This window comes from Enterobacter cloacae complex sp. IR5428 (assembly GCF_049238585.1).
GTDB classification, from domain to species: Bacteria; Pseudomonadota; Gammaproteobacteria; order Enterobacterales; family Enterobacteriaceae; genus Enterobacter; species Enterobacter intestinihominis.
In genome coordinates this window covers 1-54,074 of sequence record NZ_JBMKHV010000019.1, presented here as the reverse complement: position 1 = coordinate 54,074, position 54,074 = coordinate 1, and the positions used below count along the sequence as shown (strand labels likewise).

Below are 54,074 nucleotides of genomic sequence, written 5' to 3'. Positions count from 1 at the left end.
CTTAGCTGCATTCAGGTTGTAATTTTTGGTACTACCAACGGTCATATCAGCAACACGAACAGTACAGCCAGACAACATTAAAGCCCCAAGAGCTAAGGCCACTACCTTCTTCATTGTACGTTTCCTTTAATTGCAATCGGAAACATCTTAACACGATGAATAATATGATCAAAAAAAACACCGAAGCGTCTTATCTTGATTTTGTTGCATTCCATATAAGGCCGCCAGGCTGAAGTTGTTTCGCAATACCTGCCCGAACAGATTGATCGATAGTCTGCTTGTAAGCACGTGAAATAGCGTCGTTACTCCCGGAAGATTGCTGCTGGTTGCCCTGGTTCTGTACCACCACGGAAGTTTGGACATTAACGCCGCCAGCACCTGATGTTCGTAGCCCATACATTGGCGCAGTACCAACATACCCGCCGTTTGCATAGCCCTGAGCACCTCGCATCAAAGCGTAAAGGTTGCCAACACCCAGCGCACTGGTTGCCTCCTTGGTGAATACGAATTCGCCACCATGCACCACGCCTTTTGGCTGATACTTTCCTCCATCCCCCGTGTAGCCGCCAGTATCAAATTCCGGAACTGCGCCACCATCAGAAAATCCAAAAAATGAACCAAATGAGGTCCCACCAAAGGCAGACTTCATTCCGTTGACCAGCGCCAACTGTGTCAGCATCTGGGCAGTTCCTTTCAAAAAGGTTGTCAGGAAATCTGAGAAGTTAGCTTTTCCAGTAGTAAAGAAGTCCGTTAGAGTGCTGGCCATGCCGGCGAACGCATTACTGGTGAGCGTCTGCACTTGGGAGTAAACATTGGTTGCGGAGTCCTCAAATTCAGCCCAGCCCTTTTTCGCGCCGGTCAACCAGTCGCCACGCAACCTGTCCTCTGCGGCATAGTAATTATTCGCCGCTTTGAGCTGCTTCTGATAACCAACGTCCTCCAGAGAACCGCCGGCGTTCACCCAACCTGCGGCAAGCTGACTTTTCGCGAGTTCACGCTGAGCTAACCGCTCGCTCATTCCAGCTCCACCAACCAAAGCAGCCTGTTTCTCAGCCATCTGCGTAACATATTTCTGAGAGGTATCCATTCGCTTGTTCAGCTGTTCCTGTGCGGTAATCTGATCACCCAACAGGGCTTTCTGCCGTGCCAACTGAAGCACCTGGTCTTTACTCGCCAGCAGGGATTGTTCCTGCTTCGTCAGTGAACGTGAACGCGAGGCTTCTTCCAGCACCTGAAATTTCGCCTCAGTGGTCCACAGATCTTTGCGCTGCTGGCTGATAGTGTCGTTCAGCCCTTTATACTGCTGAAGAGCACGCAACTGCGCCTGAAGCGCCAGCAATTCGGCCTGAGCAGTGTCAGTACTGCGGTCGCCAGCCGACACAGTGCCTTGTTTTCCTGTTTTCGTTTTTTTGCCAAACGAAGCGACTGTCTGCCGATCCTTCTCAGTGGTCGCGGAGCTTATCTTGCGGGATGTATCGAGGTACTTGCCTGCGCTAATGTCAGCTGCGTCCCAGTCCTTTTTCAGCTGAGATACGCTGTTACCATAAGCGCCGGCCATTTGTTCGTTATAGTCCTGCCATCCTTGCAAAGTATCAGTTTTCGCCCAGTCAGGAACGAGATTAATCGCAGCCGCGATAGAAGAAGAAATAATCTGGTTCAGCTTCTGGAAAACTATCGCGACGCTGTAATAAATTGCGTTAAATTCCTTTAGCGTGTTTGATGCCAGTTCAGCCACCCACTGACCGATGCTCTGCATAGCCTCAGACGCCCATCCCTTGATATCAAGCCACAGGCGGCCAAATGGTGTCAGCGAGTCGTAAGCCTGCTCTCCACGCTCTGCCATCGTGTCGCCAAACAAATCCATAGCTTGAGTAACGGCAGCGGTCTGGTCTTTCTGCTTAACTAAATCGTCAATGTGCTTAAGCTGTGAAACGGTAAGAAAGTTGAATTGCTCATTAAGGTTCTGAAGAGCCTTAACCGGATCCTTTTCAATATCCTTATAAGCCTTGGTAATGTCCTGAGCCGAAACAATACCAGTTTCAACTGCCAGCGCTGTCGCTTTGGTAGCTTTCTCAAGCTGTTGCTGGGTCATTGAGCCGATACCAACCAGCTCTGTCATCAGACTCTGGACAGTGCCCACCGTAGTCCCAGTTGAAGCAGAGATTGACTGGGAGGATGCCATAATCTGTAGCGCTGACGTACCGGCAATGTTTCCGGTGCGGATGATAGCTTTATTGATTTCGTCATATGCTGTGAAATAGTCCGATCCCGCTTTTGCCGCAATCAGTACAGCGCCAGCCAGACCACCAATCGCAACACGTGCCGGGGTTACCATGGATAACATCGCTTTTAGCGCGTTACCCACTCCGCCAAAGGAATCACGCAGCTGACCACCCTGCTGGATAGCGACCATATAAACCGGCATACCGGAGGCCAGTGAAGTCACAATATCCGTCATTTGCATTGGCAGGTAACGCATGGCATTACGGTACTGCCCCGCACTGATAGCTCCAGATTTCCAGGACTCTTCCTGCTCTTTTAGTCGGGCAATTATTGGCGCAGCGCGGTCCGACACGCCAAGCTGGGCCGCCTTCAGTTCGAGTAACTCTGCACGGGTTTTTCCGATAGCTGCAACCTGGTCCTCAAGTGAGTCGATAAAAGTTTTGCCTGCGGCAGTTGCCCGTTGCGCTGCCTGTGCCTGCTCAATGCGAGCTCGGCCCTCTGCTGTTTCAGATTCCATGACCTGCGCCAGTTTCGCGCGGGTCGTCTCAAGCACGCTGTTGTAACGAGTAAAATCCTCGTCACCCACCAGACCTTTGCTCCGGAATTTAGACAGGCTTTCCTGAATGGTATCCAGCTCGTCCAGCGCCTTGTTAACAGGGCTGATTTTATTCAGCAGGTTTTGCAGTTCCTGCCGTTGCTGTTTCAGGCTTTCGCTGTTTTTTTTCTGGTTGTCGATCCCGGTGCGGAACGTACTGTTCAGGTCATCCGCTTTACCTGCCGCGGCGGACGCAGTCTCCTGAAAGCGATCCAGTGCCTGGTTACCACGCTCCAGCTCAGTGGTATTTACGCGCAGGGAAATCGTGGCGATGTCGTTACTCATTCCGCCCTCTCTTTATGCATAACTTTTAGTGCGGCGCACTCCATGATTCGGATGTCCGAAAGCGCGGTTGCCTCGTCGTCGACGTTGTGCAGGCGCATCACCCAGGGCAGCACGTTGTAATCAAGACCTGATGCGCCTCCCATGCCCGTGCGCCACTGCGTGCTGACAGCCTGAAACACCAGGAATGAAGGCCATACATCTGGCCAGACGTCGATGTATTGATCGTCATAGTCATCCGGCGTAAGCCCATAGGGTGCCAGGTCTGCCGCTGTGGGTTCAGGCGTATAGAATGCAGAGGCAACCGCTATCAGTTTTTTTCGCGCTGCCCCATCAACTCTCGGTAGTAGGTTTCCGGGATTGCCTTCATTGCCGCCGGATAGTTTTCCAGCAGCACCGACAGGTTTTCCGCGTTGAATGCATCGGGAAGTGCCCAGCCAGCAATGATTTCCATCAGAAAATCAGTGGCGGTTTTGCCTTCCATTTTCTCCAGATCCGCCAGTTCTTTGAGTGGCTTGTGATTGAATGTGAATGTCAGCACGCCATCCTCATCGCCAGCGCGCGGGATCGAGACGTTGGCCTTAAAAGTTGGTTTGGGCTGAAGGGTGAATTTAGTCGCCATCGTTGCCTCTTAGTGAAAGAAAGCCTCCATGGAGGAGGCTTAGACTATCGTTATGCCTGGCTTATGCCGCGGCGCCTGTGATTTTGTAGAACGTCATTGCTGGCGATTGCAGGTTCAGCACGACGCTTACCGTTTCGACTTCGTTCACCGCCGTGGTCGGCGTGTCGTCAAAAGATGCCGTGGCCGCCCAGTAACGATTCTCCTTCGCCTTCGGAACGTACATATAAGCCGCCACAGTCTCTTCGTCTTCATCCAGCTGGCGCAGCAACGGATATACCGGGAGACTTGAATCGTGAGCGATCGAGTAAGTCTGAGAGACGGCAGATTTATAGGTATTCAGGTTGCGCTGACGGTCATCGCTGAGGAACTGAATCTGCGTGGTGTTCTGATCACCACCGGATTTCGATACCTCAGTGATTTGTGGCAGTTCGGTCCATTCTTCAATTTTGCGAATAGAGCCGGAACCGCCGCCAGCCGCGTATTTGTTTTTGTTGGTGGTATTGATGTTGCGAAGAGTGACAGCATTCTCCGCAATCGCGTCGATTTTCGCGATAACGTTATCAATACCCGACCAGTTGCAGTTCACGTGAACGATATCACCGACCGCGATATCGTCCGCGGAGCTGACGGTGATCACCGCGTGCTCAGCATTCGTCGCGCCGGTGAAAGTAATGGCTGGGCCGTAGCCCGAGGCCAGATAAACATGAGCGCCGTTAGGCAGTGCGAAGCCCATAATGGTTACTCCTGTGAAATTAGAAAACCGGCACAATGGCCGATGATTTTGACGGGGTCAGTTAATGATGTCGGCCCGGTAGTTCAGGCTGATGGGAATGGTGTAGGAAACAGCTGTCGGGATACCGCGAAAAATTGCTGGCGTGCTGGTGATCCAGCAGGTGAAGTCACTTCCTGCAATTTCCTGCCCCTCAGGGAACAATTCCACTAATCTGCCCGCCAGAGAAACGACTGAGGTACGGCCTAAGCCGGCTGGCGCCACGACATTGATCTGGTACACGCCTGAATAAGTCCGGCAGCGCAATCCGAGATCGATTGTCCGCGGCGTAACGGGCATATCGTGTACGGCCAGGTATATGTCGTTAGCAGGAGGTGTAAACGGCACGTTCTCCCATGCAACTGAAATGCCCTCGGCATCGGCCCAGGTACCCAGTCTGGCGGCCAGTGCAGATGCAATATCAGGAATCACCAGGACACCTCCTTGATAGCTTCCTCAAAGAAGCGTTGAAACTCAGCAGCGGTTATACGGACCATTCCGCCCGGTGCCTGTGTGGAATGCCCCATTTCAAGCGGGTATGCATACGGGACGTTGTTGCAGAAATAAATGGCCTTCATCCCGACTTTGAACAGTGACAGCGTGTAGTTCCCGGCTGCTTTTGTCAGGTCGCCGGTCTTGTCTATTCGTCCCGTTTCATCAGTTGTCGGAGCATCAAACGATACCTGCCAGTTACCGCGAAAGCGTCCGCCCGTATACCCCGGCGGTGCTTTGATATCCATCCCATCCACCACCCGGGCTTTTTTCTTCAGTCGCCCGGTTTTGGTCAGGTTGTCGGGATTTGCCCGCTGCGCCTCGTTATGGTCGTAAACAGCGCGATTATAGGAAACGGCTGTCTGGTTAACTTCCCACAACTCCGGGTTGCCCACTGGGGACATCACCACCAGCTGGTTAAGAATTTTGATTCCGACGGCGCGCACCACTGCTTCCTGATTCGTTTTCGCCTTATTGACGAATGCTGTGATTTCAGCGAGGAATGCCGTGTTCTCTCCCATGCTATGCCCTCAACTGCGCTTTGTAGCAGAGTACCAGCGAGGCAGGTTTTGCCGGGTTGGGTTTGATAACCCGGTGGGCTGTGCCATCAATATCGACTACGTCGCCGATTTTAATTTCCTGCTCCGCCGTAAAAACGATCTGCACGTCGCCGTTAACGATGACCGTTCCATCTATTTCGCCGGGTGCGTATTCCGTTTTAACGCCGATCGCAGTGAACTGAACATCATCCGTTTTATGCTCGACTCCACCGATAACCGTTACTGAACCCTTGCGGGTGACGTTGTATAACACTCCGTTCTGCCTGAGCATGCGCGTTGTTCTGGCCTGCATACGTAGGTAATCAATCGCCATATCAGACCCTCTCTGCAAATGCATTGATGGCGAAACCTCGACCACCAGCAAGGTCGCCTAACAGCGCCATGACAGCAGGATAGGACGGCGTGAAAACTTCACCATCTGCGACCGCATAGGTCATGGTGACAGCACCTTCCACACGTTCAGTTTTCACAGCGGCTTCGCGCACGCTGGAGAGTAAATCTCCGTCGATTGCCTCTACCGCCAGCATGCACTGCGCGGTTAAAACCTGCCGTGGAACTTCATCCGGCGGGAAATCATGTTCATCCAGAACGACATTCACGCGTGGCCATGCCAGAGCCTGTCTCGGGTCAGCTTTTGAGCCTACCCAGTCCAGCCCCTCCAGGTAATCCATTGCCTTAATCAGCAAAGGTGTGAGCTTGCCAGGCAGTTCAATGCCGCGTATTTCCGCAAATGAGGCAAGATCCTCTTCACTGACGTAGCTGTTGGCATCAGGAGAGGTGATATCGGTATTGATCATCGAATCATCCTGTTTATGGGGCTTTCGCCCCATTCGTTATTCTCCGGCAGGCGCAGTGAAGGTGATCTCATCAGTGGTTTTCGCCACTCCTTCAACCGTGCTGGTTACCGTGAAGGTGCCAGCAACGTCTGATGTGAGTTTCACCGTTGCACCACCAGCAGAGCCGGTTTGAGAACTGGCCGTGCTAAGCGTGCCGCCTGTGGAAGTCCACGCGACGGTTTTACCGGATACACCGGAGCCATTCAGCGTGTACTTAAGAGAAACAGTTACCGCGTCTGTGCTGTCAGCAGTTGCGGAGGTTTTATCCGCTGACAGAGTTACTCCCCCACCGCGGATTCCAGTTTGATGAGAACGCCCGCAGTGGATTTGTTACTGGTGAAGTGTTTCTTCCAGTTGCCCGCGGTACCGATGGCGGTCAGGTCAGGATTATCACCTTTGGCGGTATCCCAGCTGTAGCCCAGCAGTTCAACGTTCACGGTACCTTCAGCGCGATAGCCAATCGCAAGGTTTTCCTGATCGTTGATATCGTAGGAACGGAAGCCTGGTGCCTGAGATTCGGTAACAGTCACTGCGCCGGCCACCAGCCCAAGGATCGCATCAGCGTCCATGGTGTCGGTTACCAGCACAGGTTTACCCAGCGTGCCAGGCTGCCCGCCGTAAACCACCACGCCAGCTTCTTCGTAGATTTTGTTGGCAATCGCCTCATCAACAATGTCGAAGTAGGTCGCAGAGTGCATCACGAACAGAGCCACGCGGTTAAACTTGTCGCCGTATTTACGCAGGCCACGCGTCAGGGTCTTTTTACCGTCGGTCGCAATGTCGGCGGTTACGACCATGTCGGTGTTAGCACCAATCGCCGCAGTCAGTGCTTTCAGACCATATTTCACGTAGCCTTCCAGCGTGGCATCTGCCACATCAACGCCGATCACTTCGGAGAATTCGTCGACAGAGCGGCCGCGGCGTTTGAATGCCTCTTCGGTGGTTTCATACGGGCCATATTTCCACGGTGCTTTGACGGATACGGATTCACCGGCGCCAATCTTCTTGCCGGTCACTTTATCGGTGGAGTTCGTGTCACGCGATTCGATAGAACCGCCCACTTTGTAGAAGGCTCGCTTGCGGAAATCACCTTCAATCAGTTCGTTATCCAGCAAAATCGCACCGTTGGAGGAAGCGTTGAACACTTCCAGGTTGTCCTGGCGACGCTCAAGAAACGCGGTCTGCGCCAGATCGTCATAAATAACCAGGTCGGAATTAACAGTCGTTGCCATGGTTTGAATCCCTTATTTCGGAAGTTTGAGGAAGGCCTGCTGGCCGTGTTTGCGGATGTAGTCCGCTTTGTCGCTGGCGCTCATTTCGGAACGTTTCAGGCTTCCACCACCGTTTGGCTTGTGTACACCCGCGCCCGTGCCTTCTGCGCGCGGGAACAGATGTGGAGCCGTCTCCTTGAGAGACTCCGCCCATTCAAGCGGGCTTAGTGGGGTTTTGCCGTCTTTGCCGAACAGAACATCGCCATTTGCATCAACTGCTACGGCCTCGCCTTCGTCGTTGAGCTGGAATGTGCCTTTGGCACGCAGAATAAGATCGTCAGAAGCTTCAGGCAGCGCGCCCGCTTTGGAGGCTGCTGCACGGATTGCATCCCCGAGAACCCGATCCCGGAATTTGTTGGAGAACGCTTCAGCTTTTTCCGCGCGTTCGTTTGCCGCTTTGATCTGCTTATCAACGTCAGCACGCAGGCGCTCGGTACGCTTATCCAGCACCTCGTCAATTTTTCCGGCGGCGATAAGCTTCGCCTCTTCATCGTCAGAAAAACGCTGGAGAATGCCGCGTACAGCGTCTGGGTCGATACCGTCAAAACGTGACAGGTTTTCTTTTTGCTGCTTGATGGTGCCCAGCAACTCAGAGTTTTTTGATTTCAGGCCTGTAACTTCACTGGTCACACGCTCATCAATCAGCTTCTGGATTTCGGGGGTGATTTCGATACCGCCACCACCACTGCCCTCACCGCCGCTTTCAGGTGCGTAATATTTCAGAAGCATGTTTCGAATTAACATAATTTCCCCTCGGGATTTTGTCGGGCCTCGCCCATAAAAAAGCCCCGGCGGATGCCAGGGCGTGTAGAAAGTGATAGTTGCCAGGTTCAAGGACCTGATAGCTGCTTAAGACGTTCCAGGCTGATCCACTCGCCTTTGTCAGTGAACATATCAGCCAGGTCGATTTCACCCGCGCGGAACAGACGGCCACGCTCGGCACCCAGAACCTGATCCTGCCTTTGAGCTGGCTGACGCGCGAGCCATTCAAGATACGTGGTTTTAGCAGGTACCTGCCCATCCATGCTGGCACGAGTGCCCTCGTCCATCTCATCAATATCAATGCCGAGTTCGCGCCAGGACTTGATAATCAGAGTTTCAGTAGAACGGCAACAGAAATGAATTTTCCCGGGCCCTTGCAGGTAAGGTACTTTGTGCCCGATCGGTTTATTATCCAGGGTGTAGCGCAGCAGGTCGCGAATGATGCAGTCGTGACTGGTTTTATTGTCCAGCGTAGACAGCCACTGCTTACCATTCACGATGTCGCTGTTGGCGCTGGTGAAGCTGTTGCGGGCGGTAGCAGCCAGATGATTCACGGCTGTTTTAGCGATGCTTGCGGCATTTGCCCTGCTCATCTGGAGCGCGCCGTCGCGATAGTCTTTATTGGCATGACCGCGCACGCTTCGGGCGATGGTTTCAACCGTGTCGCCAGCAAGATAGCCACGGCGTACAGCGTTTACGATCCGCGCCAGCCTGTCCGATTCCAGATTCTCCGTCCACTCACTCAGCAGGCGCCCCTGAAATGGCTGAGCCATCGCCGCGGCATAAACCATATCAGCGGTGATTCCCTGTAGCGGGTAGCGTGCCAGCACCTGTGAGGGAAGAAGGGAATCGAACAGGCTCAGCTGATAACTGACCTCATTCCTGGAAAGCGCAAGCAGTTCCCCTTCTAGCCCGGACTGCATCGAAGCGACAGCCTGATGGTTAAGTTCGCGTACGCTGCCGAGCAAGCTTTCCAGACGTGTAACCGTGAAGCTATCAGCCGGGAGCCGATCCAGTGCATCCAGCAGGCGGGCAGACAGTTCTGCGTCTGTCTCGTTGAGCAGCTTCACCATTCGGTTAGCCACGCCCGTCGCATAGCGGCTAATCCAGACGGAATGGGTAATGGCCTCATCCCGCAAACTTTCGTTGACTGTTGCCATATCAGCCCCCGGTCAATGAGGGCGCCTGATTGCGGAGCGCATCAATCACATCATCCGGGCTGTCTGCCGGGTTGATGAGGTCGAGTTTGTGAAGCGCCCGAATCATGTCAGTATCGCGCAGTGCGCCGGACTGCCATGCATTAACAATCGCGGTAACCATCCCGGATTCGGCAACCTTCGCGATAAATTCCTGGTTGATGGTGTAGCTCGTCGATTCGTCCTTAATTCCGAGGTACTTCGCACACCAGCCCAGCGCCAGCGTGTAAGCCTCGGAAACGTTTGAAACGCAGATACCCAGCACTGATGTTGATGCGCTCTGTTCACCGCTTGCCTGCGTTGCAGTCTTCGCCGTGGCGTTCTGCTCAATTAACCTGGCGCCCAACTGCACCATGTAATCGCGTTTGCTGTCCATGGCCTCTTTAGCCAGCATGTTCGGCTGCGCCTGGGCATAGCCAAACGAGCCATCTTTGGGAAGCATTAGCGGTGAACGGGAACCAATTTTTACTCCGGTCTTCTCAAGGTGATCTCGCCAGTTGGTATCAAGCCCAGTCATATACGGCTGCACCTGACCACAGAACCACACGCTGTCCTCATAGTCAGCGCTGTTTCGATAATGGCCATGGTTTATCTCCACCAGCGCGGCCAGCGGTGAATCATCGATAGTGGGATCGTTGTTCTGAGCACCGACAAAGGTGAACGGGATTTCGTCCCAGTAGTCCTTCCCTTTCGGCTTAGGGTGGTATTCACTGTCAACGCTGTAGGTTCCGCTTGCGGTGCCACCTGCCCGGCGCCATACACGGCAGATAAACTTCCCTTCTTCCAGCGCCAGCTCGCGGTACTGAATTTCGTCCTTGTAAGCGTAACCATCCGGCTCTTCTACGCATTCGCGCAGGACCACCAGTACCAGCTGATCGCGTCCGTTAATTCGCTTTGTTCGCCAGTTGATGATGTTCTCTGCCGGATAGCGGAGAATGATCGCTTCGTCTGATGCCTCTGCATAGTCAACGTAAAGCCCATCACGCGCCACCTCCAGCACGTTCTCAACCACCAGCTGCGACTGCTGATAAATGCTGGTACCCGCCCCGTCAGCATTATCCAGCAGGTATTTCAGCTTCTCCGGGCCGTTAAACGTTGGGTCTTTGCGATACGCCATGCCAAGCATGCCGATCTTCGTATTGCCGGCAATGGCGTAAAATACAGCGCGGCGCAGATAGTCCTCGTTGCGCTTACGGTTGCGCGTGGATTTATCGGTTGGATCGAGATAAGGCAAGTACTTATTGCCCGCCGCTTTTACGGCCTCAGCGCCTTTGCAAAAGTCTCTGTATTTCCGCCAGGCAGCAGAAGCCGCCCGGTGTTCTGGTCGAACCCAGGTGATGTCGTCGTTTGCCATATCAGAAAGTGGTGTCCATGGTGATTGAGTATGCCGGTTTCACGATGGGGTAATCCTTCACAATGAAGTACCCACCAGCATCATTGGGGTGATCGTTATCCGCTGATTTATCCGGTTCGCCATTAGCCGCCCAGATTTGCTGCTCGAGGCTCTCGGTGTAGACCGGGCAATTCTGGACGTTGACCAGATAGCGGCGCTCACCGTTGGCGTTGCAGAACATGGCGTTCATTGAGTTAATGCGGTCTTTAACCGGCGGGTTGGCATCATCAACGATGACACTGAAGCCGGCATCGTTAAGCTGGGCAATATCCGTCTTGCTGGCGTTCTGCGATTTGCGGGAGTCGCCTGACGCATCCGGGTAGATGTAAATCTCCCGGCTCTTCACATAACGCCCATCCTCATATCGCCAGAACTCTTCCTGGATACGCTTAATCATCGCCGGCGTGTCGTAGACTTTCACCAGTTCGCGAACCGCGCGCGGTAGCCCGTTACGCTTTACGTGAACAATCGCGGCCATTTTCCCTACGTTGAAGTCCATACCGATAAACAACGGATCCCCATCCTGAATCTCGTCAGAACAGTTGTTCAGTTTACGGTTAAAGGTGTGGTAAATGGTCCCACTGTTGAGGTTGGTGAACTTCCCGCGCAGGTATGCCTGAATCAGTTCATCAGGATAAGAACTCAGCAGCGAGGAAATGTAATCCGGGGGCAGGTTCTTCGCGTTGTCGAACGTGCTGGCCTGAATCAGCCCATACAGAGCAGAAAGCTCAGGCTTTTCGCGGACCGCCTTCACGAACTGCTGGTAGACGAACTTGAAGCCCTCCGGCGTAGTCGTTACATCGATGCCGTTACGCAACCCGTCGACTTTGTAACGCATACGGGCGATGATTTTTCGCCAGGCCTGCTGCGCTTTGGCAGCCGCCATGACGTCCAGTTCATCCACCATCGCATTACCGATTTTGAAACCAACTATCGAGCCTGGCTTCTCCATTGAGCGGCAGATTGTGGTTCCGCGGTATCGTCGCCCCTCGTAGAAGTGAACCTCTTTGTTCCCCTCATTGATTATGACGCTCAGCCCCCAGTCAAAGGCCACTTCCTCAATCGTCGGGTAGAAGATGTCACGGATCTGCGGGTACGTCGGCGCGAAATAACCCTGGTTGATTTTAGGGTGCTCCCACATCCCCTTACAGATGCCGCCACAACCCACCCACGTCTTACCGGAACCGAACCCGGCAACGTAGGCTTTGAATTTGTGCTGCATCGCGAGGAAACGCGCCTGAGGAATGTTAAGTGTCGGGCTGATCCCCATCTTACGCCCTCGCGTCCACTACGTTGATATTGATCTGAACTGGGGTCGGTTCGTCACCATCACCATCACCGGCCAGCTCTTTGCGGAGTTTCTCAACCTCCAGCTGCCGGCGGTCGATTTCGATCTGCTGGAGACGCTGAGCGAACTCGCTATCCGCCAGGCCAAGCCGTTTCATTACGGCTTCGAACATACGCTCACGGCTGATAGCGGTTATCTCGACGCCGTTCTTTCCGACCTTTACGCCGGAGTAAGCGAGTCGCGAGACTGGCGAGAGTTTACGCGTATCAGCGAAGTAAGGCTGGCCGATACCATCGCCGTTACAGCGTGGGCAGGCAGGGTTAGGCTCACGATTATGGTCATAGCCATAGCCACCAACATCAGCGGGCTCGCGACTTTTCCGCTCAAGCGCTTCGAGTCGTTTCTCTTCGAACTCCACCATATCGCGCCACTGGTACTGGTGACCGAATCCCCAGCAGTAACGACACGCGCCGCGGCGATACTGCGATAGCTGGTTTGCATCGAAGGTGGCAAGCTGCCACATCTGCGCGAGGACTTCATCGGCACCGCCAAGCGTGCGCGCAATGGAGGCTTTCTGCTGTTGTGCAATAGCCTGGGCAACTGAAGTTTTCTGAAGGAGTTGATAACCAATTTGTTCAGCGGATTTTTTGCTGTAACCCGCCCTGATAGCTGCTTGTGTGGCGTTACCATCCTTTAGGTATTCCGCAACAAATAAGCGTTGCTGAGCAGTAAGTCCATCATCATCCATCAGCTCATTTGCGCTTTGTTCTTTCTGCGCAATGCGCACTTTTTTCTGCGCAGATTTTTGCGCAGTTTGCGCAGAAGTTTTTTTGATATATCGACGGGCGGTAGCGTAGTTCAGTCCCTGCGCTTCACACCATTCCTTTGGTGATACGCCGGTTGCGGCATGTTCGGACAGGAACCGTTGCTGAAGCTCTCCCCAGTCCGGTTTTGCCATTATTCACTCCAATAAAAAAAGCCACCAGCGAGTGCCAGTGGCTTGAATGTGGTAATCAGAAATGGGTTCGAACCGTTGGGACAAACAATATTAAGCGCTCACCCGCTGGATTAAAGTAGCATCACGCTTCGTCTGGCCGATATGAACTCCTGTATCACTCTACTGACGTATAGAACCAAGCATGCCCCATCCTACTGCTACGCGCCAGTCTCGCTGCTTTCAACCAATCAGAGCATCATAAGCCTCGATAATTTCTTTCCTGCTCACGTATCTGTCGGCTGCCACCAATATGGCTCCACTTTCGCCTTTCAGAAAAGTTGAAAAAAAAATCACCACATCCAAACACCTCACCTCATCATTAGCATACAGATAAAGAATCTTGCTCCGATAACTTCGAATTTTCAGCAACTTAGCAGGCTCATCATCAGCAAAAATCAATAGCTGTGCCATAAAATCTCCTTCTACACATAATTCCTTACAAGAGAAGATTGTTAGTCCCATGAACACTCAATCACATTGACGAATCTTTTGCCTGTGATTTACGTTACCTTTAATATCCCAAAAGTCTTTTTTAACTCATACACCTGAATTCAATTCTGAAAGAAGTGAAAATGGCAGCAAACAAATCACCAGGAGTTTAAGTTTATTTAATTAGTTATAGTGCAGAATGCTTAACCCTGTATATAGAGTTCGCTTCTTCGCACTTTTCTTTCAAGTATATGAACCGGGTGGATACTTCACTGTTTGAGCAGTTCGTCACAATGCAGTAACCCTCTACCCACGCCTTTTCATCCTTTTCGGCAAACAAACTTTCGAAAATGGCAACCCAAGTGCTGTTAGGCATGCGTTCCAGTTCAAAATACTTCATTGTCCCTCCCTCACGAAGGGTTCTGTACTCATCCAATCCTAAGATTTTCATACTGCATCTCACGGTCTTTTTAATGTTATGATTTCTAGCATCATATCCAGGCTTTTCCTACCCCAAAATCCATGGGACTCTGCATTTTATCATCATTAGCAACCAGCAGATGAGCTTTGTAATAGATGAAGAATGCGCATAAGAAAGCCATAGCTATTCATGTGACATGCCTGTCCTCAGTATTGGATTTAGGTTACCTTCTGGATAAAAACTTACCCATCAACATTAAAAATACAACGATTCCAACAGGCACTCCAACAATAGGTGTAGCGAACGCGCTTACTCCCACGGCGGCAACCATACCTCCCAAAGTACTAAACATGATGGGTATGATTAACATAATGATAGCCTGGGGTATTCCTGCCTTCCAGAGGAGTAACACCATAATGACAACAAAGAACACCATGAGAAAAGGCATTGTTTGCCCCCTTAATTAAACACACTCTCTATATAACGACCATTTGGAAAATTTATTTAGTTATCTTTCAATTAAGGCCTACTTGCAGTTCGCCTGCCACGCTTTGTTATGCGCCAGGATGTCGCGCTTCGTCTGCCTGTCCAGTACATCCCAGTCGTGCGCTGTGCAGTAGATGGGTTTAACCCAGTCGCAAGACGTATCGGCTACCTCAACCCTTACGGGTCCAGTTGTCCCGCAGCTCGCGATCAACATCGTCGTCAGACATATGGTTAACAGTCTGCTGTACATTGCTGGCCTCTTTCGTTGCTTCTACCCGGCGTTCGGCTGCTGCGACCGTTGCCGCTGCGTTATCTTTGGTGCGCTGCTGGTCGGCTTTCGCTTCAGCTTTGCTGGTGCCGCGAATATGGCCCAGGCCAAAAGCGCCTGCAATGGCGGAAATCACCAGTGCGGCCAGCCCGATTATCGTTTCGATACCCACTCTCACCTCACACCAAAACTGATTTCGCCAGATTAAACAGCGCACGGCGTTTATCCAGCCCGTTGCGGCCGCCATTGATTAACAGTGTCACGCGCTCAATGTCGCCGGAATGAAGAAGGCAACCGCGGGAGGCATAGAACCATGCGGCAGAGCGCGCGGCGTATTCATCCTTTTCAAGCAGCTCCGGATGAGTAACAAGGTCCAGTTTCAACGCCTGGCCACAACTGCGATAGTTGCTCAGGCCGGTAATCTGTTTCAGCCCACGACCGCGATATTTCCAGCCATCACCAGCGACCTGATTGCCAAGGTGTTCTTTTCCCCACTCACCACCGTATACCAGATTGGCGATCGCTTTCTGGTTTGCCGGTTGCGTTGCCGTTCTGCCAAGTGCGGCGGATTGCTGTTGAGTGATGCGGTGGCTGCCGAACGTCGGTACCAGGTTTTCAACCGCGTAATTCAGGTTCTCCACCAGTCGGGTAAATCTGGTGCTTTCATGCCCCATCTGGGCAATAAACATGGCCTGATCAAGCGGTGCGGTGATGCCGTATTCCTTCATGGCGGCGTCGATATGCGGAAACCAGCGCGCAGCTAATCCGGCGCTGATACCAGCCGCCTTCTGAAATTGTGATTGGTTCATTAGTGCCTCAGATGATCAACCAGACGTGCAACGTTGCCTTTGACGGCCACCAGCACGGAAAGGAATATGATATTGGCCGCAATGGTGGCCCATGATGAATGCGGGTAGATCCCACACAGGTACGCCAGCGGTACAGCGCTGTAAGTGACGGTAATCAGCCAGGCTAAACGCGAAATCCATGGCCGATGCCGCGAATCACCACGGCGGTAAAACATCAGAGTAATTACAACTCCGGCGCAGAGCAGCGCGTTGATAGTTGCTGTTGGGTCATTTAGTACCACCTGAACCTCCCCGGCGCGTTATCAGCGCCACCAGCGAGCCGATGTCCTGCTTGTTCAGGAACGTAAGGATTTGAACGGCTAACGCAGAAGCTATTACGGCACCAATAGCATCCAGAGGCTTCTCGGTGTACCCCGTCCAGGATGTGAGTTTTGCCCCCAACAACCCCGAACAAAGAATGCCGACGATATACGACACGAAGAAGTATGCCAGGCGACGTAACACACTCAGGTCAGCCGCTGTCGCTATGTAGAATACTGCGCCTGCAAATGCTCCAAAAACAACACCGTAATCAGTTCCGGTCAATAGACCGTAAACACTGGCTCCAGTCAAAGCTAAACCGGCCAGCCCTGTGCCGGAAAATGGATCGGACATAGGTCTCCCCTCATATAGCTGTGTATCCTCTCAGTAATGAGGGGAATAAAAAAAGCCCGCACGGGAGCGGGCAACGAATGCAGATATTTATTTTTTTCAATTTCAGAACGAAGATTATCGGCAGTATTGGGAAAGACTTTAGACAATAAAAACCCGGCGCGGTGGCCGGGCAGAAAGTTTATAATTCTGGCTTGATACGGCCAAAAACTTTTTCAATGCCGGCCTCATACTCCTCTTTGTTGTCGCTCATTGCTGCAACGCCAAGAAGTTTGCCGATGTGTTGTCGTAAGGCCTTGACGCCAATTTCAGAAAGGAAGAGGTGTAACTTATCTGATTGCTTTCCATTCTCATCCCTACTGGCGCGAATTTGCTCTAATATCTTCCCCTTACTCTTAGCCAGTGGGACGTAAATTTGCATATTAGTCAACTGTCCAAAGCGGATCGGCCTGCCTTTTTCCGGACGATTAAGTCCATATAACCGATACCATTCCTCATACAACTCGTCGGGAAACTCTTTCTCATATTGGCGGGCTTCCTCTCGTACAAATGCCTTAAAAGCATCGATTACCTCTTGAACTTCAGGTCGATAACCGGCCAATGCATAGGCTACGCCTTTTATACCTGATTTAGCGGAAGCATTTATTAGTTTTTGAGCTGTATCGGCAGCAGGGATTCTAGACGGTGGCAGAGCATCGGCACTTTTTGCATCTATCAGCGCCTTTCCGATATCAACGATCACATCAATATCAAACCCATGAGCGTTATTGATGTTTTTGGACTGCCCACTATATTGAAAATTAATAGGATTTTCAATTTTCGCTTTTAAACTTGGACCACCAAACTCCTTCATGTAACCAGCGCTTAGTAGTTTATCGACATCCCTTGCGAAGTTGCCGATACCTAAAAGTCGAGCAAGTCCAGCCTTAGTAACTACTGCGGTTTTCGATTCATCACTTAAGACATAACACTCAGCATCTATTCCAAATTCATCTTTGAAATTACCCATATGGGTGGCTTTGTGAATTTTATCCCTCCACCTTGCAGCAGCAGCCTTTTTGGCAATGTCAGAACGCTGCTCTTTAGTAAGAGACTTCGCCCTGGCAACCCCGCCCTTAGCTTTACCCTTTGGATCTTTCTTGTCGCCTGACATATGCAAGCACCTTTCTGTAAAACATGCTTGCATAGTCAAGAGCATATAAAAGGCCGACGGATGGTAGCCTTCAGTAAACGAATGTTGTAGTGCTTAATGGTCCACCATCGAGGATTCGAACCTTGAACCACAGAGGTAGAAGCTCCGTGCACTGACCAGTGGAAAAAAAAGACCAGCATTGGGTTGCTGGTCATGGGTCATGCAGTTGTCTCTGCGAAGCGGGTGTCTCCCCACCCAGTATTTTCAGTATCGAGAGCATTATCGAATGCCACTTTAACTATAGCATCGCGGTAAAAAATCGCTTTGCCATATTCCTATAGCTCACACTCGGAAGGTTCTGTGACCCATCGTGTAACTCATGACGCGGATATGGCAAAGGCACGCCGGATCACGACCAGAAATTTTAATTAAATAGCTTGCGAATGGTGCCGATAACCTGATCACCAAATGATGATGTGTCATCTTTAAGCGTACCAGTCAAAAATGGATAACGAGGAAAACCATTAATGCATAAAAAATTGAAGTTAGCAGGAGCATTTTTATTAGCTATTTCTTCTCTTCCTGCATACACAGCTGACAAAATTGACGGCTGGATCTTTCTGACAAATACAAACAATTTCAACTTCTATGGTAAGGAACGTTCATTGACTGAAAACAAAGGTATTCGGTCAATAATCATACAAGAAGTTCCAATTTCCAAGAACTCCAGTGCGAAAATTCTCTACTCTCATTTCACCATTCCTTCTAAAGCATGCAAAAATGAGTTTGGTGAAATAACAATGTATGAAATGAGCGGAAAAGTTGCTGGAAAATATGATTATGTTAAAGGTGGCTCAAGTGCAGCCGCTTACATAGCTGATCTTGTCTGTGGAAATTAATGAATTAGCTACAAAAACCCGCACTAAAGCGGGTTTAATTTCATTTGGTCGCAATAATCAACTGTGGAAATCATACAGGACATTTTTATGCAAAGTCAACCCTAACATGCAAAAATGCGTCGTCATTTGCTTCGATCATATTATTAAGTTGTTGCCTTCTCGAATTCGACAGCCGCTTGACATTCCCACTTGCGCAGCGTGTCCACAAGCATTTCAAAGAGTGGTTTCCAGTTACGCGACCATGATGACTGATGAAGGTCAGGGAGTCGCTTCAGAATGACGCGATATACCGTCGCCGAGGAGATAGCAGAGAAGCCAATACCAGAGCAACGTTCACACGTTTTGAAAACTGGTACGCCACGTTCCTTCGTTGCTTTACGGTCCACCACTTCACCTATGCCGCCGCAACGACAACGGGCGCTTATCGTTCCCTTGCCTTCGCAAACATCACAGACCGCCGGTACAACCTCTGTTACCTCTGTCCACAGCTCCCAGTCAGACGGACGAACGGCACGGGAGCGGCTGGCCCAGTATGGCGCTTTACCCCAAGGGTACGAAACCTTGCGGGTGACCTGCTCTTTAGTGGTCCGGCCGGTACCACAACAGCTGTGACACATCACGCTGGTAGCCGCCGAACAGGAATACTCCGCGAAAGCAAACTGCGCCAGCGTCAACATGCAGGCTCCGAGCTTATCGCCAGCGGCTTTGCGGACATTTTTAGGGGCGTTTTTAATGGCAAACTGCGCCAGCGCCTGAACTGCGAGTTGTTCATCTGTTTTGCTAATGCCGGCTTTGCCGAAGAAAGCAGCCAGGCCGAAGCGCGCACGGCTGCTGGTGGTGCCAATGGCCGCCATAACATCAGTGCCGGTGAGACGATCCGGAGAGGTTCCCTTTACATCTTCGCTGATATGCATTCCCTGAGGACTAAAATGTTTAAGTGCTGCTTCCAGTTTCATGTGCCCCTCTGCTTTGATTCAATTCTGATGTAATTACGGAAGATGCGGTAATCCACCAGCACCGATCCCCGGTAGCGGTAAATGCGAAGGCGCTGCCAGCGCGCGCGTAGTACCTCAAGCGTTTCTGGCTTCATGTGGCCTCCCCGATGATAATTTGCCCGGTTTCTCCCCAGATTTTGGTAACCCGCCCGTCCCAGACATGGCTATCCTCGTCAAACACTGCATCCAGCAAAGCTTTTTCCAAGTTGTCTTTGTCCGGCTTTTGTTGATGAGGCTGGCCGACATATTGCTCCCGCTTTGCCTTGCTCCAGCTCTTTGGCATGGGGATAACGAAAGTGACGTGATATCCGGCTTCAGGCAATTTAATGCCCAGCAGCCGGACCTGCTCTTTGTATGCCCAGTAAGCAGCCGTTGCCGGGCGTTTATGCCATCGGTCTCGCTGGGTCATTCGTGGTTTGCCAATCGGCGTAATTTCGTAAATTTTCATGCGGGCACCACCAGCCCGCGGCGGGCAACTTCAATCACTGTCAGAACAATCGCGCGGTCCATAAGCTGCCGGCGCTCTTCCCTGTTCAGCTTATTTCCGTTATCAATGCTGTCATGACAGCAAACGCAGAGCGCAGCTGTCGCACAGTCATCGGTTTTTAATCCCATGCCTTTCCCTTCGTTCCGGTGTGCCACCTGCGTTCCCCATGCTCCACAAAGAACACAACGCTCGATCTGCCCAACGGCGGCAAGCCATTTTTTGCTGCGATAAATAGCCATGCTCACCCCCATATCCGGTTTTGCCACCGGCGATTTATACGCGGTGGTTTATTGCCTTCAGGCAGCCGGGCGCTGACGGTCCAGGTGATGTAATCGGAGTTCAGGCTGCGCTCTACCTTTACGCCGCGGCGCCGGTATTCCGCCATGAGTTCTTCGGCTTGCTGGGTTGTGCAATCGGTATGATGAAACCAGGTATGCTTCATCCCCATCACCCCGCGAAGCTCATGAGCTGCGCAGCGGCGTTCTCCGCCTCGCCCTGGTCTCTGAACGCTTTTGACAATATCCAACGCCAGAGGACATCGAGCGCGGCCTTGTACAGCTGCTGGAACTCAATTTCGTCCATGTTGGCGAATGAAATACTGCGTGGGTGCTTCTGAAGTGTGCCATCCGGAAGTTTGATAGCGTCGTAATGCCCGGCCTGAATAGTCACCCAGGCGCGGTATGCATCGAAAGATTTACAGAGGCTGATCCCGTTTGTTACGCGGCGGCTCGCAACCTGCACAAGATAGTGCTCAGCGGCATCGAGCAGTGCGCTTTCGTTTCCGCCATAGGAAGCCAGGAATTTAGCGTAGCCGGTAACCAGCTTGCGCTCGTTGGAGGAGATTGCGCCGCCGGTAGGCTCCCAGTATTCGAAGCCCAGATTCAGCAGAGCGAAGAAGCGGCGATGAAACGCAGGATTGCGTACCTGTTTGAAGTCGGCCACCAGCACGGCGCCGAGCTTGATTTTTGATTGCAGCAAATCGCTGGTCTCTGGCGTAGCCGGGATCAGGATCCCTGAGGACTGCTTAATGAGTTGTAACTGCGCCATGGTGTTCACTCCGTGGCGCATCGCGGTCAGGTTGCTGGTTGTTCAGGCCAGCTCAAGAATTATGATTGCGTACGTAGTGACAAGTCAATTTTTAGAAGCCATTTCCCTTACAATTTCCATAATGGTTTCTTTGGACCAGTAACGATCATCCCTACTTAGTTTTCTGTGAGTTATGGAGCTATCTTTGGTGGAAATTATATAGCGCTCTTCCGCCCCCAACTTGAAGGACAGCAACTCCCTTCCTTTCCCATCGGTTATGGTCACTCGCAGATCTGACTGAACTACACCCTCCACGGAATCCCCCTGAGCGACATACAGACGCGATTAGAAATTGTCGGCAGCAGCATCAAAGGGATTCGCAAATTGCGGTATTCTGAAAATGCGCGCTACCCCTGAGTACACCCTTAATAGAACCAGTCGTCTGCACTTTCCCAGGTTTCCTGAAGGATACCTTCAACCGTCTTCTTCGCTTCCTTTGCCCCACCATAAACGCTTAACCCATCCGAACCAGCACGACGAACAACCAGACTGCAATCCTCGAACTGATTCCGGAGCCGTTTTAGCAGTTCTTTTTCCAGCGCTGGCATTGCTCCATCAGGAAGTTTCTTTGTGCGATCAATGGTTAACTCAACTTTCATGGTGGCCTCCTTTGCACATACTGTGTTTTTATACAGTAACCCGCAAACTCAGAATGATCAACCTGTTAAGAGCACAAAATGTTAAAAACATAAACTTTTAGACATAAAAAAACCTGCCGAATAAGGCAGGTTATTTGTTGCTTTTACATACGTTGCTTAATAGCACTGGAATATGGTGTTGAACTTTGACTCTGTATTATAGGTTCCGTAAAACCCAGCCATCTTTCCTATTCCCTTGCTATACATCATGCTCCCTGAATAGCCAATAATCATATTTTCTTTCGCAATATTCAGTATAGGACTATGGAAAACCTCACCGTTTCCAAAATTTTCAAACATAATATCGAAACGATTACCGTAATCAATAATCACAGTCCCTGATGGAGACTGGCTATCAAGTTTTGCTTCTTTATAATTCGTGATGCTGCATTTTTTTGTGGCAGCACCAGCCGGATTGTTGAGATTGGTAGCAACTGGAGATTCTACATATCTTGTTTGTTCTTTAATCACGCAACCTGATAACACTGGAAGCACCATGCCCAGAAGAAGGAATTTTTTCACGATTAGTCCTTTGATATATTTCTGACAAGATTATTCCTCAGCAGAGTGTCGAGAAAAAGCTGAAGCCTAATAATTAGGATTTTCCTCAGATAGGATAGCAATATTAACCACAATACGATATCGCTTGTCATCAGGCCGCCAACTCTCTTGGCACACAAAGATCAGGAAGATTCGCCCTCACCAGCGCCTCAGCGAATGGCGGAGGCACAGCATTGCCGCAACGGATTAATGAGAAAGAAAAAACCCGCCGAAGCGGGTTTGCTTTGCGTCACTAATGAAACTTCTCTTACAGCGAATCACGAGCGAAGCATTCTCGCGCACGTTGCGTTGCTAAGGCTACGGGGTTGAATGGCTCTCCGTGCCCATTTAAGTTGGTAAGCGGTGTTTTGTTGAACGGTTTTTGAGACGAAGATAGAATCAAACAAAACATTAAAAATGGAATATTAATTATGGATAAGAAAACCGCATCGCTGGGCTTTTCTGCTCTGTTTGTTGCGAGTGTCGCTTTTGCTGAAACTACAAGTAACTGGGTTGAGGTTACCACAGCTGATGATGGCGTTTTTTCAGCAAAAGCAGGGACATACAGGAATGTTAAAGGTGATTCATCTGCCTTGTTCATGTATCAAACAAAAAATAAAAAAGTAGAGTATTACAAAGTTAGTATTAAAGATGCCGACTGCGATAGTGGATATGGAGAGATAAAACTCTTCTATATGGATGGGAAGTTAGCTTTCAAAGGTGATTATGTTGCCGAAGGGAACAGCGTCGGCGCTGGTATTGGTGATTTTATGTGTGCCGTTAGAGGTGCTGCTAACTCACAAAAACGTTAAAGGAGGGGGCTATTGTTAAAACAATAGCTCATAATCCATATCAGAAAAATACTGATTCCGCCATTTCTGGATAAAACCCTTTACGCTCCGGCCATAGAGAATTACTTCTGTGCTCTGCTGGGGATTTAGCCATCATTCAACCTGCTGTTGCGGCGGCAACTCATCACTATTACTTACAGGTTGGCTACCCTGAAGATTGGCGGCGCGGCAGGCATTCCAGCCGCAACGAAAAGTGACATCAAAGTTGTCCTCTTCCATGAACCTACACTTGTACTCTTCGCGTGTCAGCTCACCAGGAACAGATACCTGCGCTGGCGGGGCGGAGTAAATACTCGTCCTCAATGCCCTCAACGGGTTTTGAGAAGCCGATAAAATTACCGTTATGCCAAGGTTAAGGGCCGTATGGCTCAACGGTCACACGACGCCAGCAAAGAATGGCAGTCCCCGCTTCGAGCGATTCCAGCGCTAACTTCATCACAGCAAGCGCCCGCATCTTCGTTTACGATGCCAGGCGTTGCATCGCGCTCTTCTTCAAGCTCCGAAATGGTCTTCAGGAGCTATTCTTTTAGGGTATTGCTCATGATGCTGCTCCTTTGCGAAGTTGGGCGGCGAACTCGCGGGCATCATCACCGCTGATATCTGCATGCATCTCTTTGGCGAACATCTCCACTGCTTGCGCCCGAACTTCAGCTAGGAAAGTATCGGTGGCCGGGGTTTCTCTACGTTGCATTACGACATTTATCGCCTGCTGTAAGCCCACATCAGGCCTCATGGAGCCGTGCGTGTTGAATGCGTCCAAAGCCAACAGCATTGTTTCGCTGTCAGTTGCCGGGACTTTTTTCAGCCCCGCATTCTCCGCAGCCAGCGCAGCGAGCTTGGCTTCTGACTCGGCAAGTTTCTTACGCAAACCAAGTTCACAGCTATGCGCACCGCTGCGCCCCCTCTCAAAAGAAAATCCGCAGTCACAATAAAAAACGTTGTCTTTCTCGGTAATCATGCCGCCGCCTTGTTGTGTGAAAAACGTTTCAGGTCAAAGTCGATTGTTGCCCGCAGGTCACGGAAGATACCGCAGCGCCCGTGGCGAACTAGACCACCCTGCTCCACCGCTACGCGGAGATATTTATCCGCTGTGGTCCGGTGAAGGCCGAACATCGCAACGACGTCATTCGTGGTGATGCGCCCCTGCTCCTTCACCAGTTCGATAATTCGGTTGATGATCAGGGCGCGTTCTCTGTCGGTTTTCTTTCTGGCCATCGGTTATTCCCTCCCTGTCAGCTGCTGCACGAGATTTCTGTGGCGACCAATAACACGAACCGCGTCACGCAGTTTGGTCAGTTGCTCCAGCTTGTTTCTGGTGCGGCGGATTTCGCGAGAAATGTCCCGCACCGCTGGTACCGCTTCGACTGCGTCGCACCCTTCGGTGAACGAGGGGATTTCACTCACGATCTGTTCGACTGGTTTTGCTTCTTCCGGCGCGGCAGGTGCCTCCGGTACCGGTTCTTGCTTAAGGGGTTCTGTAACAACCGCAAGGGACCAGGTAACGCCTTTGCCCTTCCCGTTCTTCACCACAACGCCCTGGCGCTCCAGCGCGCGAAGAACAGAGACCATTCCGCGGGCATTGCGATTGACGGCCGCAGCCAGCGAAACTGTCGTCATTGCCCCTTGCTCACGCAGCTGCTGTCGGACGACATCAGGATCAACGGGTTCCGGCTCCTCACCTTTCAGACGCGGCGCCGGATGAACAGGTGCCTTTGGCGTTGACTGCTGAGACTGACCTTTCACGGTACCGAGGAACCAGCCGCCGTCTCCAAAATCGCATAACCCCTGATCACGCTGCTCACGTAACATGGTGAGCGCATCGACCGGGTCGATATCAAGACGTGCAGCAACTTCGCGGTATGTCGCCCGGCCCATTTTTTCCAGTGCTTGAATTACGGTTTCCATGGTTTTTCCTCTGAAATTATTTAACAGGACGCAGATGCGACACGTTTTTTCGATAACTTTCCCAGTCGAAATTCACCCAGATACCGCCATCCATCTGAAGACGATCCATAACGCGAGCGCCCAGGGTGTTCACCAGTTCGCCGTGGTTCAGATTGGTCAGGATGCCGACCGGACGCATCGAGGAAAGTCGACGGTCAATAACTTGATTGATGATGACCTTCTCGCCACTGGAGCCGCGCTGAATACCGACCTCATCCAGCACCAGGAGATCAACGTTACACAGGTCGTTTAGCAGGGACGATTCGGACTGCCCGTCGTCGTAGCACTCGCGAACACGGAGCATCAGGTCGGGGATGGTCACTACCAGAACCGAGTGGCCTGCACCCAGCAGGTGATTGCCAATTGCCGCGGCAAGGTGGTTCTTACCGGTTCCTGGCGCTCCACTGAATACAAAGCTTGCGAAGCTGCCGCCGCCGAAGTTCTGCGCGTAGCTTTTTGCCATGCTGTATGCCTGGCGCTGCTCCGGCCCTTTCACCTCGTAATTGGCGAACGAGCAACTGCGATGCAGTGCCTGGATGCCGGCACGACCAAAAATCTTTTCTGAGCGGGCGCGCTGGTTCATCTTGTCGATTTCTCCGGACCGCTTACGACCTTCGGTTTCCTGCCACGCCTGCCACTCTTCAACGCTGGTGAATTTTGGCTGAACGCTGGCCGGGATAATTTTCTTCAGGCGCTCAAGTGCGCTTCCAGTACCAATCATATTTTTCATCGCTACCCCCTGAACCCTGGTGGGATGGATTTATCTGGACGAGAAATGGCATTCAGATCGCGCATACCTGATGGCGCCGTCACTTCCCAGGCTTCCTCATAGTGTTTCGAAGGGCCATAAAACGTTGCCGCCTGCTTCACGTACTCCGTATTCAGCTTCCCTGTAGCCCTCACGAACTCAGCGTAACGCCGGGTGCCGTCAAGCAACTCCTGAACTGTGGCACCTGTTTTAACCCTGGCCTTCCAGGCTTTGCAGGCGTCAGCCTTGCTGTTGCCGCCTGAACGCTTTGGATAAATCGCCCATGCCTGTTCGAAGTCGTCAGGGTAGGGATTTTTTTTCTGAGAGGTCACACCATCGGAGGAGTCATCACTACCTGGGGGTGTGGCGGAGCCATGCCCCAAAATGTTTTCTTCTTCCTGTTCCTGTTCCTGTTCCTGTTCCTGTTCCTGTTCCTGTTCCTGTTCCTGGTTAAGGAACGGTTCCAAAACCCTTTCAGAACCCTTTAGTTTTGCGCCTCCGAAATGAGCTATCGCATCATTCATAATCCGCGCCAGCTCTGGCTTGACGGACGACTTATCCGGCACCTGTGAAAATAAGCGCATGGCCGCTATACCCTGATTGGGATTCTCAACAGGGTTCCAGCTCATGAAGTTCCTGATCAGAACCCATTTCGTGGTAATATCACGCGTTGCGAAACCGTTCTTGGATAGTTCATCAAACCCTTTCGAAACCCTTTCGGAACTCCAGTTAAGGTCTTCTGAAACGTATCCATCAGGCAGACGGAAACACCCAATCATGTTCGTGTGTTGTCCCGTGAGCAGGTACAGCGCAAGCAGACGAGCATCATCAGAAACTCGCCGCATTCCATCGCTTATCCAAAAAGATGTATGCACCTTGCCGTAATCACGCATAAAAACCTCTGAATGCTTAAAGTGCTGTCGGTTCGTCAGTTTTTGCTGAGTGCTTAAAGATCACCTCGACGCACAAAAAAACGCAGTCCTGACAGATGCATCCACCAGGCCCAGCAATAAGTGAGCCATTGAACTCGGTGCTTTTAACTCCGCAGAATGAGCACATGTAAAAATCTCGTATTTCTTTTTTACTAGCTGTTTTTTCTGTCATAATCCCCTCGTAATTTCGCCTTGAATTACATCGAAGGTCGGTTCCGTTGGCGCGGCCCGGCCTTCACCTCTTTCAGAACAGCCCCTGCTGCTTACCGCGCTTGATGCGCTTCGACTCAAACCGGTCTGCCGGCACAGTCTGTTTTTCAGCCCATAACTTCGCGTGACGCAAAACATCATCGAAAATCCTCCCCTTACGACTTGCCTGAGACATTCGCTTGTACATATCGACGGCCTGGAATGCCCCCCCCTGCGCGACAGCTGCGGTGAAGCCCTGCCGGATAAGTTCTTCGCGAACGTGCTTTTCAATAAATTCGACATGATTCACTGCACACCTCACATGAAGCCCGGGCCCATGACTGCGAGACCACTCAGAACCTGAACAACAGCCTCGCCAGGCAGAAGCGCCAGCAGGTGTTCAATGCCCTCCCTCACCTCTTTCACCAGCTGGTGCTGCGGCGCCCTCAGAATCACCGCGCGTTTCGCTTCCCCGATCTCCTTCTCCATCGCTGCATAACGCGTCATAAAGCAGTCCTGAGGTACCAGGCGGCCACGGAACTCAAGCGGTAGAACGGCGATGATCGCGGGCGACAGCTGGCTGATGTTTTTGCGCGCATACTCCGTATCACCATCGAGCCAGCGGAAGAGTTTCTGACGCTTACGGCTCAGGTCTTCGGGAAATTCCAGCCCGGCGCCGCCCTGTCGTTCCCACTCCTCAACGATGATCCCGGCAACGACATCCTGGTTATCCAGTGACGCGGCCCAGGCACGAACGGCATCGCGGATCTGTTCGTGCTTATCTGCCGCGCCTGGCTGATTGCGATTTATCATCGCAACCGGAGTTAATCCGGTATTTTGTTGATATGAAATGGCGTGCATGTTCAGGACTCCTGTTTTGGCAGCCCGTCTGTGGGATTTGGATATGCTTCGGGATCAATTTCATGAGGGGTAACCACCCAGCCCAGGAGCTGGCATAACGGGATGATGCGTTTCTGTGGAATTCCATTTTTATAAATCCACTTCCCGACAGCCTGACCGCTGATACCAAAATGCTTACCAATAGAGGCCCGGGAAGCTGCGTTACTAATTTTTTGCTGAGTTTCTTTTTTCATGTGCTCTCCTTTTGTAGATGGATCGAAGCATACATGACGAAAGTTTATGTTTCAACAAACGAAAGATATTGTTTTAGTGCTGAGCGAAACCTTAGGTTGTAAAATGTGCGTATGAATGAGATTAACTACCCAGTGTTTGCCAAGCGAATTCAACAGGTCATGACAGAAAACGGCTGGAACAAATCCGATCTTGCCAAGAAAGTCATGCTCTCTCACACGGCTGTGCAAAATTGGGCCAAAGGGAAAAACGTTGCGAGTGGTGAAAGACTAAAACGGTTAGCCGCTGCCACGGGTAAACCCGAGCACTGGTTCTTTCTCCCCATAGAAGAAATTGACTCCTCCGAACGCTCTCAGAGGGAGCTGGACGAAACTGAATTAGTGATGCTTTCTCTCTTCAATCAGCTTCCCGAAGCTGAGAAGCTACGTCTTATCCTTCATACGAAAGGCGTCTTGAATGATTTAGAGCTGCTCAAGAACGACGTCTACGACCTGATAAACAACAACCACAAATAAATCTTTCATCACGATAAATCGAATGGCACCTGAACGGTGCCTTTTTTTTGCCTCGATACGAAATTTATACTTTCACATCACTTTACAAGCGAAACTTAATGTTGCATCATTGAATTCATCGACAACAAGCGCACCGTTGTCAGGTTAAGAAATGTTCCGCCAGCCTGGCGACAAGGGCAAACAAGAGGGAATCATCATGGTTCATCAGCACTATGGCACCCAGACGGTCAACCGCGGCGCAGTTATGCCAGGCATGCTCGTCAAACACAAAGATTCAACCTGGACCGCGTCTGCTAATGCACGAGGCCGTCTGTATCTTCACCGTGGCGTCGAACGCACCTACACCAAAGATTTGCTGGTTGAGGTCTATTTAAACGGCGTTGGAAATGGCCTTAGCCATTAACGGAGGGCGTTATGCAGGAAAAGAAATGCGCGTACTGCCGCAAGCCGATCGAGCAAGGGAAGGAAGTTAAAAACAAACTGCTCTTCATCCACGGCTCGCAGTTGAAACGCGAACAACGTGATTACTGTTCTGTGCGTTGCGCTTCGTTCGACCAGATGGCTCACGAAGCATAACGTAAAAACCCGCCGAAGCGGGCCTATACGTCCGGTGACACCGACCAAAGTTACACCGGAATTTATACCAAACCAAAAACACCCCCAATGGGCGCTATTTCTGGCCCGGGGATCTTACATCCAAAAATGAGGATCTGACATGGAATTTTTCCATCTGCTCAAAGCCAGTCAGAAATCTGGCAAGAAAGATGCGGTTATTTGGTTCACTGCGAAAAGTGCAGCCCGCGCCAATCTCCAACTCGATGTTGCACTGGAAGAAGCAGGCATTGAAGAAACTGGCCGCGGTAAAGACTACGCCAAACCGATCCGCACCGATTTCCCCGTATATAACGACCTTCCGGAAGAAGGCACTGTGGATTACACCTGGTGCGAGCGCTACGCACTCCAGGACGATGGACGCACCTGGCTGCCAAAGGCTGTTGCTGAGTCGACTAGCCCTGTGGACAACACTTCCGCTCCGGAAACGACCGTTAAAGTCGAAACTATCGACGAGAGTGTTACGCTTGAAAACCGTACTCCAGCAGTCCGTTTTGCCTTCCACCTGACCTGCGACAAATATCAGACGCATATCAGTAAAGAGCAGCAGCTGGCTGCCAGCGAAATGTCGCTGGATGAAGGCAACACCTATCTCCAGAATCTGCTCCTGGCGAAGAATGACACCCCTGAAGTTGCCGAACTCAGCCTGAGCGCTGAATGGAAACTGGTCCAGGCGATTAAGCAGGTATTCGCGCCAGATGAAGAGCACGAAGTAAAGCTACTTGCTGCTTTCATGGCCGACTGGTTGAGAGTTGATGCCGGTGACCGTAATGAGGTAGTGAGAGAGTGGAAGAACGGAAAGCTTACTCTGCTCAAATCAGAAAGAACCAGCGACGCCGGGGTTGAAACTGATCAGCATATCGCTATTGATGACGGTATCCAGATCGGCGAGCACGACGATGAAAACACCCGTTATCCAGTGTGCAGAATGCCCTTCCGCAAACAACTTCTTTCACAGTTCACCACCGACGAAATGCGCCACCACGTAACCCGCGAGGAGTACGAAGCTATCAGCACGCTCGAGATGGACACTGACAACAGCTACGTTCAGAACCTGCTGCTGGCGGCAGAAAACTGCGAAGAGGTTAAGGGTTACGATACCAAAGACCTTTGGCGCTATACCGACGCCATTCGCAAGGTGTTCAGCCAGGAGAAGCGTCACGAACTCGCTTTGGTTCTTCGTTTCACCAAAATATGGACTGAAACTGATTACATTGACCGTGGCATCCTGGCGCGCGAATGGGCTGCCGGAAACCGCATCAGCAGCGTGCAGCGTACTGATTCCGGCACTAACGCTGATGGCGGCCATGTTACTGACCGCGGCGAAGGCGCACACCATACGCTGGACTCTCTCGATCTCGAGATCGCCTGCGCCCTGCTGCCGATGGACTTCAACCCACACGAAATACCAGGCAGCGTTCTGCGCCGCGCGAAGGAAATTGTCGCTAAAAAAGAGGAGCCGTGGAAATCATGGAGCAGCATTCTGCGCAACCAGCCCGGCGTTCTGGCGGTTAACCGGACGGCAATTTTTAACCTGGTGCGTATCGCTCCTGAGAACATCCACAAGACGCCTGCTGCTCACTTGGAATTTGTTAATCGAACGATGACAACAAATTTCAATTCGACAACAGAGTTAATGCCGCTGCCTTCTGCCGCTCCAGGTATTTCACGTGAAAACGTGGGCAAGCAGCTGGCAGCCGAACGTGGTGAGTTTGTCGAGGGTATTAGCGACCCAACAGATCCGAAATGGGAAATGACCCAGCGTGTGGCCACCACTACTCACGAAGAGAATTTACAACGGATTCGTGAAGAAGGTGCGCGCCGCCGCGCCGAGGAAGCGAAAGGACAACCGAAAATCACAAGTATGGGCAACGGCATATTTTCCATTGATGCCCTGCTCAACCAAAACGCCTCAAATGAAGCCGAAAAAACGGAAAACGCAGCGGAGACCACCAGCGATGTGCAGATGGAAACGACTCAGCCAGAGAAAGTCGAAAATACTGATCCGGTACAACCAGGCGAAGGCGCTGATGCAGTTGATACGCAAGCAGTTACCGTAGCTCCGGTAGAGATACTGGCCGCTGCCGCGCCAAGCCTGGCGAATCAGGAACAGGCCGGTGATCACCAAAAAACAGATTCTGCCATCAAGGAAGAGCCAGAACCTGCTCAAAGCGAACCAGAATCGGCACAACACGAACCAGAAGTGCATCAGGAAGAACCATCTGTTGAATATCCTGCTTATTTCGAGCCAGGCCGCTATGAAGGTCTTCCGAACGAGGTTTACCACGCCGCCAACGGCATCAGCTCAACCCAGGTAAAAGACGCCCGCGTCAGCCTGATGTACTTCAATGCGCGCCACGTTGAAAAAACCATCGTCAAAGAGCGCTCCGCTGTTCTGGACATGGGCAACTTAGTGCATGCGCTGGCGTTGCAGCCTGAACAGCTGGATGCGGAGTTCAGCATTGAACCGGTTATCCCGGAAGGCGCATTCACCACCACGCCGACACTGCGCGCCTTTATCGATGAGTACAACGCCAGCCTGCCGGCGCTGCTGTCTGCCGACGACATCAAGGTGTTACTGGAAGAGTACAACGCTACCCTGCCCGCTCAGGTGCCGCTGGGCGCTAGCCTGGAAGAAACAGCGCAGAACTATATGACGCTGCCAGCTAACTTCCAGCGTATCGATGCAGACCAGAAGCAGACGGCAACGGCAATGAAAGCCTGCATCAAAGAGTACAACGCCACCCTGCCGACGCCGGTTAAAACTAGCGGCAGCCGTGACGCGCTGCTCGAGCAGTTAGCGATCATCAACCCTGACATGGTGGCGCAGGAAGCACAGAAGCCACAACCGCTGAAAGTCTCTGGCACGAAGGCAGATCTGATTCAGGCCGTGAAGACAGTCAAACCAGATGCCGTGTTTGCCGACGAGCTGCTGGATGCCTGGCGCGATAACCCTGAGGGGAAAGTGCTGGTCACTCGCCAGCAGCTGGGCACCGCACTGAATATTCAAAAAGCGCTTCTGGCACACCCGACCGCTGGCATGCTGCTGACCCACCCGAGCCGCGCCGTCGAGGTGAGTTACTTCGGCTTTGATGAGGAGACGGGCCTGGAAGTTCGTGTGCGCCCTGACCTTGAGATCGACCTGGACGGCGTGCGTATTGGTGCTGACCTGAAAACCATCAGCATGTGGAACGTTAAGCAGGAAAGCCTGCGCGCCAGGCTACACCGGGAAATCATTGAACGTGATTATCACCTGAGCGCGGCTATGTACTGCGAAACCGCGGCGCTGGACCAGTTCTTCTGGATTTTCGTCAACAAAGACGAGAACTACCACTGGATCGCCATCATCGAGGCATCCGCAGACCTTCTGGAACTGGGCATGCTCGAGTACCGAAAAGCAATGCGCGCTATAGCAACCGGCTTCGACACAGGGGAATGGCCAGCGCCAATCATCGACGATTACATCGACGAACTGAACGACTTCGACCTGCGCCGCCTTGAAGCGCTGCGTACTCAGGCATAAGGGGAATGATGATGGAAAACATGAATATCGTAACTGCTGAGCAGCAGGCTCCAAACACTATCTCTGCCAGCAACTCAATTTTCAACGTTCAGGCACTGGGTCAGTTGCAGGCTTTCGCCGGGCTGATGGCCCAGTCTGTCGTTACAGTACCGGCACACTTGGCAGGAAAGCCTGCGGATTGCATGGCGATTGTTATGCAAGCCATGCAGTGGGGCATGAACCCTTACGCGGTGGCGCAAAAAACTCACCTGGTCAACGGCCAGTTGGGTTACGAAGCGCAGCTTGTTAACGCCGTAATTACCAGTTCCAGTGCCATTCATGGCCGTTTTCATTATCGTTACGGCGGCGACTGGGAACGTTGCACCAAAACCAAAGAAGTGACCCGTGAAAAAATGGGTAAGAACGGTAAGTACACTGTTGCCGAACGCGTTCGCGACTGGACTGATGAAGACGAAGAAGGTCTCTATGTTCAAGTCGGAGCAATTCTTCGTGGTGAAAGTGAAATCACCTGGGATAAACCTCTTTACCTGTCGCAGGTAGTTACTCGAAATTCGCCGCTGTGGGTTTCAAAGCCCGACCAGCAAATAGCCTATCTCGGCGTGAAATATTGGGCGCGCTTGTACTGCCCGCACGTGATCCTAGGCGTTTACACGCCTGATGAGATTGAGCAGCCCACCGAAAGGGAAATTAACCCGGCACCGGTTCAGAAAATGAGCCTGGCTGATATCAAAGGTGAAAATGTAGTAAACACGCAGGATCCTCAGGAGCCATCTGTAAATATCGACACCCTGGCCCAGGATTTCCGCGACCGCATTGAGGCCGCTCAGGATGTGGATAGCGCCAAAGCAGTCCGTGCCGACATCGAAACGGCTAAAGCGACGCTTGGATCCGCACTGTTCACCGAGCTGAAAAACAAAGCCGTTAAGCGGTACTACCTGGTCGATGCACGTAACAAGGTTGAGGCGGCTATCAACTCCCTACCTTCTCCGGAAGAACCGGACGCGACAGAGCGGTTCGCGGAAGCCGAGCGTGTGCTCGCATCTTCAAAGCGTCACTTGGGCGACGAGTTGCACGATCAGTTCAGCATCACCCTGGCGGATATGAAACCGGAATACGTGGACTAAGGGAGGCGGGAGGGTCCGCCCTCCCAGTAACAACATGACGAAAATTATCGAACGCGGGATGATTTTTAACAGCGAGATGGTGCGCGCCATCCTCGACGGCAGGAAGACGCAGACACGGCGCCCGGTAAAGTTTCCGATATTGGATAGAAATCTTGGGTGCGAGCTGGCTGGCAATGAACTGGCAGGGGAGCTGTCGGCAGGGAACTATCTGAACAGCGCATTTGGCAAGCCAGGCGACCGCATCTGGGTGCGCGAGACGTGGGCGCGCTACAACATCGACCAGAACAGCCACGACATAGCGTACCGCGCCACAACTCCAGCAGACTGGCCAGAAGAAGGCCGCTGGCGTCCAAGCATCCACATGCCGCGCTGGGCGAGCCGCATCACGTTGGAGATTACCGGGGTGCGGATTGAGCGCTTGAATGGCATCAGTGAAGCGGATGCAGAAGCGGAAGGCATCGACATGGATGCACTTGCTGACTCACAGGACTGTTACGACTGCATTGCAGGCCACAACATGACCGGAAGACCAACGGCAACAGGCGCATTTAAGTACCTGTGGGAATCCATCTACGGTTCTGACAGCTGGCGCGCTAACCCATGGGTCTGGGTGATCGAGTTTAAGCGTATCGAAGGAGATGGCCATGCGACTGATTAACCGAGGTAACCAGCAATCCCCGTTAGCGCGTCAGGCATGCGAAATCGCGCTGGCTGCCCACCAGCAAAGATACGGCGACTATGGGCGCAGCAAGATGAAAGAGACCTACACGGTGAGAGTTGAAGGCGTGAAGGTCTGGGTTGAGGTGGTGAACCGCAAGACGAGCTATGTGGCCACGGCAATGACAGGCATGCGCCGCCTGCGTGCCCTTCCCGGCCAGGTGTCCTGATAAAGAATTATCAAACGGCCCCGGTAGGGGCCCTTGGAGAATAAAGATGAGCAAAGCAACGAATAAATTTGAGCTGATGAGCACTAAAGACATCTGCGGGCAGCTGTGTATTTCCTCACGTACGCTCGAACGCTACAGGAAAAGAGCCCCAAACGAGAACCCTTTCCCTGAGCCCGATTGCGCTTACATGGGCGGCCCCAATAAATGGTTAAAAACCAAAGTTACAGCCTGGCAAATCAGAGAGATGTCCAGGACCACCCGCAAGCCTATGTCCCACTTAAACCTCACGCGTGATGATAAAGGCCGCCTCACCCGACCTGACGCGGCGTGAACTCCAGAATGTCGGGCTCGACGATGCTCATAAGTCGGGCCCACCACTTACCATATGCCACTCTCATTTCCTCAACATAGGTGTGCTTGTCGTATACCGACCACACCCCAGGCAGTTTGTGCCCGAGCATTATCTCGGCGATATGCGGCTCGGTTAGCTCTGAGAAATTCGTTCGCGCAGTTCGGCGTAGGTCATGAATAGTAAAGTGTGGGACCTGCTCGTTATAAGCCTTGAGCATGAACTTAACCAGGTTGCTGCTGATGCTCATATGGAAGCCTTCACTCATCGGCTTGTCTTCATATTTTGAAAAAACAAAGCGTCCAGGCGCCAGCTCAATGGCCCGTTTTATCAGCGGGAGCATTTCCGGGATGATAGGTCGAATTATCGGTTTCTTTGTCTTCCGCCCTGTCTTGTGGTTTTCCCATGGAACAGTCCAGATCCCTTCTTCAAAATCAAAGTGTGCGACTTCAGCCTGCCGGAGTTCGCCGACCCTGCACGCCCATATCAGTGACAATTTATAGAGGATCTTGTTTCGCTCAATGAGTCGGGAATCCTCAATGGCTCGCCAGACAATCGCCAGTTCTTTACGGTCCAGGGTTCGCTCACCCATTTGTTTCTGGATGCCGAAATCACGCCCAGACATTTCTGACAGCGGGTTAACTTCCAGCAGCTGCCGTTTCACTGCCCAGGAATAACACTGTCGGCCGTTGCTGATCACGCGCCGGGTGATCTCGCTGTAACCCTGGGCCAATCTGTCCAGGACAGTGAGCCAGTTGTGTAACGTGAGCTGATGCGCAGGGTATTTCCCGAGCTTGGGGAAAACGTGCAGTTCAAACGAGCGGAGGACCTGCCCGGCTGATTCTTTCTGAATGCAGACCATTGAGTGCCATTCACGGAACAGCTCTTCGAAGGTGTACTGGCTATTAATCTTGGCTTTGTCGAGGCTTTGCCTGATCCTTGGGTTTTCGCCACGGGCAAGAATAGCGGCCCACTTAGCCACTTCATCGCGCGCAGCCTTTAAACCGAACTCCGGATAGCTGCCGATCGTCATCTTGTCCTGTTTACCCAGGAAGCGGAATCGGTAGAAAAAAGTAACGGCCCCCTTTTTGGAGATACGTACCCACAGACCATCACGGTCTGCCTTTTCTTCAACTTTGTCTCGTTCGCGCCCAAGGCACGACTTTAGATAACTATCTGAAATAGCCATGATTTGTCCCTGCGTGTGTCCATCAGAACGGGGGGTTATGTGTCCATCATAGGATATGGACGCACTGGTGGACACAAAAACCATGACTTATGATGTCGTAGGTTGACTGTACATGCAAACAGTATAATTTTTGGAAAGGCTGATTTGATGGGGATCTTGAGGCGTTTTTGTCGGAGGTTTGCGGAGGCTGGCGGGGTATCAATTATCGATGTGAGCAATGATCGAAAAGTTACGTATGTTCTTCATATAGTTAAATAATTATGCCTTACGAATTCCTGGAGGCCGCTGTTCTTAGCCTGACGTTTTTCAGTGCGAAAACGCAGCATTCTACACTACAACCTCGTCTGCTGGAAATGCACTTAGAGTCAGGTATAGCGCGAAGAGACGGCGTTTACTTTATTGCGATGTAAATAATAATAAAGCCCGGCAGATCACCGGGCCTCAGAAGAGAGCGTCTCAACACGAAGTTGGTCGGGTGCCAGTGCAACGCTGAGAATGACGGGCTGCCAGGCTTCCCGGGCGGTAAGCCTTGGGGAAACGCCTTTAGCAAGCCAGAACCCGCCCACACCGCCCAAGGCGGCACCGCACATGGCGGCCAAATCTGTGCCGAACAGCATCTGGAAAACCCCGCCCATCACGAAAAGTCCGGCGAGCGGAGAAAGGTAAACCAGTATGGCGGAAGTGAGCAGGCTGCCTTCAGCGATGCCGAGCTCCACTTTTTGCCCTGCCACCAGCGGCTGATCGCTCGACACAGCAATAGTGTGCGACGTTTGCGGCCCCAGCTTATTCAATACGCGGCTGCCGCAACCGGCTCGCGAAGCGCAGCTGCTGCATGATGCTTTAACGTCACAGCTGACAAGCGCTACGCCATCCTGCCAGGATACGACCGTCGCCCACTCTTTAATCATTGCGCAGCCCTGAATTTAATGCTGTCTGAAATACGTTTTGCTGTTGGCGGCGGTAATTCACCAACAATGGTAATTTCCGCATTATCGCGTACCGTCGTGCTAACCGTCCGGCGACCGGTACGGAGCATCTGTTCGGAACTGTTCGCCGTAGCGCGATTGATATTCACCGAGAAGCTAAATAGCCCATCGGAATAGAGGCGCGATTCAACCGGTGTTTCGATAGTCGGCAGCTGGCGACGGCTGCTGGATACTTCGCTGAATCCTTGCGGGATCCAGGAAGGTACCCAGTTGAAATTGACAGAATCGCCGGCAGGTACGGAAAGCAAAGGCGGCAGGCTGGCTTTGGCCAGATTCTGCATACTGTTGCCAACCTGACCGTTCACGTCGAAGGAGATCACGCGGAACTGCTCCAGCGTTTCACCGTCGCGATCGAGCAGATCAACGCGCATCGGCAGCTTCGTCTCTGCGTCAATCCAGACGATATAGCTGTAACGTGTCCCATCCCGCGCGACTACGCGGATCACTTCGCACAACCTGTCGGCAATACGCGTTCGCCCCACTGAGATAAAATCATAGTAGGGGGCGAGACGTTTAAAATCGGTGTAAATGAGCGATGGCAGGGAATCAACGATGTAGTCACCATTGAGCGTAAACGGCTCAAGGCCTGGCTCGAAATAGCTGATTTCGTTCCCACGCTGGACCACTTCCCGACGCGGGCCATCCATCTGTAAAAGCTGGGCGAGCGGCTGATTATCAAGGCGGGCGTGGCGATAGCGTAACGATTCGACACCCTGCTTATTGATGCTAATAAATGCCAACTCGTAATTGAGTGACTGGCTGGCCAGATTCATTTGCTGCAACAACGCCCCGGATGAAACATCAGCCGAGGCGTTAGCAGAGAAGAACAGGCTACCCGCCATCAAAGACATGGCGAACCAAAGTTGCTTCATTACTGCGATTGCGTTCCTAAAGTTTGGTTTCCTGGCACCTGCACAGCAGCCTGCTGGGTTTGGGCCTGCTCAAACTGAAGCTGCTCGGAGTGCAGACGACGCTGCAACTCGTAATCCTGCAACATCGCATTAATGCGACGACGCTGCTCCTGTACCTGCTGTTGCTGTCCGCCGCTTGCGGAGGCATCTGCCGGTACGCCCAGGCTAACCGGACTGGCTTTACCCATCATCGGCAGCGTATTGAACACTGGCGCTTCAGGCTGCTGACTGGCTTCAGACTGGGTATTATAGTGCTGGACCCCAACGATAACTGCAAGCGATACACACGCAGCGACTCCCATCTGGGTGAGCTGGCTGGCCCATGGACGCACCTTGTGCCAGAACGGCATTTTCTGCCACTGGTGAGGTGCAGGCTGCGCTTCAGGAATAAGCGGCGTGGTCTGATGAACAGGTTCGTTCTCAATGGCCGCCATAACGCGTGCTGAGATATCGAAATGGAGAACATCGCTGGTATCACCCCGCAGAGTGTCGCGGATAAGATGATAGTTCTCCCAGGTCTGTTGCATTTCGGGAGAATGAGACAACTCATCGAGCAGCTCACTATCCAGCATTTCACCATCCATTAAAGCGGAAAGTTTTTCTTTCTGCATGCCTAATACCTTTTCCAGTATCCCGCTATCGTCAACGCCTGATAAGCGGTTGAACTTTATTATCAATGGCTTCTCGCGCACGGAAAATTCGTGAACGAACCGTGCCGACCGGACAATCCATGATGGCGGCTATCTCTTCATAGCTTAGGCCATCCAGCTCCCGTAACGTAATTGCCATGCGTAAATCTTCCGGGAGCGACTCGATCGTGCGAAAAACGATTTGTCTCAGTTCTTCTGACAACATTAAGTTCTCAGGGTTCGAAATTTCTTTCAGCGCGCCGCCACTTTCGAAGTTTTCTGCATCGATAGCGTCAACATCACTTGAAGGCGGACGACGCCCCTGAGCAACCAAATAATTCTTAGCCGTATTGACTGCAATACGATACAGCCAGGTATAAAAAGCACTATCCCCCCGGAATGAATCCAGCGCGCGATAGGCCTTAATAAAAGACTCTTGTACCACATCAGGAACATCGCCTGACGGTACATAGCGGGAAACCAGACTCGCTACCTTATGCTGGTAGCGCACCACCAGTAGGTTAAAAGCTTTCTGATCTCCCTTCTGGACCCGTTCAACCAGGACCTGGTCCGTTAACTGCTCGCTCATCCGAGGTAATGTCTCCCCAAACCAAATTCCACGCGTTATCGAAACGCCACTCTAACAACATTGCACTTTGAGCAAGCACCGAATTAGAGCGTCTGTTCTTCAATAAGTTCCGTAACGCCTTTGTTTTTGTTCATCGCGCCGCAGACCGTTCATTTTCTCTCATTATAAGTCTGTTCACGATACGCACCCGCTTTCTGACAAGAATCATTAACTTTATCGTCAGAAGAGTAACGCAACACAGGCTTTATTTCACCACAAAATCTGAAGCTAACGATCTGCTTCGCAAAATAATTCCAGTCATTTAGCGATGATTTAACTTCCGGCCATCCGTTTAGTCATTGCAACACGCTTCAAAAAAAACGTGCGATAACTCGCATCACAATGCTATTCTGCCCAGACCATGTTTAGTAAATTAAACAAACATCATGAATACAACGCCTGAACTCCATTGTGATGTACTGATTATCGGCAGCGGTGCTGCTGGCCTCTCCCTCGCGCTGCGCCTGGCGGAACATCAGAACGTAATCGTGCTGAGTAAAGGGCCGATGAGCGAAGGTTCCACCTTCTATGCACAAGGCGGTATTGCCGCCGTGTTTGATGAAACGGACAGCATTGCCTCACACGTAGAAGACACTCTGATTGCCGGTGCCGGGATCGTGGATGAGCATGCCGCAGAGTTTGTCGCCAGCAATGCCCGCCACTGCGTGCAATGGCTTATCGACCAGGGCGTGCTGTTTGATACGCAGGTTCAGCCTAATGGTGAAGAGAGCTATCATCTGACCCGTGAAGGCGGGCACAGCCATCGCCGTATTCTGCACGCTGCTGATGCAACAGGAAAAGCGGTTGAAACCACGCTGGTCAGCAAAGCCCTCAGCCATCCCAATATTCGGGTGCTGGAGCGCAGTAACGCCGTCGACCTGATTATTTCCGATAAAATTGGCCTGCCCGGCACGCGCCGTGTTGTCGGCGCATGGGTGTGGAATCGGAATAAAGAGAAGGTGGAAACCTGCCAGGCTAAAGCCGTTGTGCTGGCGACCGGCGGCGCCTCCAAGGTTTACCAGTACACGACTAACCCGGATATCGCCTCCGGAGACGGTATCGCCATGGCCTGGCGCGCAGGCTGCCGCGTAGCGAATATGGAGTTTAATCAGTTCCATCCTACCGCCCTGTTCCACCCGCAGGCACGTAACTTCCTGTTAACTGAAGCGTTGCGCGGCGAAGGCGCGTATCTCAAGCGACCGGACGGTTCCAGGTTTATGCCGGACTTCGACCCCCGAGGTGAACTTGCCCCGCGGGATATCGTGGCCCGCGCCATTGACCACGAGATGAAGCGGCTTGGCGTGGACTGTATGTATCTGGACATTAGCCATAAACCGGCAGACTTTATTCGCCAGCACTTCCCGATGATTTATGAAAAGCTGCTGAGTCTGGGTATCGATTTAACCCGCGATCCGGTGCCGATTGTGCCTGCCGCCCACTATACCTGTGGCGGGGTGATGGTTGACGATCATGGTCGTACCGACGTGGATGGTTTGTATGCGATCGGCGAGGTCAGTTACACCGGCCTGCATGGTGCGAATCGCATGGCATCAAACTCATTGCTGGAGTGTCTTGTGTATGGGTGGTCGGCTGCGGAAGATATAACCAAACGCATGCCCTATGCACGTCCAACAACGCACCTGCCAGCATGGGATGAAAGTCGGGTAGAGAACCCGGACGAACTGGTGGTTATCCAGCATAACTGGCACGAGCTGCGGCTTCTCATGTGGGATTATGTCGGGATTGTACGCACAACGAAGCGTCTGGAACGCGCGTTACGCCGCATCATGATGTTGCAGCAGGAAATTGATGAATATTACGCCAACTTCCGCGTTTCCAATAATCTGCTGGAGCTGCGCAACCTTGTGCAGGTTGCCGAGCTGATTGTACGCTGTGCGATGATGCGCAAAGAGAGTCGTGGCCTGCATTATACGCTGGACTATCCCGACCCGCTGGAAACGTCCGGCCCGTCGGTGTTGACGCCGCAGGTTCACATAAACAGATAAAAGGCCTGGGTCAGGGCAGTGTAATCTTCGGAATAACGCTGGTCTGGCCCGCGAATAACCATCCTGTCGGTAAAGCACTCCCCCTCTTTCGGCGAGAGCGCCAGCAACACACGGTGCGGTAAGCGACCTTCCGTATCCGAAATATCGGTACGAAGACGCAAACTCCAGCCGATATCCCGAGCGATCTCAATGAAGGTGTTACCCGTGCTTTCGGGCAAGACCACGCAGAAAAATCCCTCTTCCGAGATGAGTTCCGCCGCGCTGGTCAGTAGCGCCTTGTGATCGAGCGAGCCGGTGTAACGTGCCTGCTCGCGTTCCGGCGTTCCACACTCCACACCTGGCGTGAAATACGGCGGATTGCTGACGATCAAATCGTAACGCGCAGTCTGCTCCGGTGCCCAGGTCAGGACATCGGCGCATTCCACCCTGATCCGTTCTGCCCACGGAGAATCGGCAGCGTTTTCGCTTGCCTGCTGGGCCGCCTGAGGATCAAGCTCAACGGCGTCGATAGTGACGTGTTCTTCGGTACGCTGCGCCAGCATCAGCGCCTGAAGTCCGCTGCCCGTACCAATATCCAGAATGCGTTTTACACCTGCGACAGGGGCCCATGCACCCAGTAAAATACCGTCTGTACCGACTTTCATTGCGCAACGATCGTGCGCCACAAAAAATTGTTTAAACGTAAAACCATCGCGGCGCAACTGCGCTTTGAGTTGAGACATGTCAGGGCAACCTTCTGTGTGAAACTGGAGTAGCATAGGGGAAAGCGAAGTGGTCGAAAAGCGATATCCATACAAACAGATGAAGATTACAGCCGTAACGTCTATAATCAGCGCCCCACACAGAGGTAGAACATGACTGTAACGACTTTTTCCGAACTTGAACTCGATGAAAGCCTGCTCAATGCTCTTGAGAGTAAAGGCTTTACACGCCCGACCGCCATTCAGGCCGCGGCCATTCCGCCTGCGCTTGAGGGCCGCGATGTGCTCGGTTCTGCGCCAACCGGCACGGGGAAGACAGCAGCCTACTTGCTGCCTGTGTTGCAGCATTTGCTCGATTTTCCGCGTAAAAAATCAGGGCCGCCGCGCATTTTGATCCTGACCCCGACCCGTGAACTGGCGATGCAGGTTGCCGAACACGCGCGTGAGCTGGCGGCGAACACCCATCTGGATATCGCGACCATCACCGGCGGCGTAGCGTATATGAACCACGCCGAAGTGTTCAGCGAAAACCAGGATATCGTTGTCGCGACGACAGGCCGTCTGCTGCAATACATAAAAGAAGAGAACTTCGACTGCCGGGCGGTGGAAACGCTGATTCTCGATGAAGCTGACCGCATGCTGGACATGGGCTTTGCCCAGGATATCGAACACATCGCGGGTGAAACGCGCTGGCGTAACCAGACAATGCTGTTCTCGGCAACCCTTGAAGGGGATGCCATTAAAGATTTCGCCGAACGTCTGCTGGAAGATCCGGTGGAAGTGTCCGCTACGCCATCGACGCGTGAGCGTAAGAAGATCCATCAGTGGTACTACCGCGCAGATAACCTTGAGCATAAGGTTGAGTTGCTGAAACATCTGCTGAAGCAGGAAGAAGCAACCCGTACCATCGTCTTCGTACGTAAACGTGAGCGAGTGCATGAGCTGGCAGAAATGCTCCGCAACGCTGGCATCAACAACTGCTATCTCGAAGGTGAAATGGCACAGGTTAAGCGTACCGAAGGGATTAAGCGCCTGACCGATGGTCGCGTGAATGTGCTGGTTGCAACCGACGTTGCCGCGCGCGGGATCGACATCCCGGACGTGAGCCATGTGATCAACTTTGATATGCCGCGCAGCGGTGATACTTACCTGCACCGTATTGGTCGTACCGGCCGTGCGGGCCGCAAAGGGATTGCTATTTCTCTGGTAGAAGCGCACGACCATCTGCTGCTCCAAAAAATTGGCCGCTACGTTGATGAGCCGCTAAAAGCTCGTGTGATTGACGAACTTCGTCCGACGACACGTGCGCCGAGTGAAAAAATGACGGGTAAACCGTCCAAGAAAGCGCTCGCGAAACGTGCTGAGAGAAAAGAGAAAGAAAAAGAGAAGCCGCGCGTGAAGCAGCGCCACCGCGATACCAAAAATATTGGTAAGCGCCGTAAGCCAAGTTCTGCTGCGCCAGAGACAAAAACTGAAGAGTAAAAAAAAGCCGGGACATTCCCGGCTTTTTTATTCCACCCCCGAAGCTGAAACCTTACAGGCTTTCAGTAAAGGTACGGGCGATAACGTCGCGCTGCTGTTCCGGAGTCAGAGAGTTGAAACGCACCGCATAGCCAGACACACGGATGGTCAGCTGCGGGTATTTTTCTGGGTTCTCAACAGCATCCATCAGCGTTTCACGACGCAGGACGTTAACGTTCAGGTGCTGACCACCTTCCACGCGCACTTCTGGTTGCACTTGCATTGGAATTTCACGGTATTCAATTTCGCCCAGTTTGCTCACCGGAACGATTTCGTCTTCCGCAAAACCTGCTTTCGCTACTACACAGCGCGCTTCGTTTTTCTCGCTGTCCAGCAGCCAGAAAGAGTTCAGCAGATCGTCATTTGCAGCTTTAGTAATCTGGATACCTGTAATCATGTGTTGCCTCCCTTAGGCTACATTAACTGATGCTGGCCTTTTGCGGCCAATTGGTAAAACCATTGTTTGTTGTGTGTATATATAACATTCAGACCCGGGTGATTTATTGATTTAAATCAACAAAATCACTAACCACATAAAGAGTGTGGTCTGAATTTTTTGTTTTAGATCAATTTTAATGATTTACCAATTCAACTTACCCTGCCTGGTTTTCAACATAAATTGAGACACTTAGCCGCTTTTCCGCGGGTAATTTTGCTCACCAGGCATTAGCAGGTAAGCTAGGCAGAGAATGAAATTCGCAGGAGAGCGAGATGACAACACCTTTAACCTGGCATGACGTGCTGGCAGAAGAGAAGCAGCAGCCCTATTTTATTAATACCCTCAGTACCGTTGCGGCTGAACGGCAGGCCGGCCAGACAATTTATCCACCGCAGAAAGATGTATTTAACGCCTTTCGCTACACCGAACTGAGCGACGTGAAGGTGGTTATACTGGGGCAGGATCCGTACCATGGTCCCGGGCAGGCTCACGGACTGGCATTTTCCGTGCGTCCGGGCGTGGCCATTCCCCCTTCTCTGCTGAATATGTATAAAGAGCTGGAAGGAACGATTCCGGGTTTCACCCGCCCTAATCACGGTTATCTGGAAAGCTGGGCGCGCCAGGGCGTGCTGTTGCTGAATACCGTATTAACCGTCCGGGCGGGTCAGGCACACTCCCACGCCAGTCTGGGATGGGAAACCTTTACCGATAAGGTTATCAGCCTAATCAATGAGCATCGTGAAGGCGTCGTGTTTTTACTCTGGGGTTCACATGCCCAAAAGAAAGGGGCGATTATCGATCGTCAGCGCCATCACGTACTGAAAGCACCGCACCCGTCGCCGCTGTCTGCGCATCGCGGTTTCTTTGGCAGTAACCATTTTGTTCTGACGAATGAGTGGCTGGAAAAGCGTGGCGAAAAGCCGATTGACTGGATGCCTGTGTTACCGGCAGAGAGTGAGTAGGGTTTGAATGTGCCGGGTCAGGCCCGGCACATATAAGGCTTATGCCTTGTTCTGACGCCACCATTCGGCCAGCAGCACGCCGGTCGCAACGGATACGTTCAGGCTTTCAACGTTGCCAGTGCCGTCGATAGAAACGCTCATGTCAGCGCTGGAGAGTGCCGCATCAGACAGACCATCGCGCTCCTGACCTAACACCAGCACCATTTTGCGCGGCAACGTCGCTTTAAACAGCGGCGTAGCGGCGCGGCTTGAGGTGGTGACAATGGTGTAGCCCGCGTTACGGAATTGCTCAAGGGCCTCCAGCACGCTGTCGCCGGTGATCGGCTGAACATGCTCAGCACCGCCTTCCGCGGTACGGATTGCCGCACCGGATTCCAGCAGCGCGGCATCCTGCAACAGAACGCCTTTCACGCCAAAGTGCGCGCAGCTACGCATCATAGCGCCCAGGTTATGCGGGTTACCCACATCTTCCAGCGCCAGCACACAGTCATCGGCATCCGCCTGGCTCACCCACTGCTGCACGGTGGTGCCGTTACGTTTTTTGATCAGGAAGCAGACGCCGCCGTGGTGTTCAGTCCCGGACGCTTTTGTCAGCTCGGCATCGTCAACCACGTGGTAGGCTTTACGGTTCGCCGCCATCCAGCGCAGCGCTTCTTTAAAGCGCGGGGTCACGCTCTGGATAAACCATGCGCGAACGATACACTCCGGGCGGCTCTGGAACAGGGCCTGACAGGCGTTCTCACCGTAGACACGGGTTTCTTCCGCACGCTGACGACGCAGCACTTCCGGATCGATAAAGCTTTTTCCGCTGATACCGCCGTGATCGGCTTTTTCGGTCGCCTCTTCACCGGGCGCGCGAGAAACGGTACGCCATGGCGATCCACCGTCGCGGACAAAATCATCGCGTTTGCGATCGTCACGCTTACGGTCATCACGTTTGCGGTCATCGCCGCGGTTATTTCTGTCATCGCGGGCGGGGCGACGGCCACCGTCTGCACGAGAAGACGCCGGACGCCCGCCACCTTTTCCGGTACGCGGATTTTGGGTGCGTTTATCAGAGTCATCATCACTGCGGACATACATCACTTTGACCTTGCCGCTTTTGTTTTTCATTTCGTCGTTCATGCTTTTCTCCACCAGCGCTGCGCGAAGCGCGCAGATTACCCGATGTGCAAGCTCATAGCCATAATTTCGTACAAAAGCCTGTGACTATTGTTCCCATTGAATAAAACGCGTTGTCGATTTATACAGGCTCACTGATAATATGTAACATATCAGAAACATTATCGGCGTTCTGCCGTTGTTCCACGGCTCTATCAGAGGTTAGTTATGAATACCGTATGTGCCAACTGTCAGGCTTTAAACCGCATTCCGGACGATCGGATGGATGACGGTGCGAAATGCGGGCGTTGTGGCCACGAATTATTTGATGGCGATGTCATTAACGCGACGGGTGCTACGCTGGACAAACTCCTCAAGGACGATCTGCCTGTTGTGGTCGATTTCTGGGCACCGTGGTGCGGCCCCTGCCGTAACTTTGCGCCCATCTTCGAAGACGTGGCTGAAGAGCGCAGCGGGAAAATGCGTTTTGTTAAAGTGAATACCGAAGCGGAACGTGAACTCAGCGCCCGTTTTCGCATTCGCAGCATTCCAACCATTATGATTTTCAAAAATGGGGAAGTGATCGACATGCTCAATGGTGCAGTACCGAAGGCGCCTTTCGACAGCTGGTTAAACGAATCCCTGTAACATTCACGGGGCACATCTTGTGCCCCGTTCTCTCCTCTGCGAAAATGGGGTTTTTCCTGCCTTTTCGCCCATGACTGATAACGCTGTACTTCAATTACGCGCCGAGCGCCTTGCGCGCGCAACCCGCCCTTTTCTGGCCCGAGGCAATCGTATTCGCCGCTGCCAACGCTGCCTTTTACCGCTGAAAGTGTGTCTGTGCGAAACGCTTGCACCGAGCGAGGCGAAAAGCCGCTTTTGTCTGGTCATGTTCGATACCGAACCGATGAAGCCCAGCAACACGGGGCGTTTGATCGCCGATATTCTGCCCAATACCGCAGCGTTTCAGTGGTCGCGCACTGAGCCACCTCAGGCTCTGCTTGACCTGGTGGCAAACCCGGACTATCAGCCCATGGTCGTTTTCCCGGCATCATATGCAGGCGAACAACGCCAGGTGCTTACGGCGCCACCATCCGGTAAGCCGCCGCTGTTTATTATGCTCGACGGCACCTGGACCGAAGCAAGAAAGATGTTTCGCAAAAGCCCTTATCTTGATGCGCTGCCGGTGATTTCCGTCGATCTGTCGCGCGTTTCGGCCTATCGCTTACGAGAAGCGCATGCCGAGGGTCAATATTGCACCGCTGAAGTCGCCATTGCGCTACTGGATCTGGCGGGCGATACCCAGGCGGCCAGCGCATTAAGCTCCCACTTCTCCTGCTTCCGCGAACGTTATCTGGCAGGAAAAACCGTTCATAAGGGTAGCGTCACAGCAACAGAGACAGAAAGCGTTTAAAATCATCAGGTCGCTTGCATTCACAGGAGGCCTGCATGAGCCAGAGAGGGTTAGAAGCGCTACTCCGTCCGAAATCCATTGCCGTTATTGGCGCCTCGATGAAACCGGACCGCGCAGGGTATCTGATGATGCGTAACCTGCTGGCTGGCGGGTTTAACGGCCCGGTCATGCCCGTTACGCCCGCTTATAAAGCGGTACAGGGGGTGCTGGCATGGCCGGACGTGCAAAGTTTACCGTTTGTTCCCGACCTCGCCGTGCTCTGTACGCATGCGAAACGAAACCTCGAATTGCTTGAGTCGCTCGGTCAGAAAGGCTGTAAAACCTGCATTATTCTTTCCTCGCCTCCTGAACAGCAGCCCGAACTGCTGGCCTGCGCCAGCCGCTACCAGATGCGCATTCTTGGTCCAAATAGCCTCGGTCTGCTTGCGCCCTGGCAAGGGCTGAATGCCAGTTTTTCCCCGGTTCCGATCCGTAAAGGCAAACTGGCCTTTATTTCACAGTCGGCAGCGGTATCCAATACCATCCTCGACTGGGCGCAGCAGCGTGAGATGGGCTTTTCCTATTTCATCGCCCTCGGCGACAGCCTGGACATTGACGTCGATGAGCTGCTGGATTTCCTGGCGCGTGACAGCAAAACCAGCGCTATCCTGCTCTACCTTGAACACCTGAGCGACGCCCGTCGTTTTGTGTCGGCGTCGCGTAGCGCATCGCGTAATAAACCGATTCTGGTCATCAAAAGCGGGCGCAGCCCCGCGGCTCAGCGCCTGCTGCATTCCCATTCCGGGATGGATCCCGCATGGGATGCAGCGATCCAGCGCGCCGGTTTACTGCGGGTACAGGATACGCACGAGCTTTTTTCCGCCGTCGAAACGTTGAGCCACATGCGTCCCCTGCGCGGTGAAAAGCTGATGATTGTCAGCAACGGAGCCGCTCCCGCCGCCCTGGCGCTGGACGAGCTCTGGCTACGCAACGGCAAGCTGGCCACGCTGGGTGAAGAGACGCTCCAGCGCCTGCGGGACGCGTTACCGGGAAGCGTTGTTCCCGATAATCCCCTCGATTTGCGCGATGATGCCAGCAGCGATCGTTACATTAAGGCGATCACGATTTTGCTGGATAGCCAGGACTTTGATGCGCTGATGATTATCCATTCGCCCAGCGCGGTTGCGCCAGGCAGCGAAAGTGCACGAACGCTGATTGAGGCTGTCCGAAACCATCCGCGCGGCAAATACGTCACCCTGCTGACCAACTGGTGCGGCGAGTTCTCCTCGCAGGAAGCGCGACGTCTGTTTAGTGAAGCCGGGTTGCCAACCTACCGTACGCCAGAGGGCACCATAACCGCGTTTATGCATATGGTTGAGTACCGCCGCAACCAGAAGCAGCTGCGTGAAACGCCTGCCCTACCGGGCAACCTCACAGCAAATTCGGTGGACGTACACAGTTTATTGCAACAGGCCATCGAAGAGGGCGCCACTTCGCTTGATACGCATGAAGTGCAACCCATTCTTGGCAGCTATGGGATGCAAACACTGCCGACCTGGATTGCCGGTGACAGCGCTGAGGCGGTACATATCGCTGAGCAGATTGGCTATCCGGTCGCGCTGAAGCTGCGCTCCCCCGATATTCCGCACAAATCGGATGTTCAGGGCGTCATGCTGTATCTGCGCACCGCGACAGAAGTACAACAGGCCGCGGATGCCATTATCGATCGCGTTAAAATGACGTGGCCACAGGCCCGGATCCACGGCCTGCTGGTGCAGAGCATGGCTAACCGAGCAGGTGCGCAGGAGCTGCGCGTGGTCGTCGAACACGATCCGGTTTTTGGTCCACTTATTATGTTGGGTGAAGGCGGCGTTGAATGGCGGCCAGAAGAACAAGCGGCTGTCGCGCTTCCACCTTTAAACATGAACCTGGCGCGTTATTTGGTTATTCAGGCCATCAAAAGTAAAAAAATCCGCGGCAGAAGCGCTCTGAGGCCGCTTGATATCGCCGGGTTAAGCCAGTTTCTGGTGAAGGTCTCCAACCTCATTGTTGACTGTGCGGAGATCCAGCGCCTGGACATCCACCCGCTCCTCGCTTCCGGAAATGAATTCACTGCCCTCGACGTGACGCTGGAAATTGCGCCATTTGTCGGTGACCGGGAAAGCCGTCTCGCCATTCGTCCTTATCCTCTCCATCTGGAAGAGTGGGTGGAGATGAAAAATGGAGAGCGGGCACTGTTTCGTCCTATCCTGCCGGAAGACGAGCCGCTGCTGCGAGCGTTCATCTCGCAAGTGACGAAAGAAGATTTGTACTATCGCTATTTCAGCGAAATTAATGAATTTACCCACGACGATTTAGCCAATATGACCCAGATCGACTACGATCGAGAAATGGCGATTGTGGCGGTCCGCCGTTCCGCAGAGGGAGAGGAGATCCTCGGCGTGACGCGTGCCATTTCCGACCCGGATAACGTGGATGCGGAGTTTGCCGTACTGGTACGTTCCGATCTTAAAGGTTTGGGTTTGGGCAGACGGCTGCTCGAAAAACTCATTGGTTATACGCGCGATCACGGATTGTCACGGCTCAATGGCATTACTATGCCAAATAATCGGGGTATGGTGACCCTGGCGCGGAAGCTCGGTTTTGACGTTGATATCCAGCTGGATGAAGGCATTGTCTCTTTGTCCCTCAGCCTGACTTCGACGGATAAACAAGAGTAAGCTGCTGGAAATGTTACCCACTTTTCCCGGCACTGGGGTATCATTGTCCGCTTATGTTGTTTGCCTGGTACAGACAACCCTTCAATGAACAGAGAAGAAACGCACTGTGATGTTGTCAAAATTTAAGCGTAATAAACATCAACAACACCTTGCTCAACTACCGAAGATTTCTCAGTCAGTTGATGATGTAGAGTTCTTTTATGCTCCCGCTCATTTCCGGGAGACGCTTCTTGAAAAGATTGCCAGCGCTACGCGACGTATTTGCATTGTGGCGCTCTATCTTGAACAAGATGAAGGTGGGCGTGCGATCCTGAACGCGCTCTATGAAGCGAAACGTCAGCGTCCGGAACTGGATGTTCGCGTGCTGGTTGACTGGCACCGTGCTCAGCGTGGCCGTATTGGTGCGGCTGCCTCGAATACCAATGCTGACTGGTATTGCCGCATGGCCCAGGAAAATCCGGGTATTGATATCCCGGTATATGGCGTACCGGTGAATACCCGTGAAGCGCTTGGCGTTCTTCATTTTAAAGGATTTATCATTGATGACAGCGTCCTTTATAGCGGCGCCAGTCTGAATGATGTGTATCTCCATCAGCTCGATAAATACCGTTACGATCGCTACCATCTTATCCGTAATCCGCAGATGACCGACATCATGTTCAACTGGGTTGATAAAAACCTGGTTCATGGCCGGGGTGTGCACCGTCTTGACGATCCTCATCGCCCGAAAAGCCCGGAAATCAAAAACGACGTTCGCTCCTTCCGCCAGGAGCTGCGCGATGCGATTTATCGTTTCCAGGGTGATGCCAATAATGAAGAACTATCCGTTACGCCTTTGGTAGGCCTGGGTAAATCCAGCCTCCTGAACAAGACTATCTTCCATTTGATGCCGTGCGCGGAGCATAAGCTCACCATCTGCACCCCTTACTTCAACCTTCCCGCCGTTCTGGTGCGTAATATCATTCAGTTGCTGCGTGATGGTAAAAAGGTGGAAATCATTGTCGGGGATAAAACGGCAAACGACTTTTTCATTCCGGAAGATCAGCCTTTCAAGATCATCGGCGCACTGCCTTATCTCTATGAGATTAACCTGCGCCGCTTTCTGAGCCGTTTACAGTACTATGTGAACACGGACCAGCTCGTCGTGCGCCTCTGGAAAGATGAAGATAACAGTTATCATCTCAAAGGAATGTGGGTTGATGACGAGTGGATGCTGCTGACCGGTAATAACCTGAACCCACGCGCCTGGCGTCTGGATTTGGAAAACGCCATTCTTATTCACGATCCTCAGCATGCGTTAGCCGCGAAACGCGATCGTGAGCTGGAGCTTATACGCACGCATACCACAGTGGTTCGTCATTATCGCGATCTGCAAAGCATCGCTGATTACCCGGTGAAAGTTCGCAAGCTGATTCGCCGTCTACGTCGGATCCGTATCGATCGCCTCATCAGCCGCATTCTGTAATACACGAGCCCTGTCATCGACGGGGCTTTTTTATGGAGCCTGTTAATGCGTACGCCTTGCCTGATAATCCCTCTTTTGCTGACAGGTTGCAGCCATATGGCTAATGATAACTGGTCGGGTCAGGATAAAGCTCAGCACTTTCTGGCGTCGGCAATGATGTCCGCTGCGGGTAATGAGTATGCGCTGCACCAGGGTTATAGCAGGGATCGAAGTGCCACAATAGGCCTGATGTTCTCCATCAGCCTGGGGGCATCAAAAGAACTTTGGGATAGCCGCCCCTCGGGAAGTGGCTGGAGCTGGAAAGATTTTGCCTGGGACGTAGCCGGGGCAACAACCGGCTACGCCGTCTGGCAGATGGCGCATTATTAAAGGCGGATACCTTTTCCTTTGCGATGCAGCATCAGCGAGACAATAAACGCCAGCGCTCCCATTACGGTGACATACCAGAAGAAGGTCGTTTCACTGCCCCACGACTTAAGCGATAGCGCGACATACTCCGCCGAACCGCCGAACAGGGCATTCGCGACCGCATAAGACAGGCCTACACCCAGCGCCCTCACCTGTGCGGGAAACATTTCCGCTTTCAAAATGCCACTGATTGCCGTGTAAAAACTGATAATAATGAGCGCCACCATGATTAAAGCGAAAGCGGTATACGGAGAGGTTGTATGCTGTAGCGCCGTCAAAAGCGGAACGGTACCCAGGGTTAGCATGCCGCCAAAGATCAGCATGGAGGTACGGCGACCAATTTTGTCCGACAGCGCGCCGACAATCGGCTGGATGAGCATAAAGACGAGTAACGCCACCGTCATGACGACACTCGCAACGTTTGCATGCATGCCCGTAGTGTTGACCAGATATTTTTGCATATAGGTGGTGAAGGTATAGAAGCTTAGCGAGCCTGCGGCGGTAAAGCCTAATACCATCAAAAATGCTTTGCGGTTACGCCACAGCCCTTTCATCGAACCAGCTTCTTTCAGCGCCCTGACCTCCTGTTGGGAGGTTTCATCAAGCTGACGGCGTAGCCACAGCGCCACAACCGCCAGGGCTGCCCCCAGGGCAAACGGAATGCGCCAGCCCCAGGCGCGTAAATCTTCATCGCTAAGGATCTGTTGAAGGATCACCACAACCAGTAACGCCAGTAGCTGTCCGCCAATGAGGGTTACATACTGGAATGATGCATAGAAACCTTTGCGCCCTTCAACCGCCACTTCGCTCATGTATGTCGCACTGGTGCCATATTCGCCACCGACCGATAGCCCCTGGAACAGACGTGCCAGCAACAACAACGCCGGTGCCCATGTTCCGATAGTCTCATAACCGGGCAGGCAGGCAATCACCAGCGAGCCGACGCACATCATGCATACGGAGATGAGCATGGATGTCTTGCGCCCTTTCCTGTCCGCGATCCTGCCGAATAGCCATCCACCGATAGGGCGCATCAGGAACCCGGCGGCAAAAACGCCTGCGGTTTGCAAAAGCTGAGTTGTGGTGTTCCCTGACGGGAAAAAGATATGCGCAAAGTAGAGTGAACAAAATGAATAGACGTAAAAGTCAAACCACTCTACAAGGTTTCCTGATGAGGCCCCAACGATTGCCCAAACCCGACGGCGAGTATCCTTACCTGCCAAATTGGTGTTATCCGTATCTGCACTGGCTACGGTTTCTGTCATTTTAATATCCCCTGTCTCACATTGCGGGCCTTTGCCCACAAACAGTAAAACCGGATTTAAAACGAATCGTTAGGTAAATAAAATGTTTCCAATATGTTTCATTGCGTTTTGTGAACTCGATCAGCTATCTAATTATTAGCGGACGCAGTAATTATCCCCAGGACTGCTGGTGGGCCTTTTTTCGCTGCAAGTAATCTTCGTCTGCACGAATTTTATCCCACCACTTTTTGAAGACTGCGGCTGCTTCTGCTTTCACTGGATCGTGATCGAGGGGTTTGACTTGTCGTTCCGCATCATACTTTTTACCGCCCTTATGATTCGCGTATCGCCGGGCGCGGGTATAGCCCATTTGTATGAATTTACGCGCCATATCCATGCCTACAAAATCGTTTTTACTGCGGTACTCTTCAAAGAGAGCGTATATCTCTTGTGCCGAACGCGCTGCGACTTCAGAATTTTTAAAACGCCAGTGTGGAAGGATTTCGCTTTTATAAGGCTCGACCATCAATACGCCCTGCTCACCCCGGCCAACCTGATACCGTTCGGGATGTTCGCGAAAATTTATATTTGCAAAATCTTGTTGGTAATCAAAAGGACGAGTCAAAGCGGCACCATTGTTAAAATCGTTTTAACAATTGTAGGCCGGATAAGGGGAAGCCGCCATCCGGCATGTTTTTCCGTGCACAAAGCAAAAAACCCCGCACCTTCCGGTACGGGGATCTTTCTGTTTGATGCCTGGCAGTTCCCTACTCTCACATGGGGAGACCCCACACTACCATCGGCGCTACGGCGTTTCACTTCTGAGTTCGGCATGGGGTCAGGTGGGACCACCGCGCTAAAGCCGCCAGGCAAAT

67 protein-coding genes, 1 rRNA gene and 1 pseudogene (1 of these 69 running past the window's edge) are annotated in these 54,074 nt (G+C 52.4%); 18 read left to right on the top strand and 51 right to left on the bottom strand.

Translation table 11 applies throughout. From position 1 onward, the window contains the following. The 22 genes from ACOTXC_RS20650 to ACOTXC_RS20545 form a co-directional block, all read right to left on the bottom strand. A protein-coding gene (locus ACOTXC_RS20650; protein WP_020690998.1) for a hypothetical protein crosses the window boundary here: on the bottom strand, positions 1–114 show its start. 240 nt of this gene lie to the left of the window's left edge; the window shows 114 of its 354 coding nt (coding positions 1–114); the start codon lies at positions 112–114; its stop codon lies beyond the left edge, outside the window. Between the two features lie 76 nt (positions 115–190). Beyond that, the gene (locus ACOTXC_RS20645; protein WP_220719654.1) at positions 191–3,103 is read right to left on the bottom strand and encodes a phage tail tape measure protein; all 2,913 of its coding nucleotides are present in this window, start codon (positions 3,101–3,103) and stop codon (positions 191–193) included. Continuing rightward, positions 3,100–3,363, bottom strand: a complete 264-nt coding sequence (locus ACOTXC_RS20640) for a DUF1799 domain-containing protein (RefSeq protein WP_045911865.1) — start codon at positions 3,361–3,363, stop codon at positions 3,100–3,102. The genes ACOTXC_RS20645 and ACOTXC_RS20640 overlap by 4 nt, the downstream gene beginning before the upstream one ends. Before the next feature lie 47 nt (positions 3,364–3,410). Then, positions 3,411–3,722, bottom strand: a complete 312-nt coding sequence (locus ACOTXC_RS20635; protein ID WP_022651271.1) for a phage tail assembly chaperone — start codon at positions 3,720–3,722, stop codon at positions 3,411–3,413. 61 nt (positions 3,723–3,783) lie between these two features. Further along, complete coding sequence (locus ACOTXC_RS20630; protein WP_045911866.1) at positions 3,784–4,455, bottom strand: phage tail protein; 672 nt, start codon at positions 4,453–4,455, stop codon at positions 3,784–3,786. Positions 4,456–4,512: 57 nt separating this feature from the next. Further along, on the bottom strand, positions 4,513–4,923 hold the full coding sequence (locus ACOTXC_RS20625; RefSeq protein ID WP_045911867.1) for a DUF4128 domain-containing protein: 411 nt from the start codon (positions 4,921–4,923) through the stop codon (positions 4,513–4,515). Next, complete coding sequence (locus tag ACOTXC_RS20620; RefSeq protein WP_045911868.1) at positions 4,920–5,504, bottom strand: hypothetical protein; 585 nt, start codon at positions 5,502–5,504, stop codon at positions 4,920–4,922. Before ACOTXC_RS20620 ends, ACOTXC_RS20625 begins: the two co-directional genes overlap by 4 nt. Position 5,505: 1 nt before the next feature. Then, positions 5,506–5,856, bottom strand: a complete 351-nt coding sequence (locus ACOTXC_RS20615) for a hypothetical protein (RefSeq protein ID WP_150326340.1) — start codon at positions 5,854–5,856, stop codon at positions 5,506–5,508. Between the two features lies 1 nt (position 5,857). Then, positions 5,858–6,340, bottom strand: a complete 483-nt coding sequence (locus tag ACOTXC_RS20610) for a DnaT-like ssDNA-binding protein (protein WP_045343117.1) — start codon at positions 6,338–6,340, stop codon at positions 5,858–5,860. Positions 6,341–6,376: 36 nt separating this feature from the next. After that, positions 6,377–6,655 carry an Ig-like domain-containing protein gene (locus tag ACOTXC_RS20605; protein WP_198922624.1) on the bottom strand — a complete coding sequence of 93 codons (279 nt, stop codon included), beginning with the start codon at positions 6,653–6,655 and terminating at the stop codon, positions 6,377–6,379. Between the two features lie 2 nt (positions 6,656–6,657). Then, positions 6,658–7,611 carry a major capsid protein gene (locus tag ACOTXC_RS20600; RefSeq protein ID WP_045911869.1) on the bottom strand — a complete coding sequence of 318 codons (954 nt, stop codon included), beginning with the start codon at positions 7,609–7,611 and terminating at the stop codon, positions 6,658–6,660. A 12-nt stretch (positions 7,612–7,623) separates the two neighbouring features. Beyond that, positions 7,624–8,394: a hypothetical protein gene (locus ACOTXC_RS20595; RefSeq protein ID WP_045911870.1), complete on the bottom strand. Its 771-nt coding sequence runs from the start codon at positions 8,392–8,394 to the stop codon at positions 7,624–7,626. Between the two features lie 86 nt (positions 8,395–8,480). Next, complete coding sequence (locus ACOTXC_RS20590) at positions 8,481–9,572, bottom strand: phage Mu F like family protein (protein ID WP_045331452.1); 1,092 nt, start codon at positions 9,570–9,572, stop codon at positions 8,481–8,483. 1 nt (position 9,573) lies between these two features. After that, entirely contained in the window at positions 9,574–10,962 is a 1,389-nt protein-coding gene (locus ACOTXC_RS20585) for a DUF4055 domain-containing protein (protein ID WP_421767941.1), read from the bottom strand. Position 10,963: 1 nt separating this feature from the next. Beyond that, positions 10,964–12,271, bottom strand: coding sequence for a terminase large subunit domain-containing protein (locus ACOTXC_RS20580; protein ID WP_045349479.1), 1,308 nt, complete (start codon positions 12,269–12,271; stop codon positions 10,964–10,966). A gap of 1 nt (position 12,272) precedes the next feature. Then, entirely contained in the window at positions 12,273–13,247 is a 975-nt protein-coding gene (locus ACOTXC_RS20575) for a terminase small subunit (protein ID WP_045911872.1), read from the bottom strand. A 219-nt stretch (positions 13,248–13,466) separates the two neighbouring features. Next, positions 13,467–13,697 (bottom strand): hypothetical protein, encoded by a 231-nt coding sequence (locus ACOTXC_RS20570; protein ID WP_003859853.1) that lies wholly within the window; start codon positions 13,695–13,697, stop codon positions 13,467–13,469. Between the two features lie 1,095 nt (positions 13,698–14,792). Further along, positions 14,793–15,062: a hypothetical protein gene (locus ACOTXC_RS20565; protein ID WP_023314673.1), complete on the bottom strand. Its 270-nt coding sequence runs from the start codon at positions 15,060–15,062 to the stop codon at positions 14,793–14,795. A 7-nt stretch (positions 15,063–15,069) separates the two neighbouring features. Next, positions 15,070–15,699 (bottom strand): glycoside hydrolase family 19 protein, encoded by a 630-nt coding sequence (locus ACOTXC_RS20560; RefSeq protein ID WP_023304238.1) that lies wholly within the window; start codon positions 15,697–15,699, stop codon positions 15,070–15,072. Next, positions 15,699–15,980 (bottom strand): phage holin family protein, encoded by a 282-nt coding sequence (locus ACOTXC_RS20555; protein WP_022651286.1) that lies wholly within the window; start codon positions 15,978–15,980, stop codon positions 15,699–15,701. Before ACOTXC_RS20555 ends, ACOTXC_RS20560 begins: the two co-directional genes overlap by 1 nt. Continuing rightward, on the bottom strand, positions 15,967–16,353 hold the full coding sequence (locus tag ACOTXC_RS20550; RefSeq protein WP_006811578.1) for a phage holin family protein: 387 nt from the start codon (positions 16,351–16,353) through the stop codon (positions 15,967–15,969). The genes ACOTXC_RS20555 and ACOTXC_RS20550 overlap by 14 nt, the downstream gene beginning before the upstream one ends. A 178-nt stretch (positions 16,354–16,531) precedes the next feature. After that, positions 16,532–17,503 (bottom strand): P63C domain-containing protein, encoded by a 972-nt coding sequence (locus tag ACOTXC_RS20545; RefSeq protein WP_006811579.1) that lies wholly within the window; start codon positions 17,501–17,503, stop codon positions 16,532–16,534. Positions 17,504–18,009: 506 nt separating this feature from the next. Here ACOTXC_RS20545 and ACOTXC_RS20540 point away from each other — a divergent pair. Beyond that, complete coding sequence (locus ACOTXC_RS20540) at positions 18,010–18,381, top strand: hypothetical protein (RefSeq protein ID WP_006811580.1); 372 nt, start codon at positions 18,010–18,012, stop codon at positions 18,379–18,381. A 143-nt stretch (positions 18,382–18,524) separates the two neighbouring features. Here the strand turns inward: ACOTXC_RS20540 and ACOTXC_RS20535 are convergent, their stop codons facing one another. The 8 genes from ACOTXC_RS20535 to ACOTXC_RS20500 form a co-directional block, all read right to left on the bottom strand. Further along, positions 18,525–19,337 carry an antitermination protein gene (locus ACOTXC_RS20535; protein ID WP_006811581.1) on the bottom strand — a complete coding sequence of 271 codons (813 nt, stop codon included), beginning with the start codon at positions 19,335–19,337 and terminating at the stop codon, positions 18,525–18,527. Next, positions 19,334–19,471, bottom strand: coding sequence for a YlcG family protein (locus tag ACOTXC_RS20530; protein WP_006811582.1), 138 nt, complete (start codon positions 19,469–19,471; stop codon positions 19,334–19,336). Before ACOTXC_RS20530 ends, ACOTXC_RS20535 begins: the two co-directional genes overlap by 4 nt. Beyond that, complete coding sequence (locus ACOTXC_RS20525) at positions 19,468–19,824, bottom strand: RusA family crossover junction endodeoxyribonuclease (protein ID WP_006811583.1); 357 nt, start codon at positions 19,822–19,824, stop codon at positions 19,468–19,470. Before ACOTXC_RS20525 ends, ACOTXC_RS20530 begins: the two co-directional genes overlap by 4 nt. Continuing rightward, the gene (locus tag ACOTXC_RS20520) at positions 19,821–20,102 is read right to left on the bottom strand and encodes a DUF1364 family protein (RefSeq protein ID WP_022651648.1); all 282 of its coding nucleotides are present in this window, start codon (positions 20,100–20,102) and stop codon (positions 19,821–19,823) included. The genes ACOTXC_RS20525 and ACOTXC_RS20520 overlap by 4 nt, the downstream gene beginning before the upstream one ends. Before the next feature lie 2 nt (positions 20,103–20,104). Then, positions 20,105–20,311: a hypothetical protein gene (locus tag ACOTXC_RS20515; RefSeq protein ID WP_023314674.1), complete on the bottom strand. Its 207-nt coding sequence runs from the start codon at positions 20,309–20,311 to the stop codon at positions 20,105–20,107. Beyond that, a complete protein-coding gene (locus ACOTXC_RS20510; protein WP_023314675.1) occupies positions 20,311–20,910 on the bottom strand; it encodes a DUF1367 family protein in 600 nt (199 codons plus the stop codon). Before ACOTXC_RS20510 ends, ACOTXC_RS20515 begins: the two co-directional genes overlap by 1 nt. Positions 20,911–21,314: 404 nt before the next feature. Further along, positions 21,315–21,548: a DinI family protein gene (locus ACOTXC_RS20505; RefSeq protein ID WP_006811588.1), complete on the bottom strand. Its 234-nt coding sequence runs from the start codon at positions 21,546–21,548 to the stop codon at positions 21,315–21,317. Positions 21,549–21,704: 156 nt separating this feature from the next. Further along, the gene (locus ACOTXC_RS20500) at positions 21,705–22,109 is read right to left on the bottom strand and encodes a hypothetical protein (protein WP_006811589.1); all 405 of its coding nucleotides are present in this window, start codon (positions 22,107–22,109) and stop codon (positions 21,705–21,707) included. Positions 22,110–22,558: 449 nt separating this feature from the next. On the opposite strand from ACOTXC_RS20500, the gene ACOTXC_RS20495 reads away from it, so the two are divergent. Continuing rightward, a complete protein-coding gene (locus ACOTXC_RS20495) occupies positions 22,559–22,939 on the top strand; it encodes a hypothetical protein (protein ID WP_006811590.1) in 381 nt (126 codons plus the stop codon). A 132-nt stretch (positions 22,940–23,071) separates the two neighbouring features. On the opposite strand, the gene ACOTXC_RS20490 is transcribed toward ACOTXC_RS20495, so the two are convergent. The 10 genes from ACOTXC_RS20490 to ACOTXC_RS20445 all read right to left on the bottom strand — a co-directional run bounded on the left by ACOTXC_RS20490 (position 23,072) and on the right by ACOTXC_RS20445 (position 27,885). Further along, complete coding sequence (locus ACOTXC_RS20490) at positions 23,072–23,197, bottom strand: hypothetical protein (RefSeq protein ID WP_006811591.1); 126 nt, start codon at positions 23,195–23,197, stop codon at positions 23,072–23,074. 319 nt (positions 23,198–23,516) lie between these two features. Then, a complete protein-coding gene (locus ACOTXC_RS20485; protein WP_023304246.1) occupies positions 23,517–23,936 on the bottom strand; it encodes a hypothetical protein in 420 nt (139 codons plus the stop codon). Continuing rightward, on the bottom strand, positions 23,933–24,193 hold the full coding sequence (locus tag ACOTXC_RS20480) for a DUF977 family protein (protein WP_006811594.1): 261 nt from the start codon (positions 24,191–24,193) through the stop codon (positions 23,933–23,935). The genes ACOTXC_RS20485 and ACOTXC_RS20480 overlap by 4 nt, the downstream gene beginning before the upstream one ends. 3 nt (positions 24,194–24,196) lie before the next feature. Continuing rightward, positions 24,197–24,883, bottom strand: a complete 687-nt coding sequence (locus ACOTXC_RS20475) for a DUF1627 domain-containing protein (RefSeq protein ID WP_006811595.1) — start codon at positions 24,881–24,883, stop codon at positions 24,197–24,199. Between the two features lie 16 nt (positions 24,884–24,899). After that, a complete protein-coding gene (locus ACOTXC_RS20470) occupies positions 24,900–25,652 on the bottom strand; it encodes an ATP-binding protein (protein WP_006811596.1) in 753 nt (250 codons plus the stop codon). Between the two features lie 2 nt (positions 25,653–25,654). After that, the gene (locus ACOTXC_RS20465) at positions 25,655–26,563 is read right to left on the bottom strand and encodes a hypothetical protein (RefSeq protein ID WP_080469333.1); all 909 of its coding nucleotides are present in this window, start codon (positions 26,561–26,563) and stop codon (positions 25,655–25,657) included. Between the two features lie 16 nt (positions 26,564–26,579). Next, positions 26,580–26,729, bottom strand: coding sequence for a ClpX C4-type zinc finger protein (locus tag ACOTXC_RS20460; RefSeq protein WP_223832652.1), 150 nt, complete (start codon positions 26,727–26,729; stop codon positions 26,580–26,582). A 117-nt stretch (positions 26,730–26,846) separates the two neighbouring features. Continuing rightward, a complete protein-coding gene (locus ACOTXC_RS20455; protein WP_032659815.1) occupies positions 26,847–27,101 on the bottom strand; it encodes a hypothetical protein in 255 nt (84 codons plus the stop codon). A gap of 8 nt (positions 27,102–27,109) precedes the next feature. After that, a complete protein-coding gene (locus tag ACOTXC_RS20450) occupies positions 27,110–27,652 on the bottom strand; it encodes a toxin YdaT domain-containing protein (protein ID WP_421767940.1) in 543 nt (180 codons plus the stop codon). A 2-nt stretch (positions 27,653–27,654) separates the two neighbouring features. Continuing rightward, a complete protein-coding gene (locus tag ACOTXC_RS20445; RefSeq protein WP_421767939.1) occupies positions 27,655–27,885 on the bottom strand; it encodes a hypothetical protein in 231 nt (76 codons plus the stop codon). A 111-nt stretch (positions 27,886–27,996) separates the two neighbouring features. On the opposite strand from ACOTXC_RS20445, the gene ACOTXC_RS20440 reads away from it, so the two are divergent. From ACOTXC_RS20440 to xis, 8 genes and pseudogenes are all read left to right on the top strand, one after another. Continuing rightward, positions 27,997–28,398 (top strand): helix-turn-helix domain-containing protein, encoded by a 402-nt coding sequence (locus tag ACOTXC_RS20440; protein WP_006811601.1) that lies wholly within the window; start codon positions 27,997–27,999, stop codon positions 28,396–28,398. Between the two features lie 196 nt (positions 28,399–28,594). Continuing rightward, positions 28,595–28,801 (top strand): phage encoded cell division inhibitor protein, encoded by a 207-nt coding sequence (locus ACOTXC_RS20435; protein WP_032674134.1) that lies wholly within the window; start codon positions 28,595–28,597, stop codon positions 28,799–28,801. A gap of 11 nt (positions 28,802–28,812) precedes the next feature. Beyond that, positions 28,813–28,974 carry a YdaE family protein gene (locus tag ACOTXC_RS20430; RefSeq protein ID WP_006811603.1) on the top strand — a complete coding sequence of 54 codons (162 nt, stop codon included), beginning with the start codon at positions 28,813–28,815 and terminating at the stop codon, positions 28,972–28,974. Positions 28,975–29,113: 139 nt separating this feature from the next. Next, positions 29,114–32,533, top strand: coding sequence for a RecE family exodeoxyribonuclease (locus ACOTXC_RS20425; RefSeq protein WP_006811604.1), 3,420 nt, complete (start codon positions 29,114–29,116; stop codon positions 32,531–32,533). Beyond that, a pseudogene (locus ACOTXC_RS20420) lies at positions 32,508–33,657 on the top strand (RecT family recombinase). Before ACOTXC_RS20425 ends, ACOTXC_RS20420 begins: the two are co-directional and overlap by 26 nt. A 34-nt stretch (positions 33,658–33,691) precedes the next feature. Further along, positions 33,692–34,315 carry a hypothetical protein gene (locus ACOTXC_RS20415; RefSeq protein ID WP_006811606.1) on the top strand — a complete coding sequence of 208 codons (624 nt, stop codon included), beginning with the start codon at positions 33,692–33,694 and terminating at the stop codon, positions 34,313–34,315. After that, positions 34,302–34,544 carry a DUF4060 family protein gene (locus tag ACOTXC_RS20410; protein WP_032674007.1) on the top strand — a complete coding sequence of 81 codons (243 nt, stop codon included), beginning with the start codon at positions 34,302–34,304 and terminating at the stop codon, positions 34,542–34,544. The genes ACOTXC_RS20415 and ACOTXC_RS20410 overlap by 14 nt, the downstream gene beginning before the upstream one ends. A 46-nt stretch (positions 34,545–34,590) precedes the next feature. Continuing rightward, positions 34,591–34,875 carry an excisionase Xis gene (gene xis, locus ACOTXC_RS20405; protein ID WP_023314677.1) on the top strand — a complete coding sequence of 95 codons (285 nt, stop codon included), beginning with the start codon at positions 34,591–34,593 and terminating at the stop codon, positions 34,873–34,875. Here the strand turns inward: xis and ACOTXC_RS20400 are convergent. The 5 genes from ACOTXC_RS20400 to rpoE form a co-directional block, all read right to left on the bottom strand. Next, positions 34,853–36,082 carry a tyrosine-type recombinase/integrase gene (locus tag ACOTXC_RS20400; protein WP_006811608.1) on the bottom strand — a complete coding sequence of 410 codons (1,230 nt, stop codon included), beginning with the start codon at positions 36,080–36,082 and terminating at the stop codon, positions 34,853–34,855. The two genes, xis and ACOTXC_RS20400, sit on opposite strands and share 23 nt — an antisense overlap. A 431-nt stretch (positions 36,083–36,513) precedes the next feature. Next, positions 36,514–36,990: a SoxR-reducing system protein RseC gene (gene rseC, locus ACOTXC_RS20395; RefSeq protein WP_022649042.1), complete on the bottom strand. Its 477-nt coding sequence runs from the start codon at positions 36,988–36,990 to the stop codon at positions 36,514–36,516. After that, positions 36,987–37,940 (bottom strand): sigma-E factor regulatory protein RseB, encoded by a 954-nt coding sequence (rseB, locus tag ACOTXC_RS20390; protein WP_022649043.1) that lies wholly within the window; start codon positions 37,938–37,940, stop codon positions 36,987–36,989. Before rseB ends, rseC begins: the two co-directional genes overlap by 4 nt. Further along, positions 37,940–38,590 (bottom strand): anti-sigma-E factor RseA, encoded by a 651-nt coding sequence (rseA, locus tag ACOTXC_RS20385; RefSeq protein ID WP_022649044.1) that lies wholly within the window; start codon positions 38,588–38,590, stop codon positions 37,940–37,942. The genes rseB and rseA overlap by 1 nt, the downstream gene beginning before the upstream one ends. A gap of 31 nt (positions 38,591–38,621) precedes the next feature. Next, positions 38,622–39,197 carry an RNA polymerase sigma factor RpoE gene (gene rpoE / locus ACOTXC_RS20380; RefSeq protein WP_006176728.1) on the bottom strand — a complete coding sequence of 192 codons (576 nt, stop codon included), beginning with the start codon at positions 39,195–39,197 and terminating at the stop codon, positions 38,622–38,624. 425 nt (positions 39,198–39,622) lie between these two features. On the opposite strand from rpoE, the gene nadB reads away from it, so the two are divergent. Continuing rightward, positions 39,623–41,242, top strand: coding sequence for an L-aspartate oxidase (gene nadB / locus ACOTXC_RS20375; RefSeq protein ID WP_022649045.1), 1,620 nt, complete (start codon positions 39,623–39,625; stop codon positions 41,240–41,242). On the opposite strand, the gene trmN is transcribed toward nadB, so the two are convergent. Then, positions 41,227–41,964: a tRNA(1)(Val) (adenine(37)-N(6))-methyltransferase TrmN gene (gene trmN, locus ACOTXC_RS20370; RefSeq protein ID WP_023306727.1), complete on the bottom strand. Its 738-nt coding sequence runs from the start codon at positions 41,962–41,964 to the stop codon at positions 41,227–41,229. The genes nadB and trmN overlap by 16 nt on opposite strands. 132 nt (positions 41,965–42,096) lie before the next feature. On the opposite strand from trmN, the gene srmB reads away from it, so the two are divergent. Beyond that, positions 42,097–43,425, top strand: a complete 1,329-nt coding sequence (srmB, locus tag ACOTXC_RS20365) for an ATP-dependent RNA helicase SrmB (RefSeq protein ID WP_022649047.1) — start codon at positions 42,097–42,099, stop codon at positions 43,423–43,425. A 52-nt stretch (positions 43,426–43,477) separates the two neighbouring features. Here the strand turns inward: srmB and grcA are convergent, their stop codons facing one another. Continuing rightward, complete coding sequence (grcA, locus tag ACOTXC_RS20360; protein WP_022649048.1) at positions 43,478–43,861, bottom strand: autonomous glycyl radical cofactor GrcA; 384 nt, start codon at positions 43,859–43,861, stop codon at positions 43,478–43,480. Between the two features lie 314 nt (positions 43,862–44,175). Between grcA and ung the strand changes: the two genes are divergently transcribed. Then, the gene (gene ung, locus ACOTXC_RS20355) at positions 44,176–44,865 is read left to right on the top strand and encodes a uracil-DNA glycosylase (protein ID WP_003860729.1); all 690 of its coding nucleotides are present in this window, start codon (positions 44,176–44,178) and stop codon (positions 44,863–44,865) included. 39 nt (positions 44,866–44,904) lie between these two features. Here the strand turns inward: ung and ACOTXC_RS20350 are convergent, their stop codons facing one another. Then, positions 44,905–45,990 (bottom strand): tRNA/rRNA methyltransferase, encoded by a 1,086-nt coding sequence (locus ACOTXC_RS20350; protein WP_023300740.1) that lies wholly within the window; start codon positions 45,988–45,990, stop codon positions 44,905–44,907. A gap of 204 nt (positions 45,991–46,194) precedes the next feature. On the opposite strand from ACOTXC_RS20350, the gene trxC reads away from it, so the two are divergent. The 5 genes from trxC (at position 46,195) to ACOTXC_RS20325 (ending at position 51,916) form a co-directional block, all read left to right on the top strand. Then, on the top strand, positions 46,195–46,614 hold the full coding sequence (gene trxC / locus ACOTXC_RS20345) for a thioredoxin TrxC (protein ID WP_003860733.1): 420 nt from the start codon (positions 46,195–46,197) through the stop codon (positions 46,612–46,614). A 70-nt stretch (positions 46,615–46,684) separates the two neighbouring features. After that, on the top strand, positions 46,685–47,383 hold the full coding sequence (tapT, locus tag ACOTXC_RS20340) for a tRNA-uridine aminocarboxypropyltransferase (protein WP_022649050.1): 699 nt from the start codon (positions 46,685–46,687) through the stop codon (positions 47,381–47,383). 35 nt (positions 47,384–47,418) lie between these two features. Beyond that, complete coding sequence (locus ACOTXC_RS20335; RefSeq protein WP_063849974.1) at positions 47,419–50,082, top strand: bifunctional acetate--CoA ligase family protein/GNAT family N-acetyltransferase; 2,664 nt, start codon at positions 47,419–47,421, stop codon at positions 50,080–50,082. Between the two features lie 109 nt (positions 50,083–50,191). Next, positions 50,192–51,547, top strand: coding sequence for a CDP-diacylglycerol--serine O-phosphatidyltransferase (pssA, locus tag ACOTXC_RS20330; RefSeq protein WP_022649052.1), 1,356 nt, complete (start codon positions 50,192–50,194; stop codon positions 51,545–51,547). Between the two features lie 45 nt (positions 51,548–51,592). Next, complete coding sequence (locus tag ACOTXC_RS20325; RefSeq protein WP_022649053.1) at positions 51,593–51,916, top strand: YfiM family lipoprotein; 324 nt, start codon at positions 51,593–51,595, stop codon at positions 51,914–51,916. Here the strand turns inward: ACOTXC_RS20325 and ACOTXC_RS20320 are convergent. The 3 genes from ACOTXC_RS20320 to rrf all read right to left on the bottom strand — a co-directional run bounded on the left by ACOTXC_RS20320 (position 51,913) and on the right by rrf (position 54,069). Continuing rightward, positions 51,913–53,220, bottom strand: a complete 1,308-nt coding sequence (locus ACOTXC_RS20320) for an MFS family transporter (RefSeq protein ID WP_421767938.1) — start codon at positions 53,218–53,220, stop codon at positions 51,913–51,915. The genes ACOTXC_RS20325 and ACOTXC_RS20320 overlap by 4 nt on opposite strands. Positions 53,221–53,371: 151 nt before the next feature. Beyond that, positions 53,372–53,824: a DUF4385 domain-containing protein gene (locus ACOTXC_RS20315; protein WP_032622345.1), complete on the bottom strand. Its 453-nt coding sequence runs from the start codon at positions 53,822–53,824 to the stop codon at positions 53,372–53,374. A 129-nt stretch (positions 53,825–53,953) separates the two neighbouring features. Continuing rightward, positions 53,954–54,069 (bottom strand): 5S ribosomal RNA (gene rrf / locus ACOTXC_RS20310). Positions 54,070–54,074 lie beyond the last annotated feature (5 nt).

What these genes read in the sequence shown, in the direction of transcription:
- ACOTXC_RS20645 (WP_220719654.1), bottom strand. Translation starts at nt 3,103, where the DNA reads ATGAGTAACGACATCGCCACGATTTCCCTGCGCGTAAATACCACTGAG.
- ACOTXC_RS20635 (WP_022651271.1), bottom strand. Translation starts at nt 3,722, where the DNA reads ATGGCGACTAAATTCACCCTTCAGCCCAAACCAACTTTTAAGGCCAAC.
- ACOTXC_RS20630 (WP_045911866.1), bottom strand. Translation starts at nt 4,455, where the DNA reads ATGGGCTTCGCACTGCCTAACGGCGCTCATGTTTATCTGGCCTCGGGC.
- ACOTXC_RS20620 (WP_045911868.1), bottom strand. Translation starts at nt 5,504, where the DNA reads ATGGGAGAGAACACGGCATTCCTCGCTGAAATCACAGCATTCGTCAAT.
- ACOTXC_RS20615 (WP_150326340.1), bottom strand. Translation starts at nt 5,856, where the DNA reads ATGGCGATTGATTACCTACGTATGCAGGCCAGAACAACGCGCATGCTC.
- ACOTXC_RS20610 (WP_045343117.1), bottom strand. Translation starts at nt 6,340, where the DNA reads ATGATCAATACCGATATCACCTCTCCTGATGCCAACAGCTACGTCAGT.
- ACOTXC_RS20600 (WP_045911869.1), bottom strand. Translation starts at nt 7,611, where the DNA reads ATGGCAACGACTGTTAATTCCGACCTGGTTATTTATGACGATCTGGCG.
- ACOTXC_RS20595 (WP_045911870.1), bottom strand. Translation starts at nt 8,394, where the DNA reads ATGTTAATTCGAAACATGCTTCTGAAATATTACGCACCTGAAAGCGGC.
- ACOTXC_RS20590 (WP_045331452.1), bottom strand. Translation starts at nt 9,572, where the DNA reads ATGGCAACAGTCAACGAAAGTTTGCGGGATGAGGCCATTACCCATTCC.
- ACOTXC_RS20585 (WP_421767941.1), bottom strand. Translation starts at nt 10,962, where the DNA reads ATGGCAAACGACGACATCACCTGGGTTCGACCAGAACACCGGGCGGCT.
- ACOTXC_RS20580 (WP_045349479.1), bottom strand. Translation starts at nt 12,271, where the DNA reads ATGGGGATCAGCCCGACACTTAACATTCCTCAGGCGCGTTTCCTCGCG.
- ACOTXC_RS20575 (WP_045911872.1), bottom strand. Translation starts at nt 13,247, where the DNA reads ATGGCAAAACCGGACTGGGGAGAGCTTCAGCAACGGTTCCTGTCCGAA.
- ACOTXC_RS20570 (WP_003859853.1), bottom strand. Translation starts at nt 13,697, where the DNA reads ATGGCACAGCTATTGATTTTTGCTGATGATGAGCCTGCTAAGTTGCTG.
- ACOTXC_RS20560 (WP_023304238.1), bottom strand. Translation starts at nt 15,699, where the DNA reads ATGAACCAATCACAATTTCAGAAGGCGGCTGGTATCAGCGCCGGATTA.
- ACOTXC_RS20550 (WP_006811578.1), bottom strand. Translation starts at nt 16,353, where the DNA reads ATGTCCGATCCATTTTCCGGCACAGGGCTGGCCGGTTTAGCTTTGACT.
- ACOTXC_RS20545 (WP_006811579.1), bottom strand. Translation starts at nt 17,503, where the DNA reads ATGTCAGGCGACAAGAAAGATCCAAAGGGTAAAGCTAAGGGCGGGGTT.
- ACOTXC_RS20540 (WP_006811580.1), top strand. Translation starts at nt 18,010, where the DNA reads ATGCATAAAAAATTGAAGTTAGCAGGAGCATTTTTATTAGCTATTTCT.
- ACOTXC_RS20535 (WP_006811581.1), bottom strand. Translation starts at nt 19,337, where the DNA reads ATGAAACTGGAAGCAGCACTTAAACATTTTAGTCCTCAGGGAATGCAT.
- ACOTXC_RS20530 (WP_006811582.1), bottom strand. Translation starts at nt 19,471, where the DNA reads ATGAAGCCAGAAACGCTTGAGGTACTACGCGCGCGCTGGCAGCGCCTT.
- ACOTXC_RS20525 (WP_006811583.1), bottom strand. Translation starts at nt 19,824, where the DNA reads ATGAAAATTTACGAAATTACGCCGATTGGCAAACCACGAATGACCCAG.
- ACOTXC_RS20520 (WP_022651648.1), bottom strand. Translation starts at nt 20,102, where the DNA reads ATGGCTATTTATCGCAGCAAAAAATGGCTTGCCGCCGTTGGGCAGATC.
- ACOTXC_RS20515 (WP_023314674.1), bottom strand. Translation starts at nt 20,311, where the DNA reads ATGGGGATGAAGCATACCTGGTTTCATCATACCGATTGCACAACCCAG.
- ACOTXC_RS20510 (WP_023314675.1), bottom strand. Translation starts at nt 20,910, where the DNA reads ATGGCGCAGTTACAACTCATTAAGCAGTCCTCAGGGATCCTGATCCCG.
- ACOTXC_RS20505 (WP_006811588.1), bottom strand. Translation starts at nt 21,548, where the DNA reads ATGAAAGTTGAGTTAACCATTGATCGCACAAAGAAACTTCCTGATGGA.
- ACOTXC_RS20495 (WP_006811590.1), top strand. Translation starts at nt 22,559, where the DNA reads ATGGATAAGAAAACCGCATCGCTGGGCTTTTCTGCTCTGTTTGTTGCG.
- ACOTXC_RS20490 (WP_006811591.1), bottom strand. Translation starts at nt 23,197, where the DNA reads ATGGAAGAGGACAACTTTGATGTCACTTTTCGTTGCGGCTGGAATGCC.
- ACOTXC_RS20485 (WP_023304246.1), bottom strand. Translation starts at nt 23,936, where the DNA reads ATGATTACCGAGAAAGACAACGTTTTTTATTGTGACTGCGGATTTTCT.
- ACOTXC_RS20480 (WP_006811594.1), bottom strand. Translation starts at nt 24,193, where the DNA reads ATGGCCAGAAAGAAAACCGACAGAGAACGCGCCCTGATCATCAACCGA.
- ACOTXC_RS20475 (WP_006811595.1), bottom strand. Translation starts at nt 24,883, where the DNA reads ATGGAAACCGTAATTCAAGCACTGGAAAAAATGGGCCGGGCGACATAC.
- ACOTXC_RS20470 (WP_006811596.1), bottom strand. Translation starts at nt 25,652, where the DNA reads ATGAAAAATATGATTGGTACTGGAAGCGCACTTGAGCGCCTGAAGAAA.
- ACOTXC_RS20465 (WP_080469333.1), bottom strand. Translation starts at nt 26,563, where the DNA reads ATGCGTGATTACGGCAAGGTGCATACATCTTTTTGGATAAGCGATGGA.
- ACOTXC_RS20460 (WP_223832652.1), bottom strand. Translation starts at nt 26,729, where the DNA reads ATGTGCTCATTCTGCGGAGTTAAAAGCACCGAGTTCAATGGCTCACTT.
- ACOTXC_RS20450 (WP_421767940.1), bottom strand. Translation starts at nt 27,652, where the DNA reads ATGCACGCCATTTCATATCAACAAAATACCGGATTAACTCCGGTTGCG.
- ACOTXC_RS20445 (WP_421767939.1), bottom strand. Translation starts at nt 27,885, where the DNA reads ATGAAAAAAGAAACTCAGCAAAAAATTAGTAACGCAGCTTCCCGGGCC.
- ACOTXC_RS20440 (WP_006811601.1), top strand. Translation starts at nt 27,997, where the DNA reads ATGAATGAGATTAACTACCCAGTGTTTGCCAAGCGAATTCAACAGGTC.
- ACOTXC_RS20435 (WP_032674134.1), top strand. Translation starts at nt 28,595, where the DNA reads ATGGTTCATCAGCACTATGGCACCCAGACGGTCAACCGCGGCGCAGTT.
- ACOTXC_RS20430 (WP_006811603.1), top strand. Translation starts at nt 28,813, where the DNA reads ATGCAGGAAAAGAAATGCGCGTACTGCCGCAAGCCGATCGAGCAAGGG.
- ACOTXC_RS20425 (WP_006811604.1), top strand. Translation starts at nt 29,114, where the DNA reads ATGGAATTTTTCCATCTGCTCAAAGCCAGTCAGAAATCTGGCAAGAAA.
- ACOTXC_RS20415 (WP_006811606.1), top strand. Translation starts at nt 33,692, where the DNA reads ATGACGAAAATTATCGAACGCGGGATGATTTTTAACAGCGAGATGGTG.
- ACOTXC_RS20410 (WP_032674007.1), top strand. Translation starts at nt 34,302, where the DNA reads ATGCGACTGATTAACCGAGGTAACCAGCAATCCCCGTTAGCGCGTCAG.
- xis (WP_023314677.1), top strand. Translation starts at nt 34,591, where the DNA reads ATGAGCAAAGCAACGAATAAATTTGAGCTGATGAGCACTAAAGACATC.
- ACOTXC_RS20400 (WP_006811608.1), bottom strand. Translation starts at nt 36,082, where the DNA reads ATGGCTATTTCAGATAGTTATCTAAAGTCGTGCCTTGGGCGCGAACGA.
- rseC (WP_022649042.1), bottom strand. Translation starts at nt 36,990, where the DNA reads ATGATTAAAGAGTGGGCGACGGTCGTATCCTGGCAGGATGGCGTAGCG.
- rseB (WP_022649043.1), bottom strand. Translation starts at nt 37,940, where the DNA reads ATGAAGCAACTTTGGTTCGCCATGTCTTTGATGGCGGGTAGCCTGTTC.
- rseA (WP_022649044.1), bottom strand. Translation starts at nt 38,590, where the DNA reads ATGCAGAAAGAAAAACTTTCCGCTTTAATGGATGGTGAAATGCTGGAT.
- rpoE (WP_006176728.1), bottom strand. Translation starts at nt 39,197, where the DNA reads ATGAGCGAGCAGTTAACGGACCAGGTCCTGGTTGAACGGGTCCAGAAG.
- nadB (WP_022649045.1), top strand. Translation starts at nt 39,623, where the DNA reads ATGAATACAACGCCTGAACTCCATTGTGATGTACTGATTATCGGCAGC.
- trmN (WP_023306727.1), bottom strand. Translation starts at nt 41,964, where the DNA reads ATGTCTCAACTCAAAGCGCAGTTGCGCCGCGATGGTTTTACGTTTAAA.
- srmB (WP_022649047.1), top strand. Translation starts at nt 42,097, where the DNA reads ATGACTGTAACGACTTTTTCCGAACTTGAACTCGATGAAAGCCTGCTC.
- grcA (WP_022649048.1), bottom strand. Translation starts at nt 43,861, where the DNA reads ATGATTACAGGTATCCAGATTACTAAAGCTGCAAATGACGATCTGCTG.
- ung (WP_003860729.1), top strand. Translation starts at nt 44,176, where the DNA reads ATGACAACACCTTTAACCTGGCATGACGTGCTGGCAGAAGAGAAGCAG.
- ACOTXC_RS20350 (WP_023300740.1), bottom strand. Translation starts at nt 45,990, where the DNA reads ATGAACGACGAAATGAAAAACAAAAGCGGCAAGGTCAAAGTGATGTAT.
- trxC (WP_003860733.1), top strand. Translation starts at nt 46,195, where the DNA reads ATGAATACCGTATGTGCCAACTGTCAGGCTTTAAACCGCATTCCGGAC.
- tapT (WP_022649050.1), top strand. Translation starts at nt 46,685, where the DNA reads ATGACTGATAACGCTGTACTTCAATTACGCGCCGAGCGCCTTGCGCGC.
- ACOTXC_RS20335 (WP_063849974.1), top strand. Translation starts at nt 47,419, where the DNA reads ATGAGCCAGAGAGGGTTAGAAGCGCTACTCCGTCCGAAATCCATTGCC.
- pssA (WP_022649052.1), top strand. Translation starts at nt 50,192, where the DNA reads ATGTTGTCAAAATTTAAGCGTAATAAACATCAACAACACCTTGCTCAA.
- ACOTXC_RS20325 (WP_022649053.1), top strand. Translation starts at nt 51,593, where the DNA reads ATGCGTACGCCTTGCCTGATAATCCCTCTTTTGCTGACAGGTTGCAGC.
- ACOTXC_RS20320 (WP_421767938.1), bottom strand. Translation starts at nt 53,220, where the DNA reads ATGACAGAAACCGTAGCCAGTGCAGATACGGATAACACCAATTTGGCA.